Raw genomic sequence first — 41738 nt, 5'->3', positions numbered from 1 at the left:
GCGCGCGCGCGAGCGAGTGAGCGCGGGCTGGACCCTCCCCCCCCACCTCGGGGGGGGGGCCCCCCCCACGCCGGGGGGCCCCCCCCCCGGGGGGTTTGGATCGATCCGGTGATCGCCCTGATGGAATCCGCCTGTTGGTCTACCTTGGACGCGTGCCGATCAAAGCCGTGGTCTGGGACGTCGACGACACCCTCTTCGACTACACCGCCGCCGACCGTGCCGGAATGCGGGAGCACCTGCTGGCCGAGGGGCTGCTCGACGGGTACGACGGTGTCGAGCGGGCCCTGGTGCGCTGGCGGGCGGTCACCGACGCGCAGTGGGCGCGGTTCTCCGCGGGGGAGGCCACCTTCCAGGGCCAGCGACGTGACCGTGTGCGGGTGTTCCTCGGGCAGGAGCTGACCGACGCCGAGGCCGACGCCTGGTTCGAGCGGTACATCGGGCACTACGAGACCGCCTGGGCCCTCTTCCCGGACGTCCTGCCGGCCCTGGACGCCCTCGCCGGGAGCCACCGGCACGCGGTGCTGTCCAACTCCAGCATCCACGTCCAGGACCGCAAGCTGCGGGTGCTCGGTGTGCACGACCGCTTCGAGGCGATCCTGTGCGCGGCCGAGCTGGGCGTCTCCAAGCCGGAGGCCGGCGCCTTCCACGCGGCCTGCGCGGCCCTGGAGCTGGCCCCGCACCAGGTGGCGTACGTCGGCGACCACCCGGAGATCGACGGGCGCGGTGCCGCGGACGCCGGGCTGCTGTCGGTGTGGATCGACCGTGGCGGCGCGTACACCAGCGACGACGCGGCCGCCCCGGTGAACGGCAGCCCGCACCGGATCGCCACCCTGGCCGAACTCCCGGCGCTCCTTGGCTCGGATACCCGTTTTGGAGCCCCGTCCACCTTCGGGTAATGTTCTTCCTGCGCCGCCGGGGAGCGGGCCGAAAGGCCGGGAACCCGGGGGAGCAACCTAGAACAAGATCCCCCTCAGGGGTTTGCGTTCCAGTGGCCTATGGTGTAATTGGCAGCACGACTGATTCTGGTTCAGTTAGTCTTGGTTCGAGTCCAGGTAGGCCAGCTCGCAGAGCTCATCTGCATCGCCCCCGTTGTGTAGCGGCCTAGCACGCTGCCCTCTCAAGGCAGTAGCGCCGGTTCGAATCCGGTCGGGGGTACTGATTCCGATCATGTCGGGATCGCTAGGGCCCCCGTTGTGTAGCGGCCTAGCACGCCGCCCTCTCAAGGCGGTAGCGCCGGTTCGAATCCGGTCGGGGGTACTGACTGGTCTAAACCACATTGGTCTATGGTGTAATTGGCAGCACGACTGATTCTGGTTCAGTTAGTCTTGGTTCGAGTCCAGGTAGACCAGCTCGGACCTGCGGCGGTGTAGTACTAAACGCTTGCAGGCTCCACGCCCCCGTTGTGTAGCGGCCTAGCACGCCGCCCTCTCAAGGCGGTAGCGCCGGTTCGAATCCGGTCGGGGGTACAACAATGAAGGCCCTTCGCTTCGGCGGAGGGCCTTTGTCGTGCCCGGCTTCGGCTACTCGTCGAAGCCGTATCGCCGCGTCGTCTCCTCCTCCTGGGCCAGTCGGTGCAGGGACTGCAGGATCGGCTCGTTGATGATCGCCCCCAGGATCGCGAACTCGATCCGCTCCTCCTCCGAGGGGTGCCTCTCCATGTTGTCCAGGTCGAGGACGGCCGTCCGGTGCATCAACTCGGCGTACGGCGCCATCAGTTCGGCCCCCCAGCCGTAGCCGAGCCGACGGAACGCGGCCACCGCCACCACCAGTGAGCGGTACGCGGGGGAGATCGTCGCGAGCTGCTTGGCGTTCTCCCAGCCGAGCCGGTCCAGGAGCGCGGTGACCTCCTGGTGCGCGGCCTGGACGAACTCGTCGTCCTCGTCCGGCTCCGGCACCTGCGGCAACGCCCACATCGCCGCGCCGAGGCGGATCGCACGCGGCAGGGAGTCGTCGTCGACATGACCCAGCACTTCCCGGACCGTCGCCACCGGCACCCGGCCCACCTGGATCATCGCCCGCACCAGCCGCAGCCGGCGCAGATGCTCCTCGTCGTACTCCGCGGTCGTCGTGTTGATCTGGTGGCCAGGCGCCAACAGCCCTTCGCGCAGGTAGTACTTGATCGTCGCGGTGGACACCCCACTGCGCTCGCTGAGCTCCGCCAGCCGCATCTCTTGCGCCTCTCCTTGGGAAGTGCCACTATCCAAGCATCGACCAGAAGGATAGCGCCGCTATCCGATGAGGGAGTGAGGCTGCCATGTTCGCGAAGCCGGTGCCGGGCCGTACGACCGCGGATACCGAGGGCGATGTGGTGGTCCTGCTGATCGGGATGCGGGTCAATCACTTCTGGGCGGTGCGCCAGTGGCTGCCGGTCATGCTGTCGATGTTCCGCATGCTTGGGGAGCTTGCGCGGGACGCTGACCGGGGGCTGCTGGGGCGCGTGCTGCTGACGGCCTCGCCGCGGACGTACTACGTCGTCCAGTACTGGGAGTCCAAGGAGAAGCTCTACGCCTACGCGCACGCGCCGGAGATGCTTCATCACCGGGCGTGGGCGGTCTTCAACCGCACGGAGAAGGCGGGGAAGGCGCGGGGGCATGTGGGGCTGTGGCACGAGGCGTACGTCGTGCCCGAGGGGTCGTACGAGTCGATCTACTTCGACATGCCGGCGTTCGGGCTCGCGGGGGCCCATGGCCAGGTGCCGGTGGAGCGGCGGGGGCGGTACGCCAAGGACCGGTTCGCGTACCGGTCGGCGGCCGGGGCCGAGCAGAAGGCGGCCGAGCAGGCCGGGTGACCAGGGGGGCGAGGGGGGATCGGGGGAGCGGGGAGGGCCTGCCGCGGCGTTGAGGCGGGCCCTCCCCGCTGACGTTCCTGTGTGGTCCGGTACGTCAGCCCGTGCGGCGCAGGGCCTCGGAGAGGCGGCCGGCGGCGTCGATGACCGCCTGGGCGTGCATACGGCCCGGGTGGCGGGTCAGGCGCTCGATGGGGCCGGAGACCGACACGGCGGCCACCACTCGGTTGGAGGGGCCGCGGACCGGCGCGGAGACGGACGCGACGCCCGGCTCGCGCTCGCCGATCGACTGGGCCCAGCCGCGGCGTCGTACGCCGGAGAGGGCCGTGGCCGTGAAGCGGGCGCCCTGCAGGCCACGGTGCAGGCGCTCCGGCTCCTCCCAGGCCATGAGGATCTGGGCCGAGGAGCCCGCCTTCATCGTGAGCGTCGAGCCGACCGGGACCGTGTCCCGCAGGCCGGACAGACGCTCCGCCGCGGCGACGCAGATGCGCATGTCGCCCTGGCGGCGGTAGAGCTGTGCGCTCTCGCCGGTGACGTCACGGAGATGGGTGAGGACCGGGCCCGCCGTGGCGAGGAGACGGTCCTCACCGGCCGCCGCGGCCAGTTCCGCGAGGCGAGGGCCCAGAATGAACCTGCCCTGCATGTCACGCGCCACCATCCGGTGGTGTTCCAGAGCCACGGCCAGTCGATGGGCCGTGGGTCGTGCCAGTCCGGTGGCCGAGACGAGCCCTGCGAGGGTGGCCGGACCGGACTCCAGGGCGCTCAGGACAAGGGCTGCCTTGTCCAGAACGCCGACGCCGCTACTGTTGTCCATGAAACGATACTCGCGTCTCACTCTGTGAAACGCAAGTTCAATTTTCCGTGGAACACGCCACTCTGGAAGAACGAAGGCAGAGCGGCCCGCGGACCAGAGCGGGCTTGTCGGTGGACGCCCGAAAGCAGGGGCGCGGGCGCCGGCCGCCTTCTCAAGATCTCTAGTTGGGCCGGTGGACCGTATGCCGGCCGGAGGGAAAGCGATGGGTAGGACACTCGCGGAGAAGGTCTGGGACGACCATGTCGTCCGGCGCGCCGAGGGCGAGCCCGACCTCCTCTTCATCGATCTGCACCTGCTGCACGAGGTGACCAGCCCGCAGGCCTTCGACGGCCTCCGCAAGAGCGGACGCCAGGTGCGCCGGCTCGACCTGACCATCGCCACCGAGGACCACAACACCCCGACCCTCGACATCGACAAGCCCATCGCCGACCCGGTCTCCCGGGTCCAGCTGGAGACGCTGCGCAAGAACGCCGCCGAGTTCGGTGTGCGCCTGCACCCGCTGGGCGACGTCGAGCAGGGTGTCGTGCACGTCGTGGGCCCGCAGCTGGGCCTGACCCAGCCGGGCATGACCGTCGTCTGCGGTGACTCGCACACCTCCACCCACGGCGCCTTCGGCGGTCTGGCGTTCGGCATCGGCACCTCCCAGGTGGAGCATGTGCTGGCCACCCAGACGCTGCCGCTGGTCCGCCCGAAGACCATGGCCATCACGGTCAACGGCGAGCTGCCCGAGGGCGTCACCGCCAAGGACCTGATCCTGGCGATCATCGCGAGGATCGGCACGGGCGGCGGCCAGGGCTACGTCCTGGAATACCGCGGCGAGGCCATCGAGAAGCTCTCGATGGAGGCCCGCATGACCATCTGCAACATGTCGATCGAAGCCGGTGCCCGCGCGGGCATGATCGCCCCGGACCAGACCACCTTCGACTACCTTCAGGGCCGCCCGCACGCCCCCAAGGGCGAGGACTGGGACGCGGCCGTCGCGTACTGGAAGACGCTGAAGACCGACGCGGACGCCGAGTTCGACGCCGAGGTCGTCATCGAGGCCGCCGAGCTGTCGCCGTTCGTCACCTGGGGCACCAACCCGGGCCAGGGTGCGCCGCTTTCGGCGTCCGTCCCCGATCCTGCTTCGTACGAAGACGCTTCGGAGCGCCTCGCCGCCGAAAAGGCCCTGGAATACATGGGGTTGGAGGCCGGTCAGCCGCTGCGCTCCATCAAGGTGGACACCGTCTTCGTAGGCTCCTGCACCAACGGCCGCATCGAGGACCTGCGCGCCGCCGCCGAGCTCGTCAAGGGCCGCAAAGTCGCCGACGGCGTACGGATGCTGGTCGTCCCCGGCTCCGCGCGGGTGGGTCTGCAGGCCGTTTCCGAGGGTCTGGACGTCGTCTTCAAGGACGCCGGCGCCGAATGGCGGCACGCGGGCTGCTCCATGTGTCTCGGCATGAACCCGGACCAGCTGGCCCCCGGTGAGCGCTCCGCGTCCACCTCCAACCGCAACTTCGAGGGCCGGCAGGGCAAGGGCGGTCGTACGCACCTGGTGTCTCCGCAGGTCGCCGCCGCGACCGCCGTGCTGGGCCACCTGGCCTCCCCGGCCGACCTGTCCGACGCCGAGACCCGTACGCCCGCTGGAGTCTGATCAGTCATGGAAGCATTCACCACGCACACCGGCCGGGCCGTTCCGCTGCGCCGCTCCAACGTCGACACCGACCAGATCATCCCTGCTCACTGGCTCAAGAAGGTCACGCGGGACGGGTTCGAGGACGGGCTGTTCGAGGCCTGGCGCAAGGACCCGGAGTTCGTGCTCAACCGGCCCGAGCGCGAAGGCGCCACGGTGCTGGTCGCCGGCCCCGACTTCGGCACCGGCTCCTCCCGTGAGCACGCCGTGTGGGCGCTGCAGAACTACGGCTTCAAGGCCGTCATCTCCTCGCGCTTCGCGGACATCTTCCGCGGTAACTCGCTCAAGAACGGCCTGCTCACGGTGGTTCTGGAGCAGAAGATCGTGGACGCGCTGTGGGAGCTCACGGAGAAGGACCCGACGGCTGAGGTCACTGTGGACCTTGAGGCGCGTGAGGTGCGCGCCGAGGGCATCACCGCCGCCTTCGAGCTGGACGAGAACTCCCGCTGGCGCCTGCTGAACGGCCTCGACGACATCTCGATCACCCTCCAGAACGAGGACGACATCGCCACCTACGAGGCGAAGCGGCCGTCGTTCAAGCCGCGCACGCTCCAGATCTGAGCCGGAGCCGCTCCGGTTCGGCCCGCGGCTCGAACGCAAGGCGACTTTCGGACACCGAAACACCTCTGCAGTACCCCCGATCAGCCCGATCGGGGGTACTGCCATGTCTGCACCCGAACGGTCCTGTGCCGAGCCCGCGCCCGTCTCAACTTCCCACGTTAAGACGGGTGTTGCACGGGTACACGAGTGATGCGACCGCGGCTTCCGCAAGTGCTCCGAAGGCCATTTGAGGCCGGAGTTGCACCCCTGGCAGGCGACAACTCGCCCCAGATGGCACAATCTGTGCATGGAACACGACGGCCAACTCAAGCTCTATGCGGCAGTCGCGGACCAACTGAAGGAAGCGCACACAAGAGTGCGCGCACTGCAAGTCCCGGAGGGCGTACGGATGGCGCTGACCCGGAAGCTGCTGGTCATTACGGCCGCGGCCAAACACGACGTCGCCGAAGCGGCAAGGCGTCTGGAGCGGTTCATCGCGGACCTCGATGCGGGGCGATTCCCCGAAGAGGAACGCTGAGAACACCTTCGAGACAGTCGAGTCTGTTGCGGCACAAGGGTGATTAGCCCGTTTCGTGTTTGATTTGCGGTATATATCTGCCTAACGTGCGAAAAAGCTTGAACACTTTCGTTCTGGCGATGTCTCCGAAGGGGAAGACGTGAACAAGGCGCAGCTCGTAGAAGCGATTGCCGACAAGATGGGCGGCCGCCAGCAGGCCGCCGAGGCTGTCGACCACGTACTGGACGCCATCGTCCGCGCGGTCGTCGCGGGTGAGCGGGTCTCGGTCACCGGCTTCGGTTCGTTCGAGAAGGTCGACCGTCCGGCTCGGTACGCCCGTAACCCTCAGACGGGCGAGCGGGTTCGGGTCAAGAAGACCTCCGTTCCGCGATTCCGCGCGGGTCAGGGCTTCAAGGACCTGGTGAGCGGCTCGAAGAAGCTCCCGCGGGGCGGCGAGGTCGCCGTCAAGAAGGCGCCCAAGGGCAGCCTGACCGGTGGTGCCGCGGCGACGGTCAAGAAGGCCGCCGCGAAGAAGACCACCAAGGCGGCCGCGGCGAAGAAGGCGACCGCGAAGAAGACGACGGCCGCGGCGAAGAAGACGACGGCTGCCGCCAAGAAGACCACGGCGAAGAAGACGACGGCCAAGAAGACCACGGCCGCCGCCAAGAAGACGACCGCGGCGAAGAAGACCACCGCCAAGAAGGCGACGGCCAAGAAGGCCCCGGCGAAGAAGGCGACCGCCAAGAAGGCGCCCGCCAAGAAGTCGACGGCTCGCAAGACCACCGCCAAGAAGGCGACCGCCCGCAAGAGGTAGGACCGCATCAAGGGCACTCACGCGCCGGGCCGGACTCCGTGTGGAGTCCGGCCCGCGGCGTGTTCGCGTGCGGTTTCAGAACGTCTGCAGCGTCACCAGCGTGATGTGCAGCGACTCGCCCTTGCCTTCCGTCTCGATGCGGACCCGTTGGCCGGGGCGGAGCAGCCGGAGGCCTCCGGCGTCGAAGGCGGGGGCGTCGAAGGGGACCGGGGTGCCGTCGTCCAGGAGGACGCTGCCGGAGCGGGTCTCTTCGTTGTAGGTGTATGCGGTGGCCTGCATGCCGTCACCCTACGACGGGTTTGTTGTTCGGGTGCGGCGCCGTTGGGGCTGGTCGCGCCCACGCGGCGGAGCCGCATATCGAATGCAGCCCCGCGCCCCTTGGCGGCGTGGCAGTTACTGTCCGTTGATCAGCAGGCGTGCCGCTGCCGTCGCTGTTCGCGGGCCTACGCCAAGTGCCAGTGCCGTGCGTAGGTCGTCGCCGGTGTCCACGTCCTGGCGCACGGAGTCCACGTCGTCGAGATCGAGTTCCACCGCGCCTGACGCACGGTGACGGGCCCTGGAATCCGTGCCGAATATCGGGAGCAATTCCCGCCCCGGGGCTGCGGTCAGCAGAGTCGTGCCGATTGCTGCGGCATCCGCGAGAAATGCGCGCGGGAATTCCGCCGCCGAGTCCAGGACCCGGGCCAATTCCAGAGGGCGCAGGGCGGGGAGGTCGGCGTTCAGGGCCGCTACGGCGCTGTCGGGGCGGGACGTGCGGACGACCGCCGCCGCGTGGGCCAGTGCCGCGTTGAGGCCGCCGCCCGGCTCGTCGGGGACGATGTGCGCGCCAAGTGCGCCCAGCTCGCGGCCCGCCAGGGCGTCGTCCGTGACGACTGCCACATCCTTCACGGCCGGGCAGGCCAGCGCCGCGGCCACGGTGTCCTGCGCGAAGGCGAGGGCCAGGCCCGGGCGAAGCCCGTCCGCCGCGGTGTCCGAGAGCCTGCTCTTGGCCCGCGCCAGGGGTTTCAGGGGTACGACCAAGGTCCACTGCACCAGCGTTCCGTCCCTCTCTTGTCGCGGCCATTGTCACTCAGCCGTCACCGGCGCCATCTGGTGGTGGCTGTGGCGGGGCGTACCGTGTTCTCGACAGACCGGCGGCCTGGGGTGACACTTGTGCGGCCCACCGGCCCGACGTCCTTGGCCCCTAGAGGAAGGTGCACGCGTGCCCCGCCGCAGAATCGGCTTCTGGTACCGCTTCGCCGCGGTGATCGCCAAACCGCCGCTGGTGGTTCTGATCAAGCGGGACTGGCGTGGAATGGAGCACATTCCGGCCGAGGGCGGATTTATCGCCGCGGTGAACCACAATTCGCACATCGATCCCTTCGCGTACGCGCACTTTCAGTACAACAGCGGCCGGGTCCCGCGATTCCTGGCGAAGAGCGGGCTTTTCAAGAAGGGATTCGTCGGCTCCTTCATGCGGGGCAGCGGGCAGATCCCCGTCTACCGGGAGACCACGGACGCGCTGAGCGCCTTCCGCGCCGCGATCGACGCCGTGGAGCGAGGCGAATGCGTCGCCTTCTATCCGGAGGGCACCATCACCCGGGACCCGGACCAGTGGCCCATGACCGGCAAGACCGGTGCCGCACGCGTCGCCCTGCAGACCAAGTGCCCGGTGATCCCCGTCGCGCAGTGGGGCGCCAACGAACTGCTGCCGCCGTACGCCAAGAAGCTCAACCTCCTTCCGCGCAAGACCCACCGGGTGCTCGCGGGCCGGCCGGTGGACCTCTCGCGTTTCTACGACCGGGAGATGACCCCGGAGCTGCTGAAGGAGGCGACCGAGGTCATCATGGCCGCCATCACCCGCCAGCTGGAGGAGATCCGCGGCGAGAAGGCGCCCGACACCCCGTACGACCCGCGCCAGGAGCGCATCGAGCAGCGACGCAGGACCGCCGCGCAGAACAGGCAGGCGCAGCAGGCGAAGGCCGAGCAGGAAGAGGGGCAGGGCACGTGAGCAAGCCCGTCAAGGCGGCAGTTCTGAGCGCCGGTTCATGGGGCACGGCCTTCGGCATCGTCCTGGCCGACGCGGGATGCGAGGTCACGCTGTGGGCCCGTCGCGCCGAGGTCGCCGATGCCATCAACTCGACCCGCACGAACCCCGACTACTTCCCCGGCGTCGAGCTCCCGCAGGCCCTGCGGGCGACCACGGACCCCGCCGAGGCCATGGCCGGCGCCGACTTCACGGTGCTGTCCGTCCCCTCCCAGACCCTGCGCGCCAACCTCGCCGAGTGGACGCCGATGCTGGCGCCGGGCACGGTCCTGGTGTCGCTGATGAAGGGCGTCGAACTCGGCACCACCATGCGGATGAGCGAGGTCATCGAGGACGTCGCCAAGGTCGGCCAGGACCGCATCGCCGTGGTCACCGGCCCCAACCTGGCCCGCGAGATCGCCTCCCGGATGCCCGCCGCGGCCGTCGTCGCCTGCACCGACGAGTCCGTCGCCCAGCGTCTTCAGGCCGCCTGCCACACGCCGTACTTCCGGCCGTACACCAATACGGACGTGGTGGGCTGCGAACTGGGCGGAGCCGTGAAGAACGTCATCGGCCTCGCCGTCGGCATCGCGGACGGCATGGGCCTCGGCGACAACGCCAAGGGCTCGCTGATCACCCGCGGCCTCGCCGAGACGACCCGGCTGGGCCTCGCGATGGGTGCCGACCCGCTGACGTTCTCCGGACTCGCCGGTCTCGGCGACCTGGTGGCGACCTGTTCCTCGCCGCTGTCCCGGAACCACACCTTCGGCACCAACCTCGGCAAGGGCATGACCCTGGAGGAGACCATCGCGGTCACCAAGCAGACCGCCGAGGGCGTGAAGTCCTGTGAGTCCGTGCTGGATCTGGCCCGTCGGCACGGCGTCGACATGCCGATCACCGAGACGGTCGTCGGCATCGTGCACGAGGGCAAGCCGCCGGTCGTCGCCCTCAAGGAGCTGATGTCGCGCAGCGCGAAGCCCGAACGACGCTAGGCGCTCCGCTGGGGGAGCCGTGTGGGTTGTCGGGCGGCTGCGGCTCCGTCGTGGCTTGTCGCGCCCGCGCGGCGGAGCCGTAGATCGATACAGCCCCGCGCCCCTAAGAGGGCGCTGCGCGAACCGCCACCGTCAACGGACGCTGACTACGGCCCCGGCGAGCGGGTACTCTCGACGCGATATGAGCACCGAGAACCTCCCCCAGAGCCCTGGCCAGCCGTCCCGCAAGCCGCGTGTGGCCGTCGTGTTCGGCGGTCGCAGCTCCGAGCACGGGATCTCCATGGTCACCGCAGGCGCCGTACTGCGCGCGATCGACCGGACGAAGTACGACGTCCTGCCGATCGGCATCACGCAGGGCGGCCGATGGGTGCTCACCGCCGACGAACCGGAACGTATGGCGATCACCGAGCGCCGTACGCCCAACGTCGAGCAGATGGCGGAGTCGAGCGAGGGCGGTGTGGTGCTCCCCGTCGACCCCGCGAACCGCGAAGTCGTCTACACCGAGCCCGGATCGGTGCCCAAGGCGCTCGGTGAGATCGATGTGGTCTTCCCGGTGCTGCACGGGCCCTACGGCGAGGACGGCACCCTGCAGGGGCTGCTGGAGCTCTCCGGTGTGCCGTACGTCGGTTCGGGCGTGCTCGCCTCGGCCGTCGGCCAGGACAAGGAGTACATGAAGCGGGTGTTCACCTCGTTCGGGCTCAAGGTGGGCCCGTATGTGGTGATCCGGCCGCGTGAGTGGGAGCAGGACGAGTCCGCCGCCCGCAAGAAGATCATCGACCTCGCCGGCGATCACGGCTGGCCGCTGTTCGTGAAGCCCGCGCGCGCGGGTTCGTCGATCGGCATCACCAAGGTCGAGGACCTGTCCGGCCTGGACGACGCGATCGCCGAGGCGAAGCGGCACGACCCGAAGATCCTGGTCGAGGCGGCGCTGCGCGGCCGTGAGATCGAGTGCGGAGTGCTGGAGTTCGAGGACGGCCCGCGCGCCTCCGTCCCCGCGGAGATCCCGCCGCCGGACGCGCACGCGTACTACGACTTCGAGGCCAAGTACATCGACTCCACGCCCGGCATCGTGCCGGCGCCGCTGACGCCCGAGGAGACGGCCGAGGTGCAGCGCCTGGCCGTGGACGCCTTCGAGGCGGCCTCCTGCGAGGGCTTGGTGCGCGCGGACTTCTTCCTCACCGAGGACGGCGAGTTCGTGATCAACGAGATCAACACGATGCCCGGTTTCACGCCGATCTCGATGTACCCGCAGATGTGGCAGGCCAGCGGGATCAGCTACCCGGACCTGATCGACCGGCTGATCCAGGCGGCGCTGCGCAGGTCGACGGGCCTGCGCTGAACCCCGCGGCGGTCAGTAGGTCGTCCGCTCCGGAATCGCCTTCTTGACCGCCGACGCCAGGTCGATCAGCACACCCGAGCTGTCGCGCCCGGCAGGCACCGTCACCTCGACGTACGCGTTTCGATTGGCGGTGGTGAAACGGTGTGCCCCGCCGTCCTGTTTCTCCATCAGCCAGTCGACGCCCTCGACCCCACCCGGGACCGCGTCGGCGTCATGTCCCTCGGCCACGTCGGGGTCGACCATCTTCGGCGGTCGCGTGACACCGCACCGCAGTATGATCGCCGGGTCCCCCCAGCCCGCGGTCAGCGTGGACGCGGGCGAGGGATCCTCACGGCGCACACCGTCCACCTTGGCCGGCAGCACTTTGTCCAGCTTCCGGCACAGCCCGGCCACCGTACTGTCGGGGCTGGGAACCGCGGCCGACCGGCTGTCGTCTGCTGATGAGCAGCCCGCCGCGGTGATCAGCAGGACGAGTGCGGGCAGCCCGAGGACAGAAATGCGCCGGTGACGGAAAGAGTTCACCGGCCAAGGGTAGACGGGGGCTACAGATGGACGACCGGGCAGGTCAGGGTGCGGGTGATGCCGTCCACCTGCTGGACCTTCGCGACCACCATGCGACCCAGATCGTCGACTGTGTCGGCCTGGGCGCGCACGATGACGTCGTACGGTCCCGTCACGTCCTCGGCCTGGATGACTCCAGGGATCTTGCTGATCGTCTCGGCGACGGTCGACGCCTTGCCGACCTCCGTCTGGATCAGGATGTACGCCTGTACCACGGAACCTCCAGGGCGGCCACGAGGATCATGTGGGGAAAAGGAACGCCACGGTATCGCGTCGCCGCTCGTCGCGGGGAGACCTGCGGTGGCCGGGGCTTGCGTGCCGGGGCCCAGAACCTGTCCGCAGGCTCTCGGGCACGACAGAAGTTGACGTACACCTTGACCGTAGCGAGGACCGTAGTGACGCGCGACCGGGTGCGAACAGGGACAGAAGGGGCGTAAGGGAAATGAAGGGCACTGTTGGTGAGCTCGGTGAGTTCGGGCTCATCAGGGAGCTCACCTCCCGTCTGACCACCACCCCGGCGGTCCGGGTCGGCCCGGGCGACGACGCCGCGGTGGTGGCCGCGCCCGACCGCAGGGTCGTGGCCAGCACCGACATCCTGCTGGAGGGACGGCACTTCCGCCGCGACTGGTCCACGGCCTACGACGTCGGCCGCAAGGCCGCCGCGCAGAACCTCGCGGACATCGCCGCCATGGGCGCCGTGCCGACCGCGCTGCTGCTCGGCCTGGTCGTGCCGGCCGAACTCCCGGTCACCTGGCCGAGCGAGCTGATGGACGGAATCCGCGACGAGTGCCAGGTCGCGGGCGCCTCGGTGGTCGGCGGCGACGTCGTACGGGGCGACACGATCATGGTGTCGATCACCGCGCTCGGCGATCTGCGCAACCAGGAGCCGGTCACCCGGGCGGGCGCGCAGCCCGGCGACCGCGTCGCCGTGACCGGCTGGCTGGGCTGGTCCGCCGCCGGATACGCCGTGCTGGCCCGGGGTTTCCGCTCGCCGCGTGCCTTCGTGGAGGCGCACCGGCGCCCCGAGCCGCCGTATCACGCGGGCCCTGCCGCCGCCGCGCTCGGCGCGACCGCGATGTGCGACGTGAGCGACGGGCTGATCGCCGACCTCGGGCACATCGCCGAGGCCAGCAAGGTCCGGATCGACATCCGGTCCGGCGCGATCGACATCCCGACGCAGATGAACGACATCGGGCAGGCCGTCGGCGTCGACCCCATGCAGTGGGTGCTGACCGGGGGAGAGGACCACGCGATCGTGGCCACCTTCCCGCCGGACGTGAAGCTCCCGGCCCGCTGGAAGGTCATCGGCGAGGTCCTCAACCCCTCCGCGCTGCCCCAGGTGACGGTGGACGGGGCACCGTGGACCAAGAAGGGCGGCTGGGACCACTTCGGCGGGGACATCGAGTCATGATCCCGGGCGTTCTCACGGTGGCGGGCTCCGATTCCGGCGGCGGCGCGGGCATTCAGGCCGACCTGAAGACGATGCTCGCGCTCGGCGTGCACGGCATGAGCGTGATCACGGCGGTCACCGCCCAGAACTCCCTTGGTGTGCAGGGCGCTTGGGAGCTGCCGGTGGAGGCGGTGCGGGCGCAGTACCGCAGCGTCGTCGACGACATCGGCGTCCAGGCGGTCAAGACGGGGATGCTCGCGTCGGCCGAACTCGTGGAGGCGGTCGCCGAGTTGATCGGCGGCACCGAGGCGCCCGCCGTCATCGACCCGGTGGGCGTCTCCAAGCACGGCGACTCGCTGCTGGCGGCCTCCGCGCTGGACTCCGTCCGCACCGAGCTGCTCCCGGTCGCGACCGTGGCGACGCCGAACCTGGACGAGGTGGCCCAACTCACCGGCGTGCACGTCGAGTCCGAGGACGACCTCAGGCGGGCCGCGGCGGCGGTGCTGGCGTACGGGCCCCGCTGGGTCGTCGTGAAGGGCGGCCACCTCTCGGGGGACGCCGTGGACCTGCTCACGGACGGCTCCGAGGAGCACTGGCTGCGCGCCCCGCGCCACGACAACCGCCACACCCACGGCACCGGCTGCACCCTCGCCTCCGCGATCGCGTCGCAGCTCGCCAAGGGACAGTCCGTGCCGGAGGCGGTGACGGCGGCCAAGGAGTACGTCACCGGGGCGATCGCCGCCGGGTTCTCGCTCGGCGGCGGAATCGGGCCGGTCGACCACGGCTGGGCCCTGAGAGCCCGCGCATAGCCCTCACGCGGGGTACTCCGGCAACTTGATGTTGGTCGCCGACTTCTCGGTGAGGCGCTTGAAGAACGCCGCCAGCGGGCGGGAGGAGAGCAGCCGGTACATCCGGTCCCGGCTGCGGATCCGCCGCTCGGTGGCCGGGGCGAAGAACGGGCCCGCGTTGCCCGAGGTCTTCTGGCAGCCCTTGGCGAAGGCCGAGATCCGCGACTCGTACGCCGCGAACGCCGTACGGTGATCCCCGCCGGCCAGGGCGAGTTCACCGGCCAGGACGTAGGCGCCGACGACCGCCACCCCCGTGCCCATCCCGCCCATGGTCGCCCCGTACCCGGCGTCCCCCAGCAGCGCCACGCGCCCCCGGGTGAGCCGGTCGACATGGATCTGGGCGATCGCGTCGAAGTACAGGTCGTCGGCCGTCTCCAGGGCCTTGAGGACGTTCGGCCCCTCCCAGCCCGTCCCCGCGAACCGGTCGGCGAGGATCCGCTTCTGCGCGGCGACGTCCCGGCGGTCGTACGACAGCCGCTCGGACCGGAAGACCAGCAGCGCGCCCGCGCGGTCGGGGTCGCCGTCGTAGTTGCCGATCGCGATCGCCCGGCCGGGCTCGCTGTAGACCCGGCCGGTGCGGTCCAGGCCCAGGTGGTTGGGGACGTCGAATCCGGCCACGTAGTGGTCGAGGAAGCGCAGGTGGCCGGAGTCCTCGCCGAACACGAGAGAGCGGGTGCGGGAGTGCAGGCCGTCCGCGCCGATCACCAGGTCGAAGCGGCGGGCGGGGCCGTTGTCGAAGGTGACGTCGACACCGTGGGGCGTGTCGGTGAGCGTGGCGACCGAGTCGCCGAAGACGTACTCCGCGCGGTCCCGGGTGCGTTCGTACATGAGGCGCGCGAGTTCGCCGCGGAAGATCTCCACGTCGCCGCTCATCATCTCCGACGGCAGATCGACCTTCGGGGCGCCGTCCGCGTCGACGACCATCTGCCGGCCCATATGGGTCTGGCGGGCGTGGATCTCGTCCCAGATGCCCATCTCGGTGAGCACCTTGCGGTGCACATGCCCCCTGAAGTCCACGGCGAAGCCGCCGCCGCGCAGCTCGGGCGCCCTCTCGACCACGGTGACCTGCGCGCCGTGGCGGAGGAGGTTCAGCGCCAGGGCGGGACCGGCGACGCTGGCACCGGAGATCAGGACGGTGAGATGGCTGAGGTCGTAGGCCTTGTGCGCGATGCCCGTGTCGTTCGCCTTGTGCACGTTGTGCACGTTTTTCACGTCGTTCGTCATGTACGGCAGCCTCGGTGGCGCCGCTGACCGTCCCCCTACCGTTCGCTGACCGCCGCTGACCGCAGGGCGCGGCCCTGCCCGAAGGCCTTGTCGTAGGCCTCGGGGGACAGCCGCGCGCGTACCGCCCGCCGGGTCCGTACGACATCGGGGTCGCCCTCGGCCGAGGCGCCCCGCAGGCCCTCGGCGGCGCCCAGGAGTTCGGCCGCGCGTTCGGGGTGCGGGGCGACGGAGGCCAGGGCGTCGGCGGCGGACGCCATGGCGAGGGCGTCGGGCGAGTCCAGGGCGTGGATGCGGGCCTGTGCGAACCAGTCGCGGGCCTGGTCGAGGTCGCCCTCGGCGGCGGCCGTGCGGCCGAGGCCGATGAGGATCAGGACGGTCTCGCCGACGCTGAACCAGTTGGCCGCGCAGGCCTGCAGCGCGCTTTCGTAGTGCACGCGCGCGTGGGCGGTCTCCCCGGTCAGCCGGGCCGTGTCGCCGAGCCCGCGCCGGGCGGCCGCCACCTTGTCCGGAGCGCCCGCCTCACGGGCCAGGTCGGCGGCCTGCCTGAAATGGCCCCCGGCCTCTTCGGCGTCGCCGCGGTGGAGCAGCACCGTGGCCCGGGAGCGCAACAGGTCGGAGGTCTCCTCGGGGGCGTCCAGTTCTCGGACGTACACCAGCCCCTCGTCGAACAGCTCCAGGGCACGGTCGTACTCGCCCCGCCGGCCCGCGAAACCGCCCAGCGGATCCAGGCAGTTGGCCATGCCCCAGCGGTCCCCGGTCGCACGGAAGGAGGCCAGCGAGCACGCGAAGGCGGCTTCGGCGGCCACGGGGTCGCCGGTGAACTGGGCCCGGTAGGCGAGCCCAAGGTCCAGCAGCGCACGGCCCCACGGTTCGTCGCCCACCTGCAGGGCGAGCAGATCCTCGTCCACCGCGTACAGCGGCCCGGCGGCCAGTGACCACAGGACCATCGTGAACGGCAGCCGCAACGGCTCCTCCAGGGCGTGCATGAGGGCGGCCACGCGCGCGATGCGGTCCGGTTCGCCGGGCTCGTCGCCCCGGCCGGTGACCGTGTTCATCAGGCACAGGGCGTACTCCTCGGCCAGCCCCGGGGGCGGTGCCTCGCCGACCGCCGCCAGCAGGGCGCGGGCCAACGGCACCTGCTCGCCGTGCGGGGTGCGCAGCCGCCAGAACCACGACAGGGCCGCCATCAGCCGCAGGGCGTCCTCGGGAGCGGTGGCCACCAGGTGCCGCAGGGCCGCGTCCAGGTTGTCCCGCTCGGCGTCCAGGCGGGCCAGCCAGGGGAGTTGCCCACCGCCGCGCAGACAGGGCTCCGCGCGCTCGGCCAGCGCCCGGAAGTACGCGGCGTGGGCGTCCCGCAACCGCTGCTCGTACCGGTGCCCGTCGGCGCCGTCCGCACGCTGCTGGGCGGCGAACGCGCGGATGGTCTCCAGCATCCGGTAGCGCCCCTCGGACACCTCCAGGAACGACTTCTCCACCAGCGAGGCCAGGAGATCCTCCGGATACGGCGTCGCGCACACCGCCTCCACGGCCTCCAGGCCGGCCCCGCCCGCGAACACCGTCAGCCGCGTCGCGAGCTCCCGTTCCTCCTCGTCCAGCAGATCCCAGCTCCACTCCACGACGGCACGCAGCGTGCGATGCCGGGGCGCCTTGGAGCGGTCGCCCCGGGACAGGAGACGGAACCGGTCGTGGAGGCGGTCGGCGAGCTCGTCCGGGGTGAGGGTGCGCAGCCGCGCCGCCGCCAGCTCGATGGCGAGGGGCAGCCCGTCGAGGGCGGCGCAGATGTCGGCCACACGCGTGTGCCCCTCGAATCCGGGACGCACCGCCCGCGCGCGGTCCAGGAAGAGCCGCCCGGCGGGCTCCGGCGGCAGCGGCGGCACCGGGATCAGCACCTCACCGGTGATGCCGAGGGACTCACGGCTGGTGGCGAGCACCCGCACCCCGGGGCACACACCGAGGAGCAGCGCGGCCAGCGGGGCCGCGTCCGCCACGAGGTGCTCGCAGTTGTCCAGGACGAGAAGCAGCTCGCGGTCCTCCAGCACGGCCGTCAGCCGCTCGGTGCCGTCCGTCGCGGGGGACCGGAAGCCGTCGCGCACACCGAGGGCGGCCAGTACGGCGTACGGGATCTGCGCCCCGTCGGTGAGGGGCGCCAGCTCGGCGTAGCAGACGTCGGTGTGCCCGCTCGCCGCCTCGATGGCCAGCCGGGTCTTGCCGGCGCCGCCGGGACCGGTGAGCGTGACGAGACGGGAGCCGTCGAGTGCCGAGCCGATCTCGGCCAGTTCGGCCTCGCGGCCGACGAAACGGGTGAGCTGGACGGGGACCCGTCGGCGCTCGCTCTTCTGCCCCTGGAGCAGCTCCAGATGCAGCGCGGACAACTCGGGCGACGGATCGGCCCCCAGCTCCTCCGCGAGCGCCCGCCGCGCCTCCTCGAACACGGTCAGTGCCTCCGCGGGCCGCCCTCCCGCGTGCAGCGCCCGCATCAACTGCCCGTACAGCCGCTCGCTGAGCGGGTGCGCGGCGAGCAGGGACCGCAGCTCCGGTACGAGGTCGGAGCCGCCGCCGAGCGCCAGGTCCGCCTCGATCCGGTCCTGTACGGCGGCCGGCCTGAGCTCTTCGAGCCGGATGCGCCCGGCGTGCGTGTCCGGGAGGTCGGGCAGCGCCGGGCCGCGCCACAGGGAGAGCGCCTCACGGAGCAGACGCGCCACGCGCGCGTGGTCACCGGCGGCGAGCGCGGCCCGCCCCTCTCCCGCCAGGCGTTCGAAACGGTGGGCGTCGACGGATTCGGGCGCAACGGTGATCCGGTAGCCGGCCGGCCCCGCCTCGATGTCCGTGTGCGGAGCCAGGCGCCTGCGCAGACGGGAGATCTGCGACTGGAGGGCGTTGGCGGCCCCGGCGGGCGGCCCGGCGCCGTACAGGCCGTCGATCAGACGCTGCGGGGACACCGCGTGGCCGGCGTCGAGGAGCAGCAGGGAGAGCAGCGCACGGGGGCGGGGTCCGCCGGGGTCCAGTGGCGTGCCGTCGTCGGTGCGTACGTCCAGGGGGCCCAGGATGCCGAAGCGCATGCCCGGGATTCTGGCAGGTCAGCGGCGCCGGGGGAGCGGGTTGTCGGGTACGGCAAAAAGCCGGCCCACCCTCAGGTGGACCGGCTCTGTGCAGCGAACCAGCAGTGGCCGCGCGCTTAGCTCTGCGTCAGCGCGAGACCTTGCCGGCCTTGATGCACGAGGTGCAAGCGTTCACGCGCTTCGGCGTCCCGCCGACCACGGTACGTACGCGCTGGATGTTCGGGTTCCAGCGGCGGGACGTACGGCGGTGCGAGTGCGAGATGTTGTTGCCGAAGCCCGGCCCCTTGCCGCAGACGTCGCAGTTGGCAGCCACGGGTCACTCCAAAGACTTCAGATGCACTTACGGTTAATCCCGGCATGCCGGGATCGAGATCTAGGATCAGAGATCTGAGTGGCGCTGCCAGGGGAACGGCCCGATGTGGATCGGGCAACCGGAGCAGCATACAACGACTGCGCCAGTGGAACGAAACTACCATGGCTGCTCAGGGGCCCGCTCCCGGCCCTCTTCCGGCGCCGAGCGACCCTGGGTCTACGCTGCCTCCCACGGCCGGCAGCTCAAGGAGGCGCAGGTGGCGCAGGTGCCGCAGACATTCTTCGATGCTCTCGCGGTGCGCACCTGGTGCGGCCTCGCGTTGGAGTCGCTCGGTCGCGCGCGCGAGGACATCGACGCGATCAATGTCTATCCCGTGGCCGACGGGGACACCGGCACGAACCTGTATCTGACCGTGGAGTCGGCGGTCGCGGCCGTGGAGGCCGTGTTCACCGCGTACGACGACGGCAAACCCACCCTCGCGGACGCCGCCCGCGCCATGGCGCACGGGGCTCTCATAGGCGCCCGGGGGAACTCGGGCACGATCCTCGCCCAGTTGCTGCGCGGCATGGCCCAGGTGCTCGCCGCCGACGGTGAGACGGCTCACACCGACGGTTCCGGTCTTCGCCTCGCCCTGCGGCAGGCCGCCGACTCCGCCCGCGGGGCCGTGGCCCACCCCGTGGAGGGCACGGTCCTCACGGTCGCCTCGGCCGCCGCCGACGCCGCCGGTGGGGCGGAGGGCGAGGACTGCGGGGCGGTCGCGCGGGCGGCCTACGAAGGGGCGCGCACGGCACTGGCGGCGACGCCCGGGCAGCTGGCGGTACTGGAGCGCGCGGGGGTGGTCGACGCCGGGGGGCGGGGGCTGGTGGCGGTGCTGGGCGCACTGGTGGAGACGTTCACGGGGGAGGCGGTCGCCGCGTTCTCCGTCCTCCACACACGCGTGGAGGACGGTTCGCACGGAACCCCGGTCGTCGGTGGGGGCACGTCCCCCGCCGATGCGGAGGAGTGCGCCGACGCCGTGGGCGACGGCGGCCCCGCCTTCGAGGTGATCTACCTCCTGGAGGCCGGCGACGACGCCGTGGACCGGCTGCGGGAGCGGCTCGACGGCCTCGGGGACTCGCTCGTGATCGTCGGCGGTGACGGGCTGTGGAACGTCCATGTGCATGTCGACGACGCCGGGGCCGCCGTGGAGGCGGGCGTCGAGGCCGGGCGGCCGTACCGGATCCGGATCACCCACTTCGGCGCCGACGACGCGCACACCACCGGCCGGCGGCCGAGCAGGGAGCGGGTCCAGCGGGCCGTCGTCGCCGTCGTGCCCGGTGAGGGCCTGGCCGGGCTGTACACCGAGGCCGGTGCGACGACCGTCCTCGCCCGCCCCGGGGAGCCGCCCGCGAGCGGGGAGCTGGTCGAGGCCGTACGGCGTGCCCACGCGCGTGAGGTCGTGCTGCTGCCCAATGACGCCGACCTGCGCCACACGGCGGCCGCGGCGGCGGAGCAGGCCCGCACGGAGGGCATCCGCGTGGCGCTGATCCCGACCAGGTCGGCGGTCCAGGGCATCGCGGCGCTCGCCGTGCACGAGCCGGAGCGCCGCTTCGACGAGGACGTCGTGTCGATGACCTCGGCGGCCGGCGCCACCCGCTACGCCGAGGTCGCCGTCGCCGAGCGCCAGTCCTGGACCATGGCCGGCATCTGCCAGGCCGGGGACGTCCTCGGTCTGGTCGACGGCGACGTGGCCGTGATCGGCTCGGACGTCACCGCCACCGCCGAGTCCGTGCTCGACCGCATGCTCTCGGCCGGCGGCGAACTCGTCACCCTGGTCCTCGGCGACCAGGCGCCGGAGGCGATCGCCGAGCACCTCGAAGCACGCGTGCGTGAGTCGTATCTCGCCGTCGACACGGTGGTGTACCGGGGCGGGCGGCAAGGGGCGTTGCTGCTCATCGGCGTGGAGTGAGCGAGGTCTGCTCCCCGGCCGACTTCCCCGCCTACTCCCTGGCCTGCTCCTCCATCACCTGAAGCATCTGCTCGGCCTCCGCCCGTCGCTCCTGCGCCGTCTCGTCGTCCTCCCCGGCACCGGCGTACGCCGCGAGCACCGCACGCGCGCGTGCCGCCGCCTCGGCAGGGCGGCTCAGGTCGGCCTCCAGCCAGCCCGCGGCGAGTTCGGCGCCGGTACGGCTGTGCAGGGCGTCGTCGCCCACGGAGACGAACACCGCGATGGCCTGTGCCACCTGGGACAGGGCCTCCTCCAGCGCGCTCTGGATCGACTCGTCCTCGGCGTCCTCCGCCGCGGAGCGCGCGAGGAGGTCGCTGAACTGCCGGTGGGTGTGGCCGAGTTCGGTGACGACCCGCTCGCGTGCCTCCTCGTCGTCGGCCTCGTCCAGCGCCGCCCTGCACTCCTGGACCGCGCTCGCCATCAGCTCGGCCGCGGCGTCCTCCCGGCCCTCGACACGCAGCGCCAGCCACGCGCGTGCGCGCAGGGAGCGGACGAGGCCGTGCACATTGCCGAGGGTCCGCCACAGCGTGCCCGCGCGCTCGTACGCCCGGTCGGCCTCGCCGAGCAGCCCCGCGTGGCCGAGCGACTCGGCGGCGAGGTGGGCGAGCGTGGCGTGGTCGTGCTGCTCGGGCCAGTGCCGGGCGATCTCGGCGGCCTGCAGCCGGCGTTCGGCCGCCTCGCGGTGTTCGCCGAGCTCGCTCAGACAGTCGCCGAGCCACCACTGCGTCTGGACGACCGCCCCGTCGCCATGTGTGTCGGGGGACAGGTCCGGCAGCGCCGACTCCAGCACCTCGGCGGCCTCGGCGAACCGCCCCTGCCGCAGCAGGAACCCGCCGAGCTGGTGCCGCGCCCAGGCACCCAGCGTGCGGCTCTCACCTGCCTCGTCGGCCCAGTGCGCCGCCTCCAGGGCGTGTTCCGCGGCCTCCTCGGACAGCCCCCGCCCGCCGAGCACCTCGGCCAGCTGCAGATGCAGCTGGGCCCGGCCCGGCGCCTCCAGGTGCGGCCCGCCGTGCTCCAGGGCCGCCCGCAGCGCCCGCTCGGCCTCCGCGATGTCGCCGAGATGGTGCGCCAGCCCGGCCAGCCGGGCCTCGTACTCCACCGCGAACCACGGCAGCCCGGCGCCCACGAACGCCTCCGAGGCCCACCCGAACAGCACCGCGGCGCCCTCCACGTCCCCGGTGAGCACCGCCAGCTCCGCGAGCATCGCCTGCGCCTCGGCGGCCCGTGCGGCGAGCCGTACGTCGTCCCCGGTGCGCCCGTCGACGAGCGCGAGCACCTCACGCGCGGCGGACTCGGCGTCCGCGAGGACGGCCTCCTGGAGCGTCTCCCCGGCCTCGTGCACCCCCCGCATCAGGATCCGCGCCCGGCTCATCAGCACGGCCGCCGTCTGCCGTACGCCCGTGCCGTCCTCGGCGTACAGCGCGAGGGCCCGGTCGTACAGGTCGGCGATCGTGGTGAGGGCCTCGGACACCTCGCCCGTGAGCGCGCGTACGTACGCTCCACGCGCGTAGGCCGCCAGCGACTCCCCGGGGTCGCCCGCCTCCGCGTACAGCCCGGCGGCCTCCTCGAACAGGGGGATGCCCTCGGGGCCCAGGTCCATCGCCCGGTGGTCGGCGATCTCCGCGCGGTCGAGGGCGTCCAGCTCGACGCCCTCGGCGGCGCGGGAGACGGCCGCCCAGGCCTCGATGGCGTTCGGCTGCAGGGTGTCCGACAGCCGCCGCGCCTCGGCGATCAGCGCGCGCAGGCCGGGCCGCTCGGCCGTGTCCTCGGGGACGTTCGCCGCGGCCGGTACGCCCCCGGCACTGACGCCGGGCGTCACCGCTGCCGTCGGCCTGGCCGCCGTACGCACACCCAGAGGCAGCCGCTCCACCAGCGGCCGCTGCGCCATACGCGCGCGTGCCCGCTCGCTGATGTACGCCGTGCCGTTGCGCTCGTCGAAGCGCGCGGCCAGGGCGAGGGCCTCCTCGCGCGCGTGGACGGCGAGTTCACCGGCGGTCCAGGTACGGCCCGCCGGACCGGGCACCTGCCGGCCGGCCGGACCGAGCGCGCTCAGGCGGTCCATGAGCAGGGCCACCACCGTCATGAACTCCAGCTTGCTGCGCGGGTGCCCGTCGTCCGTGAAGTACGCCGGCCGCTCCGCGAGCAGCTCCAGGCCACGCGCCTCGTTGCCGGTCAGCGCACAGAACTCCACGTGGTCCGCGTACGCGCCCCGCATGCTCTCCATGGGCCGTACGAGCCGGAAGCCCCGCAGATGGTTGGCGCGGGCCTCGTCCACCCGGCCCAGCCGCAGCAGCGGCGTCAGGGAGGACGCGAGGACCGTGTGCGGCTCGTGGGCGCAGGTGAACTCGCCCTCCAGAACCGGCCGCCACAGCCGCAGCGCCTCGGTGTCCCGGCCCCGCTCCGCCTGCCACCAGCCCTGCCCGTGCAGCTCGCACGCGTGGCAGTCGGCCATGCTGTCCCGGTCGGCCGCCAGCCAGGCGCCGTACGCCCGCTCCGCCCGCGCCACGTCGCCGACATGCGCGGCGACACTGAACTCGGCGCCGCGCACGGCCCGTTCGGAGTGCCCGGCGAGCCGGTAGCGGTGCTCCATCTCGCCGAGCCACTTCTCGATCGAGGCCAGCGGGATGTGCGGCTGGTCGAGCATGCCGGACGACATCCACTTGAAGACCCAGTGCAGCGAATGCGTCTCGTACTCGTCGAAGTCCTCGGGCCGCTCGTCCCACATGCGCAGCAGACGCGCGAAGGGGACGAACATCTTGTCCTTCTCGGAGCTGTAGTTGTAGACCTTCAGCTGGTGTCCGAGCGCCTCGATCACCGCGAGCGGGACGTTCAGCCTCTCGGCCTCGGTGAGCAGCTGCTCCGCGCGCGCGTTGCGGGCGGGACCCTCCGGCTCCTCGCCGTTCTCCGCCATCGCCCGGCGCAGTGCGTCGAAGTCGGTGATCTCGCTCATCAGCGTCCTCCCTCGCCGTTCGTGGCCCATTCCAGCAGGCCGATGAAGGCCCGGTTCAGCAGCGCCGAGTCGGCGGGCCTGAGCGGGCGCTGCGCCATCAGCAGGGCCTGCCCGTAGAGGGACTCGGTGGCGGTGCCGATCAGCTCCGGATCGCCCAGCGAACTGATCCGCCGGATCAGCGGGTTGAGGTGGTTGAGCACCAGACGCGCGCGTGGAGTGCTGCCGCGCAGCGAGCCGAGGATGCCCGCCCACAGGTCGTCGGCCTGCTCCTCGGCCTGCGCGCGGGCCTGCTCGTGCCGGGCCGCGCGGTCGTCCAGGTGCAGCGCGGGCACGGACAGCGGATGGAAGGCGCGCAGGACGACATCACAGCCCAGCGGGTCGAGCTTCGCCCGCGCGGCCGCCAGGAAGCCGGACAGGGCCAGCTCCTCGGCCGGGTCCACCGAGTCCAGATGGGCGGTCACGGTGTCCGCGTCCAGCTCGGCGACGACCGTCCCCGGCCGCACCGACGGCAGCGCCTCGATCAGCTCGCTGTCGTAGGTGTAGCCGCCGTTGATCACCCCGACGCCCTGTGCGGACGCGATCGGCGCGACCTGCCGGTACTCCTCCACGGTCCGCGTGAAGTGCACCACCGGGTGCCGCTGCGCGAACTCCTCCAGGGACAGCCGCCCGTCGGTCGTCTCGAACGGCAGCCACGGCAGCATCGTCCGCAGCATCTCCCCGTCGTGCCGCGCGAGGGACTTCACGCCCAGGTGGTGCACCGACAGGAACGCCGACAGCCGTTCCGGATCGCCGGCCGCGAGCCCCGTCAGCCAGGACCGAATCCTTTCGCCGAGCGCCTCCCTTACGCCCGCCAGCGTCTCGTCCTCGTACAGCGATTCGCGCGACGCCGTCGGTCGCAGACTGTCGGTGTCCAGGACGCAGCGCACGAAGAACGCCCAGTCGGGCAGCAGCTGTTCGGCCCGCTCGGTCAGCAGCATGCCCTTGAGGTGGACGCGATGACCCGCCCGCTGGGCCGGGCTGACCGCCGACGGAAGGACGTACGCCACGCCCCGGATCCCCGCGAGCGGCACGTCCAGCTCGATCGAGTCCAGCGGTGTGAAGCCGAACAGCTCGCGGCAGTGCCGCGCCAGAGCCACCTGCCGGGTGGCGGGGGAGGGGTACGACCGGTCCCAGGGCGCCGGCAGATCGGTGACCGCCTCGCTGCCGACCCGCACGTCGTACGGCAGCAGCGAGCCGAAGTCCCGCGCCAGCGCCAGCACCCGCTCCTCGGCCAGCCACTCGGCGGCACCGGCCCGCGCCACCAGGTGCACGGTGGTGCCGGGTTCGGGCCGGGCGTCGTCCGGCAGGGTCCGCACGGTGTACGAGCCGTCGTCCGTGGCCGTCCACTCCACGGGCGCCGCGTCCGGTGTACGCGCGCTGCGGCTGACCACCCGGATCCGCTCGGCGACCACGAAACAGGCCAGCAGACCGATGCCGAACTGCCCCAGGAAGTCGGACCGTGCCTCCTGCAGCCCCTCGGCACGCTTGGAGCTGCGCCCGATGGTCGCGAGGAGGTCGTGCACATCCGCCTCGGTCAGTCCGACACCGGAGTCCTCGACCCGCAGGGCGCCCTTCTCGGCGTACAGCCGCACCTTGGCGGGTGCGTCCGGCTCCTCGGCGCGTCTGGCGGTGATGGCGTCGACGGCGTTCTGCAGCAGCTCGCGCAGATAGACCTTCGGACTGGAGTAGAGATGGTGCGAGAGCAGGTCCACCAGACCGCGCAGGTCGACCTGGAACGTATGAGGTGACTGTGAGGGCTGAGGGGCCTGGGATGACTGTGAGGTCTGGGAGTCCATCGTCGCTGCGCCGTTGGGGGGACTTGGCGACGGCGCGGGGTCGGGCGGTCCCGGTGAGGCGGTGACCGCGAAAGGATGGCCGGAGCGCGCCATCCTAGGGCCGAATCGAGCCGCCTGACCAGGGCTTTCCGGGACGTTTACCGGGACGGCCGCAGGGACCTCTACGGCATTGTCAGTGCTGTGGTGTGGAATGGATCTCGTGCCCGCACTGGAAGAACCACTGAAAAAGGTGCTCGGCCCTCCCACCGCGAAGGTGATGGCCGAGCACCTCGGCCTGCACACCGTCGGCGACCTTCTGCACCACTACCCGCGCAGATACGAGGAGCGGGGCCAGCTCACCCACCTCGCCGACCTCCCCATGGACGAGCACGTCACCGTGGTCGCGATGGTCGCCGACGCCCGCCTGCACACCTTCGCCTCCGCCAAGGCCCCGCGCGGCAAGGGCCAGCGCCTCGAAGTCACCATCACCGACGGCAGCGGCCGCGTCCAACTGGTCTTCTTCGGCAACGGCGTTCACAAGCCCCACAAGGAGCTCCTGCCGGGCACCCGCGCGATGTTCGCGGGCAAGGTCTCCGTCTTCAACCGCCGCCTCCAACTGGCACACCCGGCGTACGAGTTGCTGCGCGGTGCCGACGACGAGGCGGCCGAATCCGTGGAGTCCTGGGCGGGCGCCCTGATCCCCATCTACCCCGCCACTGCCAAGCTGGAGTCCTGGAAGATCGGCAAGGCGATCCAGACGGTCCTGCCCAGCGCCCAGGAAGCCGTCGACCCCCTTCCGGACAGCCTCCGCGAGGGCCGCGGTCTGGTCCCCCTGCCCGAGGCCCTCCTCAAGATCCACCGCCCCCACACCAAGGCCGACATCGAGGACGCCCGCTCCCGCCTCAAGTGGGACGAGGCCTTCGTCCTCCAGGTGGCCCTCGCCCGCCGCCGCTTCGCCGACGCCCAACTCCCGGCGGTGGCGAGGAGGCCCGCCCCCGACGGCCTCCTCTCGGCCTTCGACGACCGCCTCCCCTTCACCCTCACCGAGGGCCAGCAGAAGGTCTCCAAGGAGATCTTCGACGACCTGGCGACCGAACATCCGATGCACCGGCTGCTCCAGGGAGAGGTGGGCAGCGGAAAAACGATGGTGGCCCTGCGCGCCATGCTCGCCGTGGTCGACGCGAGCGGGCAGGCCGCCATGCTCGCGCCCACCGAGGTGCTGGCCCAGCAGCATCACCGGTCGATCGTCGAGATGATGGGCGAGCTGGCCGAGGGCGGGATGCTGGGCGGGGCCGAGCAGGCCACCAAGGTCGTGCTGCTCACCGGTTCCATGGGCGCGGCGGCCCGCCGCCAGGCCCTGCTCGACCTGGTCACCGGCGAGGCCGGGATCGTCATCGGCACGCACGCGTTGATCGAGGACAAGGTGCAGTTCCACGACCTCGGGCTGGTCGTGGTCGACGAACAGCACCGGTTCGGGGTCGAGCAGCGCGACGCCCTGCGCGGCAAGGGCAAGCAGCCGCCGCATCTGCTCGTCATGACCGCCACACCCATCCCGCGCACGGTCGCGATGACCGTCTTCGGCGACCTGGAGACCTCCGTCCTCGACCAGCTCCCGGCCGGCCGCTCACCCATCGCCTCCCATGTCGTCCCGGCCGCCGACAAACCCCACTTCCTCGCCCGTGCCTGGCAGCGGGTGCGAGAGGAGGTGGAGAACGGCCATCAAGCGTACGTCGTCTGCCCCCGCATCGGCGACGAGGAGGACGACCCCAAGAAGGCCGGCAAGAAGAAGTCCCCCGAGGACGAGGCCGAGAAGCGCCCGCCGCTCGCCGTCCTCGACGTGGCGGACCAGCTCGCCAAGGGGCCTCTGCAGGGCCTCAGGGTCGAGGTCCTGCACGGCCGAATGCACCCCGACGACAAGGACGCCGTCATGCGCCGCTTCGCCGCCGGCGAGACGGACGTGCTGGTCGCCACCACGGTCATCGAGGTCGGTGTGAACGTCCCGAACGCCACCGCCATGGTGATCATGGACGCCGACCGCTTCGGCGTCTCCCAGCTCCACCAGCTGCGCGGCCGTGTCGGCCGTGGCTCGGCGGCGGGCCTCTGCCTCCTGGTCACCGAGATGCCGGAGGCCAGCGCGGCCCGCCAGCGCCTGACCGCGGTCGCCTCCACCCTCGACGGCTTCGAGCTCTCCCGCATCGACCTGGAGCAGCGCCGCGAGGGCGACGTCCTGGGCCAGGCCCAGTCGGGCGCCCGCACTTCCCTGAAGGTCCTCGCTGTCATCGAGGACGAGGAGATCATCGCGGAGGCGAGGGAGGAGGCGGCGAGCTTGGTGGCGGCGGATCCGGAGCTGACGCAGCTCCCCGGTCTGCGGACGGCCCTGGACGCCCTTTTGGACGAGGAGAGGGAGCAGTACTTGGAAAAGGGGTGAGGGAGGCCAACCCCAGGGCGCGGGGCTGTATGGACCATGCGGCTACCGCCGCACGGGCGCGACCAGCCACACTGGTACCTGAAGCCGCCCACAACCAAGGACCGCAGATGACCCGCGTGATCGCCGGCGCAGCCGGCGGACGTCGCCTGGCCGTCCCGCCAGGCACCGGCACCCGCCCCACCTCCGACCGCGCACGCGAAGGTCTCTTCTCCACCTGGCAGTCCCTCCTCGGCGGCCCCCTGGAGGGGGAGCGGGTCCTCGACCTGTACGCCGGCTCCGGCGCAGTCGGCCTGGAAGCCCTGTCCCGCGGCGCCGGCCACACCCTCCTGGTCGAGGCCGACGCCCGAGCCGCCCGGATCGTCCGCGAGAACGTCAAGAACCTCGGCCTCCCCGGCGCCGAGGTCCGCGCGGGCAAAGCGGAACAGATCATCCAGACTCCGGCGCCGACCGAGCCGTACGACATCGCCTTCCTCGACCCGCCGTACCGAGTCACAGATCACGATCTTCGCGAGATTCTCCTCACACTCCGCTCGGGGGGCTGGCTCGCGCCCGAGGCGCTCGTCACCGTGGAGCGCAGCACCAGAGGCGGCGAATTCAGGTGGCCGGACGGCTTCGAGGCCATCCGGGCCCGTCGTTACGGCGAGGGAACGTTTTGGTACGGTCGCGCCGCCTCTACGTGCGAAGACGCACGATGACCGGACCGGAGAGCGAGGGATCACAAGTGCGCCGCGCCGTCTGTCCCGGGTCGTTCGACCCGATCACCAACGGACATCTCGACATCATTTCCCGCGCCTCCAGGCTGTATGACGAGGTCTACGTCGCCGTCATGATCAACAAGTCCAAGAAGGGCTTGTTCGAGGTCGAGGAGCGGCTCGACCTGATCCGCCAGGTCACGGCCGAGTACGGCAACGTCCGGGTCGAGGCCTTCCACGGCCTCCTCGTCGACTTCTGCAAGCAGCGCGACATCCCGGCCATCGTGAAGGGCCTGCGCGCGGTCAGCGACTTCGACTACGAGCTGCAGATGGCGCAGATGAACATCGGCCTCTCGGGCGTGGAGACGCTCTTCGTGCCGACCAACCCCACCTACAGCTTCCTGTCCTCCTCCCTGGTCAAGGAGGTGGCCACCTGGGGCGGCGACATCTCCCACCTCGTGCCGCCGGTGGTTCTGGAGGCCCTCAACAAGCGCCTGCGCAAGGACTGATGGGGCTACAGTCGTCCCGTCCGTCTCCATCACAGCTGTAGAGAGTGGCGAGCACACGGTGGACGTGCAGAAGAAGCTCGACGAGATCGTCTCGGCGATCTCAGGTGCCCGGTCGATGCCCATGTCGGCCTCGTGCGTGGTCAACCGCGCCGAACTGCTCTCGATGCTCGAAGAGGTCCGCGAGGCCCTGCCCGGCTCGCTCGCCCAGGCTGAGGAGCTGATCGGCGGCCGTGAGCAGATGGTCGAGCAGGCCCGCCAGGAGGCCGAGCGGATCATCCAGGGTGCGCACGCCGAGCGCGGCTCCCTGATCTCCGACACCGAGGTCGCCCGCCGCTCCCAGAACGAGGCCGAGCGCATCGTCGCCGAGGCCCGCCAGGAGGCCGAGGACATCCGCGCGGAGGCCGACGACTACGTCGACTCCAAGCTCGCCAACTTCGAGGTCGTCCTCACCAAGACCCTCGGCTCCGTCGGCCGCGGCCGCGAGAAGCTCCTCGGCACCGGCCCCGGCACCGACGAGCAGGGCTACGAGGACGAGGACGCCCCCGAGCGCAGCCACGACCCGGAGACCCTGCGCCGCAACGCCGACGCGTACGTCGACGTCAAGCTCGGCGCCTTCGAGGCGGTCCTGGCCAAGACCCTGGAGGCCGTCGGCCGGGGCCGGCAGAAGCTGCACGGCCGTATCGCCACCGACGACCTCGGCGCCCTCGCCGACGACCTCAGCACCGTCCAGCACTCCAGCGACGCCGACTACCTCGCCGACCTCGCCGCCCTCGCGGAGCGGGACACCCCGGCCACCCCCGCCGAGCAGGCGCCGGCCGTACCGCCGCAGCCGCAGTACGACCCGCAGGCGCCACAGGTCCCGCAGCCGGCGTACGGCTATCAGCAGACGGACACCTACGGCGGCGGCTACCCGCAGCAGGCGTATGCCCAGCAGCAGGACCCGTACGGCTACCAGCAGGCCGATCCCTACGCCTACCAGGGCTACGACGCCCAGCAGGCGGCGTACGCCCAGCAGCAGGCCCAGCAGGCCCAGCAGGCCCAGCAGCCCCAGCAGGCCGCCTCGCAGTCGTACGCCCTCGACGAGACCAGCCTGTTCGACACCGGCATGATCACTCCGGAGCAGCTGAGGGCGTACGAGCAGGGTCGCGGCCAGTAGACCACCACCGGATTGGGCCGTGAGCGAAAGGTCCAGTATCCTGGCTCTTCGGTCGCGAGTACGTCCGCGATCAACGCTGCCCGCAAGCACCGATGGGCAGTGACCCCCCGAGCTCAGCAGATCGAAAGCAGGAATGGCGTGACAGCCCGCCTCGACCACCGCAACCCTCTCGTGTTCGACACGCACGAGCTGGGCCGGCGGCCCGGTGCGCTGCAGCGCCTGACCCGCACGGTCGACACCCCCAAGGAGTTCGGTGTCCAGGGAGTCGTCGGAGTGCCGGAAGGCGCCCCGCTGGAGCTCGAACTCCGACTTGAGTCCGTCATGGAAGGGGTGCTTGTCACAGGCACCGCCCGTGCACAGGCCGAGGGGGAGTGCGTAAGGTGTCTGGAGCCGCTTCAGCTCGATGTCGAAGCGGACTTCCAGGAGATGTTCTCGTACCCTGACGCCGACGACCGGGGCCGCGTCCACGCGGAACCGGGCGACGACGCCGAGGACGACGAGGACAGGCTCTTTCTTGAGGACGGCTTGTTCGACCTCGAATCCGTGCTGCGCGATGCGGTGGTGCTCGCACTGCCGATGCAGCCGGTGTGCCAGGAAGACTGCCCCGGCCTGTGCTCCGAGTGCGGAGCCCGGCTGGCGGACGACCCGGACCACCACCATGACGCCGTCGACATCCGTTGGGCGGCACTGAAGGGACTCGCCGGTTCACTCGGAGACGGCGAGAAGGACGAGATGAGCGGCGCCGAAGCGGAAGCGGGCGTCGACGAGAAGCAGGAGAAGTAGCCGTGGCTGTTCCGAAGCGGAAGATGTCGCGCAGCAACACGCGCCACCGCCGGTCGCAGTGGAAGGCTGCGGTCACCCCCCTGGTTGCGTGCGAGCGCTGCCACGAGCCCAAGCAGCAGCACATCGCGTGCCCGTCTTGCGGCACCTACAACAAGCGCCAGGTCCTAGAGGTCTGAGCGGCTGGTGAGAGGCACTGTGTCCACGCCGAAGAAGAACGCATCGGACAACCAGGCCTCGTCCCACACGCTGTTGGAAGGGCGGCTCGGGTACAAACTTGAGTCCGCCCTTCTGGTGCGTGCGCTGACCCACCGGTCGTACGCGTATGAGAACGGCGGCCTGCCCACCAACGAGCGCCTGGAGTTCCTCGGGGACTCCGTCCTCGGTCTCGTTGTCACGGACACGCTGTACCGCACCCACCCCGACCTGCCCGAGGGCCAGCTGGCCAAGCTTCGGGCCGCGGTGGTCAACTCGCGTGCGCTGGCGGAGGTCAGCCGTGGGCTCGACCTGGGCTCCTTCATCCGGCTCGGCCGTGGTGAAGAGGGCACGGGCGGCCGGGACAAGGCGTCCATCCTCGCCGACACCCTGGAAGCGGTGATCGGCGCGGTCTATCTCGACCAGGGACTGGAGTCGGCGGCCGAGCTGGTACATCGCCTGTTCGACCCCCTGATCGAGAAGTCCTCGAACCTCGGAGCCGGCCTGGACTGGAAGACCAGTCTCCAGGAGCTCACCGCGACCGAGGGGCTCGGTGTGCCCGAGTACCTGGTCACGGAGACCGGCCCCGACCACGAGAAGACCTTCACTGCTGCCGCCCGCGTCGGAGGCGTCTCGTACGGCACCGGCACCGGCCGCAGCAAGAAGGAGGCGGAGCAGCAGGCCGCGGAATCCGCGTGGCGGGCCATCAAGGCCGCCGCGGACGAGCGAGCCCGCAAGTCGGCGGCCGACACCGCCGAGCCCGACGCGGACGCGTCGTCGGCCTCCGCCTGACCGAACAGCGCGATCCGAGCGCCCCCCCCGGCCATGGGGCGGGCGCTCGGCCCATACCCGCAAGGTGTGTACGGGGGATCCCATGCCCGAGTTGCCCGAGGTCGAGGTAGTCCGGCGCGGTCTGGAGCGGTGGGTCGCCCATCGCACCGTCGCCGACGCCGAGGTGCTGCACCCGCGTGCCGTACGTCGGCACATCGCCGGTGCGGACGACTTCGCGCACCGCCTCAAGGGGCATCGGATCGGTGTGCCCAGCCGGCGTGGCAAGTATCTGTGGCTGCCCCTGGAGGACACCACCCAGTCGATCCTGGCCCACCTCGGGATGAGCGGTCAGCTGCTGGTCCAGCCGCAGGAAGCGCCCCCCGAGAAGCATCTGCGCATCCGGGTCCGCTTCGCCGACGAGCTGGGCACCGAGCTGCGCTTCGTCGACCAACGCACCTTCGGCGGCCTGTCGTTGCACGACAACACCCCCGAGGGCCTGCCCGACGTCATCGCGCACATCGCCCGCGATCCCCTGGACCCGCTGTTCGACGACGAGGCCTTCCACCAGGCGCTGCGCCGCAAGCGCACCACCATCAAACGTGCGCTGCTGGACCAGTCGTTGATCAGCGGGGTCGGCAACATCTATGCGGACGAGGCCCTTTGGCGTGCGCGCCTGCACTACGACCGCCCGACGGCGACCTTCACCCGCCCGCGCACCCTCGAACTCCTGGGCCACGTAAGGGACGTGATGAACGCGGCCCTAGCGGTGGGCGGCACCAGCTTCGACAGTCTGTATGTCAACGTCAACGGCGAGTCGGGCTACTTCGACCGGTCGCTCGACGCGTACGGCCGTGAAGGACTGCCGTGCAAGCGGTGCGGTACGCCGATGCGCCGGCGGGCCTGGATGAACCGGTCCAGCTACTTCTGCCCGAGGTGTCAGCGGGCGCCGCGCGTCTCGTCGTAGCGCTGACGTGCCTGGAGTACGTCGTCCATCCGGCCCTCCACGAAGTGGATGAGGCTCAGCAGCCGCTCCGCGACCCCGCGCCCGAGCGGCGTCAGCTCGTAGTCGACCCGTGGGGGATTGGTCGGCTGGGCCTCGCGGTGCACCAGGCCGTCCCGCTCCAGGGCGTGCAGGGTCTGGGACAGCATCTTCTCGCTGACGCCGTCGACCCGGCGGCGCAGCTCGTTGAAGCGCAGCGAGCCCTCGCACAGGGCGCCGAGCGTGAGCCCGCCCCAGCGACCGGTGACATGCTCCAGCGTGCCGCGCGAGGGGCAGGCCTTGGCGAACACGTCGTACGGGAGGTCCGGCGCCTCCGTGCGCTCCTGCGTGGTGTCCATTCCACAAGCGTACTCTGGCGCAGCGCTGACGTCGGGTTCGCGCTAACTTTTCGTAAGCCGTAGTTGATCGCTGGGGGTGGCGACTTGGGAGAAGCCGTGTGGGACGGCCCGTTCTACCGGGTGCGCAGGGACGGATACGAGATCTGCTTCCTGCCGGGCGAGGGAGAAGACCTCGACGAGGTGTGCGACCTCGACATGTGGGTGACGTTCGCCGACGGACAGCGCTGGTCCGGGACCGTCGCCACCCTCGACGAGGCGCGCCGCCTGATGGACCGGTGGAAGGACACGGGGGAGAATCTCGGCGGTCGGTACCACTACGGCTGGGACAGCCTGATCGTGCGAGATCCGGGCATCCCGGCCATGGTCCGCGTCATCGACCACCTCGTGGTGACCGGCGACTACAGGTCGGCTCTGCGCCCCCTCGGCCTCGCCGAGGAGTGACGGTCGAGGCCCGCCGCCCGGATCAGTAGCCGAAGTCCTGGGTCCACCAGGGGCCGCCCGCGCCGAAGTGCACGCCGACTCCCAGGGTCTTGAAGTCGCAGTTCAGGATGTTGGCCTTGTGGCCCGGGCTGTTCATCCAGGCTTCCATGACCGCGGCGGCGTCGGCCTGGCCGCGGGCTATGTTCTCGCCGCCGAGGTCGGTTATGCCCGCCTTCGCGGCCCGGTCCCACGGGGACTTGCCGCTGGGGTCGGTGTGATCGAAGAAGCCCCGGTCGGCCATGTCCGCGCTGAAGGCCTGGGCCAGATCGGTGAGCGAGCTGTTCGCGGCGACCGCGCTGCAGCCGACCTGTGCGCGCTCCTCGTTGACGAGCTTCAGCACCTCGGCCGCGGCGGCGGCCTCCGCGGAGACCTGCACGGGGGCGCCGGCCTGCTCGTTGCCCGGTTCCTTGGTCTTCGCGGGCGCCGGAGCCTTCGTGGCCTTGCGCGAAGGGGTCTCCTTCGGCTTCTCATCGGGCTTCGCCGGCGGCTTCTTCGACGGGGTCTTCGTCGGCGCGGCCGACGAGGTCGAGGGCGCCGGCGAGGCGGGCCGTTCGACGTCGCGGCTGGTCGGGTCGCCGCTGTCCTCCCGCTCGGCGCTGCCGGACGTACCGCCCTGCTCGCTGGGGGAGTTGGTCGGGGTGTCGGCGGCCTGCACCCGGTCCGCGCCGTTGCCGCCGAGCTGGTAGTTCTCGACGCCGGGCACCACGCCCGTGGCGACCGCGACCGTGCCCAGGGCGACCGCCGCGGAGACGCCGAGCAGCCCGGTCTTCACCGGTGCCGCGGCCTTCTTCTTACGGCGGTGTGTGCGGCCCCCGGGGCGATGGGAGCCGGTGTCGGGCGTGAAGCCGTCGCTGCGGAAGGCTGCGGTGACCGGCCCATCGGCGGAGCCGTCGGCGGACGCGGTGTCGCTCGGGAAGGTCGTGGCGGCCGTGATGCGGTCGTAGCCGTCGTCCGTGGCGAACAGGTAGGCGTCGCTCTTCGCGTAGGCCTCGGCGTACGCCTCCGGGTTCAGATAGGGCGCGATGCCCCTCGTGGGTCTGTCGCTCGCGTACGAGTCCAGCGGGCCGTGGCTCTCCGTGGAGGAGCCGTCCGTGTGTGTGACCCCCGTGGCGCGGCCACTGGCGGCGCGGCCGGCGGCGGAGCGTCGGTGGCGTCCCATGTTCTGGCCTTCCTCGTCCGTGCGGTCTCAACGTCCTCACAGAACTCACTCGATCGTGTGAGTTTCATATGGGATTCATTGGGTGGGGACGGTACCGCATGGCGCCCGAGGGGGAAGTGTCCGGAGAGACATTGGCCCGTTAGGTTGCACTCATGAGCGAGGATGTACGACTGATCGCCTGGGTGCGAGGACGCGTCCAAGGTGTGGGTTTCCGCTGGTTCACGCGGGCCAAGGCCCTGGAGATCGGAAGCCTGAGTGGTTTTGCTCTCAATTTGGACGACGGCAGGGTCCAGGTGGTCGCGGAAGGGTCGCGAGAGGGTTGCGAGGGACTTCTGGACTGGCTTCAGGGCGACGACACGCCCGGGCAGGTGGACGGAGTCACCGAGATCTGGGACACACCTCGCGGGGGTTACGACGGCTTCGCCATCCGCTGAGCCGGTTCTGTAAAGCGGGCCCGGCACAAGCGGAGGGATCTGCCACCGGCAACTGCCCCGAGCAGAAATAAGCAGGTGGTTGCCAAGAACCCCCCTGCGGTGGCAGGCTCCGCACCTAAGAATGATCGCCACGCCCCGAGGGGCCCGCAGGAGTCGTCGCACCGCCGCTTTCCGGCCGTGTGCCCCCGGGTTTCCCACCGATACGGGGCGTGATCGTGTTGACCGTCAAACTTTTTGGTGAGACGCTGAAAGCCCCGCGCACCTTAGCTGTTTGGCATGGCTGAACGGCAGCACAATTCCAAGCCTGCCAAGCAACCGCGGGTGCGAATCCCTCACGACCCACACCGCTTCGGTCGGTCACTCAGTGTGGAGGACCATCCATCATGGCAAAGGCGCTTCTCGGTTACGTCGGCGGCTCCGACCCGCGACTCCTCGCCGAGATGCGACGGCTCCAGCAGCGTGTCCAGGACCTGGAATCCGAGCTCGTACGGATCCAGGAAGAGAACGACGCGCTGACGGCTGCCGCTTCTCACGACAGGATCATGGAGAGCATCGACGCACACCAGGCGGAGCCTGCGCTCACCTGATCACTGCATCGCTCCAGACAGCACCAGCAGTGGTTGGGCGGCCCGTATCAACCGCTAAGTTTCAACCACTAAGTTGTCAACGGCTGGCCAGTCAGCCGTCGGGAAGTTGCAAGGGACGCTTCGGCGTCCCTTCTTTCTTGCCCCCGCCTTAATGCCCCGCGCATCCTTTCACCCTCTTTAACGTCTGGTGTGCCCTGCACGTTCATCGGTGAAACCGTGCGTTCATGGAGCGGAACATCCCCGGAAGGTAGAGTCCAGCGGCGTGCACCTCAAGGCCCTGACCCTCCGCGGGTTCAAGTCGTTCGCCTCGGCGACCACGCTCCGGTTCGAGCCGGGCATCACGTGCGTCGTCGGGCCCAACGGATCGGGCAAGTCCAATGTGGTGGACGCGCTCAGCTGGGTCATGGGCGAGCAGGGCGCCAAGTCACTGCGCGGCGGCAAGATGGAGGACGTCATCTTCGCCGGCACCACCGGCCGCCCGCCGCTGGGCCGTGCCGAGGTGTCGCTGACCATCGACAACTCCGACGGGGCGCTCCCCATCGAGTACGCCGAGGTCACCATCACGCGGATCATGTTCCGCAACGGCGGCAGCGAGTACCAGATCAACGGCGACACCTGCCGCCTCCTCGACATCCAGGAACTGCTCTCCGACTCCGGCATCGGCCGCGAGATGCACGTCATCGTCGGCCAGGGCCAGCTCGACTCCGTTCTGCACGCCGACCCCATGGGCCGCCGCGCCTTCATCGAGGAGGCCGCGGGCGTCCTCAAGCACCGCAAGCGCAAGGAGAAGGCGCTGCGGAAGCTGGACGCGATGCAGGCCAACCTCGCGCGCGTGCAGGACCTCACGGATGAACTGCGCCGCCAGCTGAAGCCGCTGGGCCGGCAGGCGGCGGTCGCACGCAGGGCCGCCGTTATCCAGGCGGATCTGCGCGACGCCCGGCTCCGGCTCCTCGCCGACGACCTCGTACGGCTGCGGGAGGCGCTGCAGGCCGAGGTCGCCGACGAGGCCGCGCTGAAGGGGCGCAAGGAGGCCGCCGAGCAGGAGCTGAGGAAGGCGCTCCAGCGCGAGGCTCTCCTGGAGGACGAGGTACGGCAGCTCACGCCACGCCTGCAGCGGGCCCAGCAGACCTGGTACGAGCTGTCGCAGCTGGCCGAGCGGGTGCGCGGCACGATCTCGCTGGCCGACGCGCGCGTGAAGAGCGCGACGTCCGCGCCGCCGGACGAGCGCCGGGGCCGCGACCCCGAGGACATGGAGCGCGAGGCCGCCCGGATCCGGGAGCAGGAGGCCGAGCTCGAAGCCGCGCTGGAGGCGGCCGAGCGGGCCCTTGAGGACACGGTCGCCCACCGCGCCGAACTGGAGCGGGAGCTCGCCCTCGAAGAACGCCGCCTGAAGGACGTCGCCCGCGCGATCGCCGACCGCCGCGAGGGGCTCGCCCGGCTGAACGGCCAGGTCAACGCGGCACGCTCGCGGGCCGCCGCCGCCCAGTCCGAGATCGACCGCCTGGCGGCCGCCCGCGACGAGGCCCAGGAGCGTGCCTTCGCCGCCCAGGAGGAGTACGAGGCCCTGAAGGCCGAGGTCGACGGCCTCGACGCCGGCGACGCGGAACTCGGCGAGCAGCACGACACGGCGAAGGGGCGGCTGAGGGAGGCCGAGGCGGCCCTGACGGCGGCCCGCGAGGCGGCCACCGCGGCGGAACGCAGCCGCGCCGCGATCCAGGCCCGCCACGAGGCGCTGGCGCTGGGCCTGCGCCGCAAGGACGGCACCGGGATACTGCTGGGTGCCAGGGACCGCCTGACCGGCCTCCTGGGCCCGGCGGCGGAGATGCTCACGGTGACCCCCGGCCACGAGGTCGCCCTGGCCGCGGCCTTCGGCGCGGCGGCGGACGCCATCGCGGTGACGTCGCCGTCTGCTGCGGCCGAGGCGATCAAGCTGCTGCGCAAGCAGGACGGCGGACGGGCGGCACTGCTGTTGTCGGGCGCGCCGGAGGCGCCCGACGGGGGCGCGGGGCTGCATCAACATGCGGCTCCGCCGCGGGGCGCGGCCGGCCACGACGAACCCGCGGACGCCCGCCGACATGACGCGGCACCCCCGATCGCGCCACAACCCGCGGAGCGTTTCGCGGCAGATTTCGTCCGCGGCCCCTCCGACCTCATGCCCGCCGTACGTCGCCTCCTGCACGACATCGTCATCGTCGACACCCTCGAAGACGCCGAAGACCTCGTCTACACCCACCCCCACCTCACCGCCGTAACCGCCGAAGGCGACCTCCTCGGCGCCCACTTCGCCCACGGCGGCTCCGCAGGCGCCCCCAGCCTCCTCGAAGTACAGGCCTCCGTGGACGAGGCCGCCGCCGAACTCGAAGAGCTGGCCGTCCGCTGCGAGGAACTCACCGAGGTGCAGCACGCGGCCTCCGAACAGCGCAAGGCATCCGCCGCGCTCGTGGAGGAGCTGGGGGAGCGGCGCCGGGCGGCGGACCGGGAGAAGTCGTCCGTGGCCCAGCAGCTCGGCCGCCTCGCCGGCCAGGCACGCGGCGCGGCAGGCGAGGCGGAACGGGCCGTCGCCGCCGCCGCACGGGCCCAGGACGCCCTCGACAAGGCACTCCAAGAGGTCGAGGAACTGGCCGAGCGCCTCGCCGTCGCCGAGGAGATGCCGGTCGAGGAGGAGCCCGACACGTCGGTACGGGACCGTCTCGCGGCCGACGGGGCCAACGCCCGCCAGACCGAGATGGAGGCCCGCCTCCAGGTCCGTACGCATGAGGAGCGGGTCAAGGGACTCGCCGGCCGCGCCGACTCCCTCGACCGGGGCGCCCGCGCCGAACGCGAGGCACGCGCGCGTGCCGAACAGCGACGGGCCCGGCTGCGCCACGAGGCGGCCGTCGCGGAAGCCGTCGCCTCCGGTGCGCGGCAGCTGCTGTTGCACGTCGAGGTCTCCCTCGCCCGTGCCGACGAGGAGCGCACCGCCGCCGAGGCCGCCAAGGCGCGGCGCGAGCAGGAACTCACCGTCGCCCGCAACCAGGGCCGCGACCTCAAGGCCGAGCTCGACAAGCTGACCGACTCCGTGCACCGGGGCGAGGTGCTCGGCGCCGAGAAGCGGATGCGGATCGAGCAGCTGGAGACCAAGGCGCTGGAGGAGCTGGGCGTGGAGCCCGCCGGGCTCGTCTCCGAGTACGGCCCCCACCAGCTCGTACCGCCCTCCCTGGCGGCCGAGGGCGAGCAGCTTCCCGAGGATCCCGAGCACCCCCGCAACCAGCCGAAGCCGTTCGTGCGGGCCGAGCAGGAGAAGCGGCTCAAGGCCGCCGAGCGGGCCTACCAGCAGCTCGGCAAGGTCAACCCGCTCGCGCTGGAGGAGTTCGCGGCGCTGGAGGAACGGCACAAGTTCCTCAGCGAGCAGCTCGAAGACCTGAAGAAGACCCGCGCCGACCTGCTCCAGGTCGTCAAGGAGGTCGACGAACGCGTCGAGCAGGTCTTCACCGAGGCGTTCCGGGACACGGCCCGGGAGTTCGAGGGCGTCTTCAGCAGGCTGTTCCCCGGTGGCGAGGGACGGCTGATCCTGACCGACCCCGACAACATGCTCACCACGGGTGTCGATGTCGAGGCGCGTCCGCCCGGCAAGAAGGTCAAGCGGCTGTCGCTGCTCTCGGGTGGCGAGCGCTCACTCACCGCCGTGGCGATGCTGGTGTCGATCTTCAAGGCCCGCCCGAGCCCGTTCTACGTCATGGACGAGGTCGAGGCCGCCCTCGACGACACCAACCTCCAGCGGCTGATCCGCATCATGCAGGAGCTGCAGGAGGCCTCGCAGCTGATCGTGATCACGCATCAGAAGCGCACGATGGAGGTCGCCGACGCGTTGTACGGCGTCTCCATGCAGGGCGACGGTGTGTCGAAGGTGATCAGCCAGCGGCTTCGCTGACGCCGCCGCCCCGCTTTCATTCAAGAGTCGAACACATTCCCCTCACTTGGGTCCTTCTATGTCACATGCATGACCCCTTGACTTCGAGATCTGAAGGCATAGTGTCAGCGGCGTTGCTTTTGCCTTCACCCGGCAGCGTTGCCGGCGCCCGAGGAGTACACGTGACCAGCACAGCGCAGGCACCCACGTCAGGAGCCAAGGCGGCTCAGCCCGAACATCTCGGGCACGTCGTCTTCATCACCGCGGCGGCCGCCATGGGCGGCTTCCTCTTCGGCTACGACAGCTCCGTCATCAACGGAGCCAACGGCGGCATCCAGGCCCGGTTCGATCTCAGCTCCGGCGTCACCGGTACCGTCGCCGCCAGCGCCCTGCTCGGCAGCGCCCTCGGCGCCGCGATCGCCGGCCGCATAGCCGACCGCATCGGCCGCATCCGCGTCATGCAGATCGCGGCGGTGCTGTTCGCCGTGAGTGCCGTCGGTTCCGGACTGCCGTTCGCCGCGTGGGACCTCGCCGCCTGGCGCGTCCTCGGCGGTATCGCCATCGGTATGGCCTCGGTCATCGGCCCGGCCTACATCGCCGAGGTCGCCCCGCCCGCGTACCGTGGCCGGCTCGCCTCGTTCCAGCAGGCCGCCATCGTCATCGGCATCGCCGTCTCCCAGTTGGTCAACTGGGCCATCCTGAACATGGCCGACGGCGAGGAGCGCGGCACGGTCGCGGGCCTGGAGGCCTGGCAGTGGATGCTCGGCGTGATGCTCGTACCCGCCGTGGTCTACGGCCTGCTGTCCTTCGCCATCCCCGAGTCCCCGCGCTACCTGATCAGCGTCGGCCGTGTCGACGACGCGAAGAAGGTGCTCGCCGACGTCGAGGGTGACGCGAACCTGGACGCCCGGGTCGCCGAGATCGACCAGGCGATGCGCAGTGACCACAAGTCGACGTTCAAGGACCTGCTGGGCGGCCGCTTCGGCCTCCTGCCGATCGTGTGGATCGGCATCGGCCTCTCCGTCTTCCAGCAGCTGGTCGGCATCAACGTCATCTTCTACTACTCGAACCTGCTGTGGCAGTCCGTCGGCGTCGACCCGTCGAGCTCGTTCTTCTACTCGTTCGAGACCTCGATCATCAACATCATCGGCACCGTGATCGCGATGATCTTCGTGGACCGCATCGGCCGCAGGCCGCTCGCCCTCATCGGCTCCGTCGGCATGGGCATCTCGCTCGCGGCGGCCGCCTGGGCCTTCTCCTTCCAGAACGGCAGCGACCCGCTGCCGACCGCGCAGGGCTACGTGGCGCTGATCGCCGCCAACGCCTTCGTGCTCTTCTTCGCCCTGTCCTGGGGCGTGGTCGTCTGGGTCATGCTCGGCGAGGTCTTCCCGAACAAGATCCGCGCCGCCGCCCTGGGCGTGGCCGCCTCGGCCCAGTGGATCGCCAACTGGGTGATCACGATCACCTTCCCGGACCTGTCGGACTGGAACCTGTCGCTCACCTACGTGGCATACGCGGTGTTCGCCTTCCTCTCCATCCCCTTCATCCTCAAGTTCGTGCCCGAGACCAAGGGCAAGAAGCTGGAGGAGATGGGCTGACCGGCCCCCGAACTCGGGGGGAAGGGCCAAGTCCCCGCTGCCCCTCTCCCCGTAACCCCGCCGCGGGGGGGGGGCGCGGGGCGGCGCAGGCGAGCGCG

General features: G+C 70.9%; 38 protein-coding genes and 5 tRNA genes. 30 read left to right on the top strand and 13 right to left on the bottom strand.

Translation table 11 applies throughout. The features are described 5' to 3' along the window. Positions 1–152 precede the first annotated feature (152 nt). The 6 genes from ACFWYS_RS03070 (at position 153) to ACFWYS_RS03045 (ending at position 1466) form a co-directional block, all read left to right on the top strand. Positions 153–896, top strand: coding sequence for an HAD family hydrolase (locus tag ACFWYS_RS03070; RefSeq protein WP_384762536.1), 744 nt, complete (start codon positions 153–155; stop codon positions 894–896). A gap of 93 nt (positions 897–989) precedes the next feature. After that, positions 990–1061 (top strand) — tRNA-Gln (locus ACFWYS_RS03065). 21 nt (positions 1062–1082) lie between these two features. Continuing rightward, positions 1083–1155, top strand: a tRNA-Glu gene (locus ACFWYS_RS03060). 29 nt (positions 1156–1184) lie between these two features. Beyond that, positions 1185–1257: transfer RNA gene (locus tag ACFWYS_RS03055), tRNA-Glu, on the top strand. A gap of 20 nt (positions 1258–1277) precedes the next feature. Further along, positions 1278–1349, top strand: a tRNA-Gln gene (locus ACFWYS_RS03050). A gap of 44 nt (positions 1350–1393) precedes the next feature. Continuing rightward, positions 1394–1466, top strand: a tRNA-Glu gene (locus tag ACFWYS_RS03045). Between the two features lie 54 nt (positions 1467–1520). Here the strand turns inward: ACFWYS_RS03045 and ACFWYS_RS03040 are convergent. Beyond that, positions 1521–2168 carry a MerR family transcriptional regulator gene (locus tag ACFWYS_RS03040; protein ID WP_384762534.1) on the bottom strand — a complete coding sequence of 216 codons (648 nt, stop codon included), beginning with the start codon at positions 2166–2168 and terminating at the stop codon, positions 1521–1523. Positions 2169–2254: 86 nt separating this feature from the next. Between ACFWYS_RS03040 and ACFWYS_RS03035 the strand changes: the two genes are divergently transcribed. Next, positions 2255–2788, top strand: coding sequence for a DUF4188 domain-containing protein (locus ACFWYS_RS03035; RefSeq protein ID WP_384762532.1), 534 nt, complete (start codon positions 2255–2257; stop codon positions 2786–2788). 94 nt (positions 2789–2882) lie between these two features. Here the strand turns inward: ACFWYS_RS03035 and ndgR are convergent, their stop codons facing one another. Next, on the bottom strand, positions 2883–3599 hold the full coding sequence (gene ndgR / locus ACFWYS_RS03030; RefSeq protein WP_048580622.1) for an IclR family transcriptional regulator NdgR: 717 nt from the start codon (positions 3597–3599) through the stop codon (positions 2883–2885). Positions 3600–3801: 202 nt separating this feature from the next. Between ndgR and leuC the strand changes: the two genes are divergently transcribed. The 4 genes from leuC (at position 3802) to ACFWYS_RS03010 (ending at position 7142) form a co-directional block, all read left to right on the top strand. Further along, positions 3802–5232 carry a 3-isopropylmalate dehydratase large subunit gene (gene leuC / locus ACFWYS_RS03025; RefSeq protein WP_384762530.1) on the top strand — a complete coding sequence of 477 codons (1431 nt, stop codon included), beginning with the start codon at positions 3802–3804 and terminating at the stop codon, positions 5230–5232. 6 nt (positions 5233–5238) lie between these two features. Further along, positions 5239–5832, top strand: coding sequence for a 3-isopropylmalate dehydratase small subunit (leuD, locus tag ACFWYS_RS03020; RefSeq protein ID WP_384762528.1), 594 nt, complete (start codon positions 5239–5241; stop codon positions 5830–5832). Positions 5833–6118: 286 nt separating this feature from the next. Next, positions 6119–6349: a hypothetical protein gene (locus tag ACFWYS_RS03015; RefSeq protein ID WP_384762526.1), complete on the top strand. Its 231-nt coding sequence runs from the start codon at positions 6119–6121 to the stop codon at positions 6347–6349. A gap of 139 nt (positions 6350–6488) precedes the next feature. Continuing rightward, positions 6489–7142 (top strand): HU family DNA-binding protein, encoded by a 654-nt coding sequence (locus tag ACFWYS_RS03010; RefSeq protein ID WP_384762524.1) that lies wholly within the window; start codon positions 6489–6491, stop codon positions 7140–7142. Positions 7143–7217: 75 nt separating this feature from the next. Here ACFWYS_RS03010 and ACFWYS_RS03005 read toward each other — a convergent pair whose 3' ends face one another. Then, positions 7218–7421, bottom strand: a complete 204-nt coding sequence (locus ACFWYS_RS03005; RefSeq protein WP_384762522.1) for a hypothetical protein — start codon at positions 7419–7421, stop codon at positions 7218–7220. A 114-nt stretch (positions 7422–7535) separates the two neighbouring features. Continuing rightward, a complete protein-coding gene (gene cofC, locus ACFWYS_RS03000; RefSeq protein ID WP_384762520.1) occupies positions 7536–8174 on the bottom strand; it encodes a 2-phospho-L-lactate guanylyltransferase in 639 nt (212 codons plus the stop codon). 169 nt (positions 8175–8343) lie between these two features. Between cofC and ACFWYS_RS02995 the strand changes: the two genes are divergently transcribed. The 3 genes from ACFWYS_RS02995 (at position 8344) to ACFWYS_RS02985 (ending at position 11478) form a co-directional block, all read left to right on the top strand. Next, positions 8344–9132 carry a lysophospholipid acyltransferase family protein gene (locus tag ACFWYS_RS02995; protein WP_384762518.1) on the top strand — a complete coding sequence of 263 codons (789 nt, stop codon included), beginning with the start codon at positions 8344–8346 and terminating at the stop codon, positions 9130–9132. Then, complete coding sequence (locus tag ACFWYS_RS02990; protein WP_384762516.1) at positions 9129–10139, top strand: NAD(P)H-dependent glycerol-3-phosphate dehydrogenase; 1011 nt, start codon at positions 9129–9131, stop codon at positions 10137–10139. Before ACFWYS_RS02995 ends, ACFWYS_RS02990 begins: the two co-directional genes overlap by 4 nt. Positions 10140–10320: 181 nt before the next feature. Beyond that, positions 10321–11478 carry a D-alanine--D-alanine ligase family protein gene (locus tag ACFWYS_RS02985; RefSeq protein ID WP_384762514.1) on the top strand — a complete coding sequence of 386 codons (1158 nt, stop codon included), beginning with the start codon at positions 10321–10323 and terminating at the stop codon, positions 11476–11478. 12 nt (positions 11479–11490) lie between these two features. Here the strand turns inward: ACFWYS_RS02985 and ACFWYS_RS02980 are convergent, their stop codons facing one another. Beyond that, positions 11491–12000: a DUF3515 domain-containing protein gene (locus ACFWYS_RS02980; RefSeq protein ID WP_384762512.1), complete on the bottom strand. Its 510-nt coding sequence runs from the start codon at positions 11998–12000 to the stop codon at positions 11491–11493. 20 nt (positions 12001–12020) lie between these two features. Continuing rightward, positions 12021–12254, bottom strand: coding sequence for an Lrp/AsnC family transcriptional regulator (locus ACFWYS_RS02975; RefSeq protein ID WP_003997603.1), 234 nt, complete (start codon positions 12252–12254; stop codon positions 12021–12023). A gap of 227 nt (positions 12255–12481) precedes the next feature. Between ACFWYS_RS02975 and ACFWYS_RS02970 the strand changes: the two genes are divergently transcribed. Then, positions 12482–13450, top strand: coding sequence for a thiamine-phosphate kinase (locus tag ACFWYS_RS02970; RefSeq protein ID WP_384762510.1), 969 nt, complete (start codon positions 12482–12484; stop codon positions 13448–13450). After that, positions 13447–14238, top strand: a complete 792-nt coding sequence (gene thiD, locus ACFWYS_RS02965) for a bifunctional hydroxymethylpyrimidine kinase/phosphomethylpyrimidine kinase (protein WP_384762509.1) — start codon at positions 13447–13449, stop codon at positions 14236–14238. Before ACFWYS_RS02970 ends, thiD begins: the two co-directional genes overlap by 4 nt. 3 nt (positions 14239–14241) lie before the next feature. On the opposite strand, the gene ACFWYS_RS02960 is transcribed toward thiD, so the two are convergent. The 3 genes from ACFWYS_RS02960 to rpmB all read right to left on the bottom strand — a co-directional run bounded on the left by ACFWYS_RS02960 (position 14242) and on the right by rpmB (position 18873). Next, entirely contained in the window at positions 14242–15501 is a 1260-nt protein-coding gene (locus ACFWYS_RS02960) for an FAD-dependent monooxygenase (protein WP_384762507.1), read from the bottom strand. Positions 15502–15536: 35 nt separating this feature from the next. Then, on the bottom strand, positions 15537–18560 hold the full coding sequence (locus ACFWYS_RS02955) for an ATP-binding protein (RefSeq protein WP_384762505.1): 3024 nt from the start codon (positions 18558–18560) through the stop codon (positions 15537–15539). Positions 18561–18687: 127 nt separating this feature from the next. Further along, positions 18688–18873 carry a 50S ribosomal protein L28 gene (rpmB, locus tag ACFWYS_RS02950; protein WP_003993230.1) on the bottom strand — a complete coding sequence of 62 codons (186 nt, stop codon included), beginning with the start codon at positions 18871–18873 and terminating at the stop codon, positions 18688–18690. Between the two features lie 256 nt (positions 18874–19129). On the opposite strand from rpmB, the gene ACFWYS_RS02945 reads away from it, so the two are divergent. Beyond that, entirely contained in the window at positions 19130–20821 is a 1692-nt protein-coding gene (locus ACFWYS_RS02945) for a DAK2 domain-containing protein (protein ID WP_384762503.1), read from the top strand. A gap of 31 nt (positions 20822–20852) precedes the next feature. On the opposite strand, the gene ACFWYS_RS02940 is transcribed toward ACFWYS_RS02945, so the two are convergent. After that, positions 20853–23810: a tetratricopeptide repeat protein gene (locus tag ACFWYS_RS02940; protein WP_384762502.1), complete on the bottom strand. Its 2958-nt coding sequence runs from the start codon at positions 23808–23810 to the stop codon at positions 20853–20855. Further along, positions 23810–25645: an HSP90 family protein gene (locus ACFWYS_RS02935; protein ID WP_384762501.1), complete on the bottom strand. Its 1836-nt coding sequence runs from the start codon at positions 25643–25645 to the stop codon at positions 23810–23812. The genes ACFWYS_RS02940 and ACFWYS_RS02935 overlap by 1 nt, the downstream gene beginning before the upstream one ends. A 190-nt stretch (positions 25646–25835) precedes the next feature. Between ACFWYS_RS02935 and recG the strand changes: the two genes are divergently transcribed. The 8 genes from recG to mutM all read left to right on the top strand — a co-directional run bounded on the left by recG (position 25836) and on the right by mutM (position 33119). Beyond that, the gene (recG, locus tag ACFWYS_RS02930) at positions 25836–28052 is read left to right on the top strand and encodes an ATP-dependent DNA helicase RecG (RefSeq protein WP_384762499.1); all 2217 of its coding nucleotides are present in this window, start codon (positions 25836–25838) and stop codon (positions 28050–28052) included. A gap of 107 nt (positions 28053–28159) precedes the next feature. Further along, entirely contained in the window at positions 28160–28747 is a 588-nt protein-coding gene (rsmD, locus tag ACFWYS_RS02925; RefSeq protein WP_384762497.1) for a 16S rRNA (guanine(966)-N(2))-methyltransferase RsmD, read from the top strand. A gap of 26 nt (positions 28748–28773) precedes the next feature. Beyond that, positions 28774–29253 carry a pantetheine-phosphate adenylyltransferase gene (gene coaD, locus ACFWYS_RS02920; RefSeq protein ID WP_384762822.1) on the top strand — a complete coding sequence of 160 codons (480 nt, stop codon included), beginning with the start codon at positions 28774–28776 and terminating at the stop codon, positions 29251–29253. Between the two features lie 58 nt (positions 29254–29311). Beyond that, positions 29312–30409 carry a cell division initiation protein gene (locus tag ACFWYS_RS02915; RefSeq protein ID WP_384762495.1) on the top strand — a complete coding sequence of 366 codons (1098 nt, stop codon included), beginning with the start codon at positions 29312–29314 and terminating at the stop codon, positions 30407–30409. Positions 30410–30547: 138 nt separating this feature from the next. Next, positions 30548–31192, top strand: a complete 645-nt coding sequence (locus ACFWYS_RS02910; protein ID WP_384762494.1) for a YceD family protein — start codon at positions 30548–30550, stop codon at positions 31190–31192. 2 nt (positions 31193–31194) lie between these two features. Further along, entirely contained in the window at positions 31195–31368 is a 174-nt protein-coding gene (gene rpmF, locus ACFWYS_RS02905) for a 50S ribosomal protein L32 (protein ID WP_015657589.1), read from the top strand. Positions 31369–31387: 19 nt separating this feature from the next. Next, on the top strand, positions 31388–32176 hold the full coding sequence (rnc, locus tag ACFWYS_RS02900; RefSeq protein ID WP_384762819.1) for a ribonuclease III: 789 nt from the start codon (positions 31388–31390) through the stop codon (positions 32174–32176). Positions 32177–32258: 82 nt separating this feature from the next. Then, the gene (gene mutM / locus ACFWYS_RS02895) at positions 32259–33119 is read left to right on the top strand and encodes a bifunctional DNA-formamidopyrimidine glycosylase/DNA-(apurinic or apyrimidinic site) lyase (RefSeq protein ID WP_384762491.1); all 861 of its coding nucleotides are present in this window, start codon (positions 32259–32261) and stop codon (positions 33117–33119) included. Here the strand turns inward: mutM and ACFWYS_RS02890 are convergent. Beyond that, a complete protein-coding gene (locus ACFWYS_RS02890; RefSeq protein ID WP_384762489.1) occupies positions 33092–33493 on the bottom strand; it encodes a winged helix-turn-helix transcriptional regulator in 402 nt (133 codons plus the stop codon). The two genes, mutM and ACFWYS_RS02890, sit on opposite strands and share 28 nt — an antisense overlap. Positions 33494–33577: 84 nt before the next feature. Between ACFWYS_RS02890 and ACFWYS_RS02885 the strand changes: the two genes are divergently transcribed. Further along, positions 33578–33934: a hypothetical protein gene (locus ACFWYS_RS02885; RefSeq protein WP_384762487.1), complete on the top strand. Its 357-nt coding sequence runs from the start codon at positions 33578–33580 to the stop codon at positions 33932–33934. Between the two features lie 22 nt (positions 33935–33956). On the opposite strand, the gene ACFWYS_RS02880 is transcribed toward ACFWYS_RS02885, so the two are convergent. Continuing rightward, positions 33957–35132, bottom strand: a complete 1176-nt coding sequence (locus ACFWYS_RS02880) for a CAP domain-containing protein (protein WP_384762485.1) — start codon at positions 35130–35132, stop codon at positions 33957–33959. Between the two features lie 152 nt (positions 35133–35284). Between ACFWYS_RS02880 and ACFWYS_RS02875 the strand changes: the two genes are divergently transcribed. From ACFWYS_RS02875 to ACFWYS_RS02860, 4 genes are all read left to right on the top strand, one after another. Further along, positions 35285–35566 (top strand): acylphosphatase, encoded by a 282-nt coding sequence (locus ACFWYS_RS02875; protein WP_384762483.1) that lies wholly within the window; start codon positions 35285–35287, stop codon positions 35564–35566. A 383-nt stretch (positions 35567–35949) separates the two neighbouring features. Then, positions 35950–36153: a hypothetical protein gene (locus ACFWYS_RS02870; protein ID WP_272120120.1), complete on the top strand. Its 204-nt coding sequence runs from the start codon at positions 35950–35952 to the stop codon at positions 36151–36153. 262 nt (positions 36154–36415) lie between these two features. Continuing rightward, positions 36416–40063, top strand: a complete 3648-nt coding sequence (locus ACFWYS_RS02865; RefSeq protein ID WP_384762481.1) for an AAA family ATPase — start codon at positions 36416–36418, stop codon at positions 40061–40063. A gap of 161 nt (positions 40064–40224) precedes the next feature. Further along, on the top strand, positions 40225–41640 hold the full coding sequence (locus ACFWYS_RS02860; RefSeq protein ID WP_384762479.1) for a sugar porter family MFS transporter: 1416 nt from the start codon (positions 40225–40227) through the stop codon (positions 41638–41640). Positions 41641–41738: the final 98 nt, after the last annotated feature.

The organism is Streptomyces sp. NPDC059010 (assembly GCF_042740355.1).
Lineage (GTDB): Bacteria > Actinomycetota > Actinomycetes > Streptomycetales > Streptomycetaceae > Streptomyces.
This window is presented reverse-complemented; position numbering and strand designations above follow the sequence as displayed.

Bases quoted from the DNA above. Each gene is read 5' to 3' on its own strand.
- recG (WP_384762499.1), top strand. From the start codon at position 25,836: ATGGATCTCGTGCCCGCACTGGAAGAACCACTGAAAAAGGTGCTCGGC.
- ACFWYS_RS02875 (WP_384762483.1), top strand. From the start codon at position 35,285: ATGAGCGAGGATGTACGACTGATCGCCTGGGTGCGAGGACGCGTCCAA.
- ACFWYS_RS03015 (WP_384762526.1), top strand. From the start codon at position 6,119: ATGGAACACGACGGCCAACTCAAGCTCTATGCGGCAGTCGCGGACCAA.
- ACFWYS_RS02870 (WP_272120120.1), top strand. From the start codon at position 35,950: ATGGCAAAGGCGCTTCTCGGTTACGTCGGCGGCTCCGACCCGCGACTC.
- ACFWYS_RS02960 (WP_384762507.1), bottom strand. From the start codon at position 15,501: ATGACGAACGACGTGAAAAACGTGCACAACGTGCACAAGGCGAACGAC.
- ACFWYS_RS03005 (WP_384762522.1), bottom strand. From the start codon at position 7,421: ATGCAGGCCACCGCATACACCTACAACGAAGAGACCCGCTCCGGCAGC.
- leuC (WP_384762530.1), top strand. From the start codon at position 3,802: ATGGGTAGGACACTCGCGGAGAAGGTCTGGGACGACCATGTCGTCCGG.
- ACFWYS_RS02890 (WP_384762489.1), bottom strand. From the start codon at position 33,493: ATGGACACCACGCAGGAGCGCACGGAGGCGCCGGACCTCCCGTACGAC.
- thiD (WP_384762509.1), top strand. From the start codon at position 13,447: ATGATCCCGGGCGTTCTCACGGTGGCGGGCTCCGATTCCGGCGGCGGC.
- ACFWYS_RS03040 (WP_384762534.1), bottom strand. From the start codon at position 2,168: ATGCGGCTGGCGGAGCTCAGCGAGCGCAGTGGGGTGTCCACCGCGACG.
- mutM (WP_384762491.1), top strand. From the start codon at position 32,259: ATGCCCGAGTTGCCCGAGGTCGAGGTAGTCCGGCGCGGTCTGGAGCGG.
- ACFWYS_RS02955 (WP_384762505.1), bottom strand. From the start codon at position 18,560: ATGCGCTTCGGCATCCTGGGCCCCCTGGACGTACGCACCGACGACGGC.
- ACFWYS_RS02970 (WP_384762510.1), top strand. From the start codon at position 12,482: ATGAAGGGCACTGTTGGTGAGCTCGGTGAGTTCGGGCTCATCAGGGAG.
- ACFWYS_RS03035 (WP_384762532.1), top strand. From the start codon at position 2,255: ATGTTCGCGAAGCCGGTGCCGGGCCGTACGACCGCGGATACCGAGGGC.
- ACFWYS_RS02985 (WP_384762514.1), top strand. From the start codon at position 10,321: ATGAGCACCGAGAACCTCCCCCAGAGCCCTGGCCAGCCGTCCCGCAAG.
- ACFWYS_RS02880 (WP_384762485.1), bottom strand. From the start codon at position 35,132: ATGGGACGCCACCGACGCTCCGCCGCCGGCCGCGCCGCCAGTGGCCGC.
- rsmD (WP_384762497.1), top strand. From the start codon at position 28,160: ATGACCCGCGTGATCGCCGGCGCAGCCGGCGGACGTCGCCTGGCCGTC.
- ACFWYS_RS02940 (WP_384762502.1), bottom strand. From the start codon at position 23,810: ATGAGCGAGATCACCGACTTCGACGCACTGCGCCGGGCGATGGCGGAG.
- leuD (WP_384762528.1), top strand. From the start codon at position 5,239: ATGGAAGCATTCACCACGCACACCGGCCGGGCCGTTCCGCTGCGCCGC.
- ACFWYS_RS02935 (WP_384762501.1), bottom strand. From the start codon at position 25,645: ATGGACTCCCAGACCTCACAGTCATCCCAGGCCCCTCAGCCCTCACAG.
- ndgR (WP_048580622.1), bottom strand. From the start codon at position 3,599: ATGGACAACAGTAGCGGCGTCGGCGTTCTGGACAAGGCAGCCCTTGTC.